This window comes from Cupriavidus sp. AU9028, from assembly GCF_019795295.1.
In the GTDB taxonomy this organism is placed as follows: Bacteria; Pseudomonadota; Gammaproteobacteria; order Burkholderiales; family Burkholderiaceae; genus Cupriavidus.
Window position 1 is genome coordinate 1 of the sequence record NZ_JAIMCG010000025.1, and the last position, 43971, is coordinate 43971.

At 62.3% G+C, this 43971-nt stretch carries 37 protein-coding genes and 1 pseudogene; 16 read left to right on the plus strand and 22 right to left on the minus strand.

Features of this window, described 5'->3' with window-relative positions:
- The 5 genes and pseudogenes from K6V06_RS19770 to K6V06_RS19790 form a co-directional block, all read right to left on the minus strand.
- Positions 1–1695 (minus strand): annotated as a pseudogene (locus K6V06_RS19770) (hypothetical protein); the annotation flags it as partial.
- A gap of 392 nt (positions 1696–2087) precedes the next feature.
- Positions 2088–2789 (minus strand): RES family NAD+ phosphorylase, encoded by a 702-nt coding sequence (locus tag K6V06_RS19775; RefSeq protein WP_222245844.1) that lies wholly within the window; start codon positions 2787–2789, stop codon positions 2088–2090.
- A 7-nt stretch (positions 2790–2796) separates the two neighbouring features.
- Positions 2797–3411, minus strand: coding sequence for a hypothetical protein (locus K6V06_RS19780; protein WP_222245845.1), 615 nt, complete (start codon positions 3409–3411; stop codon positions 2797–2799).
- 12 nt (positions 3412–3423) lie between these two features.
- Positions 3424–4056 (minus strand): hypothetical protein, encoded by a 633-nt coding sequence (locus K6V06_RS19785; RefSeq protein WP_222245846.1) that lies wholly within the window; start codon positions 4054–4056, stop codon positions 3424–3426.
- A 788-nt stretch (positions 4057–4844) separates the two neighbouring features.
- Positions 4845–5471 carry a sterol desaturase family protein gene (locus tag K6V06_RS19790; RefSeq protein WP_222245847.1) on the minus strand — a complete coding sequence of 209 codons (627 nt, stop codon included), beginning with the start codon at positions 5469–5471 and terminating at the stop codon, positions 4845–4847.
- A gap of 762 nt (positions 5472–6233) precedes the next feature.
- Here K6V06_RS19790 and lspA point away from each other — a divergent pair.
- From lspA to K6V06_RS19805, 3 genes are read left to right on the plus strand one after another with little or no spacing between them, the layout of a single operon-like run.
- Positions 6234–6728, plus strand: a complete 495-nt coding sequence (lspA, locus tag K6V06_RS19795) for a signal peptidase II (RefSeq protein ID WP_222245874.1) — start codon at positions 6234–6236, stop codon at positions 6726–6728.
- Positions 6685–7497 (plus strand): AraC family transcriptional regulator, encoded by an 813-nt coding sequence (locus tag K6V06_RS19800; protein WP_222245848.1) that lies wholly within the window; start codon positions 6685–6687, stop codon positions 7495–7497. The genes lspA and K6V06_RS19800 overlap by 44 nt, the downstream gene beginning before the upstream one ends.
- 18 nt (positions 7498–7515) lie before the next feature.
- Entirely contained in the window at positions 7516–8001 is a 486-nt protein-coding gene (locus tag K6V06_RS19805) for an undecaprenyl-diphosphate phosphatase (protein ID WP_222245849.1), read from the plus strand.
- Here K6V06_RS19805 and K6V06_RS19810 read toward each other — a convergent pair.
- Entirely contained in the window at positions 7959–8510 is a 552-nt protein-coding gene (locus tag K6V06_RS19810) for a protein-disulfide reductase DsbD N-terminal domain-containing protein (RefSeq protein ID WP_222245850.1), read from the minus strand. The genes K6V06_RS19805 and K6V06_RS19810 overlap by 43 nt on opposite strands.
- 565 nt (positions 8511–9075) lie before the next feature.
- Between K6V06_RS19810 and cadR the strand changes: the two genes are divergently transcribed.
- Positions 9076–9552: a Cd(II)/Pb(II)-responsive transcriptional regulator gene (cadR, locus tag K6V06_RS19815; protein ID WP_222245851.1), complete on the plus strand. Its 477-nt coding sequence runs from the start codon at positions 9076–9078 to the stop codon at positions 9550–9552.
- A gap of 840 nt (positions 9553–10392) precedes the next feature.
- Here the strand turns inward: cadR and K6V06_RS19820 are convergent.
- The 6 genes from K6V06_RS19820 to K6V06_RS19845 all read right to left on the minus strand — a co-directional run bounded on the left by K6V06_RS19820 (position 10393) and on the right by K6V06_RS19845 (position 18248).
- On the minus strand, positions 10393–11364 hold the full coding sequence (locus K6V06_RS19820) for a cation diffusion facilitator family transporter (protein WP_222245852.1): 972 nt from the start codon (positions 11362–11364) through the stop codon (positions 10393–10395).
- 62 nt (positions 11365–11426) lie between these two features.
- On the minus strand, positions 11427–14591 hold the full coding sequence (locus tag K6V06_RS19825; protein ID WP_222245853.1) for an efflux RND transporter permease subunit: 3165 nt from the start codon (positions 14589–14591) through the stop codon (positions 11427–11429).
- Between the two features lie 14 nt (positions 14592–14605).
- The gene (locus K6V06_RS19830; RefSeq protein WP_222245854.1) at positions 14606–16183 is read right to left on the minus strand and encodes an efflux RND transporter periplasmic adaptor subunit; all 1578 of its coding nucleotides are present in this window, start codon (positions 16181–16183) and stop codon (positions 14606–14608) included.
- Positions 16184–16199: 16 nt separating this feature from the next.
- Entirely contained in the window at positions 16200–17459 is a 1260-nt protein-coding gene (locus K6V06_RS19835; RefSeq protein WP_222245855.1) for a TolC family protein, read from the minus strand.
- Positions 17460–17532: 73 nt separating this feature from the next.
- The gene (gene czcI / locus K6V06_RS19840; RefSeq protein WP_370637518.1) at positions 17533–17889 is read right to left on the minus strand and encodes a cation efflux protein, CzcI family; all 357 of its coding nucleotides are present in this window, start codon (positions 17887–17889) and stop codon (positions 17533–17535) included.
- Between the two features lie 182 nt (positions 17890–18071).
- On the minus strand, positions 18072–18248 hold the full coding sequence (locus tag K6V06_RS19845; RefSeq protein ID WP_222245856.1) for a hypothetical protein: 177 nt from the start codon (positions 18246–18248) through the stop codon (positions 18072–18074).
- Between the two features lie 302 nt (positions 18249–18550).
- Here K6V06_RS19845 and K6V06_RS19850 point away from each other — a divergent pair, with 302 nt between their 5' ends.
- Together K6V06_RS19850 and K6V06_RS19855 are read left to right on the plus strand one after the other, a co-directional pair.
- Positions 18551–20491 (plus strand): cytochrome c/FTR1 family iron permease, encoded by a 1941-nt coding sequence (locus K6V06_RS19850; RefSeq protein WP_255581984.1) that lies wholly within the window; start codon positions 18551–18553, stop codon positions 20489–20491.
- A gap of 47 nt (positions 20492–20538) precedes the next feature.
- Positions 20539–21582 carry a cation transporter gene (locus tag K6V06_RS19855; RefSeq protein ID WP_370637519.1) on the plus strand — a complete coding sequence of 348 codons (1044 nt, stop codon included), beginning with the start codon at positions 20539–20541 and terminating at the stop codon, positions 21580–21582.
- Between the two features lie 43 nt (positions 21583–21625).
- Here K6V06_RS19855 and K6V06_RS19860 read toward each other — a convergent pair whose 3' ends face one another.
- Positions 21626–23044, minus strand: coding sequence for a multicopper oxidase family protein (locus K6V06_RS19860; RefSeq protein ID WP_222245858.1), 1419 nt, complete (start codon positions 23042–23044; stop codon positions 21626–21628).
- Between the two features lie 711 nt (positions 23045–23755).
- Here K6V06_RS19860 and K6V06_RS19865 point away from each other — a divergent pair.
- On the plus strand, positions 23756–24382 hold the full coding sequence (locus K6V06_RS19865; protein ID WP_222245859.1) for a DUF305 domain-containing protein: 627 nt from the start codon (positions 23756–23758) through the stop codon (positions 24380–24382).
- 28 nt (positions 24383–24410) lie between these two features.
- On the opposite strand, the gene K6V06_RS19870 is transcribed toward K6V06_RS19865, so the two are convergent.
- Both K6V06_RS19870 and K6V06_RS19875 read right to left on the minus strand, forming a co-directional pair.
- Positions 24411–25793, minus strand: a complete 1383-nt coding sequence (locus K6V06_RS19870) for a heavy metal sensor histidine kinase (RefSeq protein WP_222245860.1) — start codon at positions 25791–25793, stop codon at positions 24411–24413.
- The gene (locus tag K6V06_RS19875; protein WP_222245861.1) at positions 25790–26473 is read right to left on the minus strand and encodes a heavy metal response regulator transcription factor; all 684 of its coding nucleotides are present in this window, start codon (positions 26471–26473) and stop codon (positions 25790–25792) included. Before K6V06_RS19875 ends, K6V06_RS19870 begins: the two co-directional genes overlap by 4 nt.
- Before the next feature lie 191 nt (positions 26474–26664).
- Here K6V06_RS19875 and K6V06_RS19880 point away from each other — a divergent pair, with 191 nt between their 5' ends.
- Genes K6V06_RS19880 through copD form a run of 4 tightly spaced genes read left to right on the plus strand, consistent with a single transcriptional unit; the run spans position 26665 to position 31090 of the window.
- Positions 26665–28521 (plus strand): copper resistance system multicopper oxidase, encoded by a 1857-nt coding sequence (locus tag K6V06_RS19880; RefSeq protein ID WP_222245877.1) that lies wholly within the window; start codon positions 26665–26667, stop codon positions 28519–28521.
- Positions 28522–28543: 22 nt separating this feature from the next.
- Positions 28544–29740: a copper resistance protein B gene (locus K6V06_RS19885; RefSeq protein ID WP_255581985.1), complete on the plus strand. Its 1197-nt coding sequence runs from the start codon at positions 28544–28546 to the stop codon at positions 29738–29740.
- A gap of 38 nt (positions 29741–29778) precedes the next feature.
- On the plus strand, positions 29779–30165 hold the full coding sequence (gene copC, locus K6V06_RS19890) for a copper homeostasis periplasmic binding protein CopC (RefSeq protein ID WP_222245862.1): 387 nt from the start codon (positions 29779–29781) through the stop codon (positions 30163–30165).
- 7 nt (positions 30166–30172) lie between these two features.
- Complete coding sequence (copD, locus tag K6V06_RS19895; protein ID WP_222245863.1) at positions 30173–31090, plus strand: copper homeostasis membrane protein CopD; 918 nt, start codon at positions 30173–30175, stop codon at positions 31088–31090.
- Between the two features lie 14 nt (positions 31091–31104).
- Here copD and K6V06_RS19900 read toward each other — a convergent pair whose 3' ends face one another.
- The 4 genes from K6V06_RS19900 to K6V06_RS19915 all read right to left on the minus strand — a co-directional run bounded on the left by K6V06_RS19900 (position 31105) and on the right by K6V06_RS19915 (position 33232).
- Entirely contained in the window at positions 31105–31635 is a 531-nt protein-coding gene (locus K6V06_RS19900) for a cytochrome c (protein ID WP_222245864.1), read from the minus strand.
- Positions 31636–31686: 51 nt separating this feature from the next.
- Positions 31687–32100 carry a DUF411 domain-containing protein gene (locus K6V06_RS19905; protein ID WP_222245865.1) on the minus strand — a complete coding sequence of 138 codons (414 nt, stop codon included), beginning with the start codon at positions 32098–32100 and terminating at the stop codon, positions 31687–31689.
- A gap of 262 nt (positions 32101–32362) precedes the next feature.
- Positions 32363–32638: a hypothetical protein gene (locus tag K6V06_RS19910; RefSeq protein ID WP_222245866.1), complete on the minus strand. Its 276-nt coding sequence runs from the start codon at positions 32636–32638 to the stop codon at positions 32363–32365.
- Positions 32639–32791: 153 nt separating this feature from the next.
- A complete protein-coding gene (locus K6V06_RS19915; RefSeq protein ID WP_255581986.1) occupies positions 32792–33232 on the minus strand; it encodes a CzcE family metal-binding protein in 441 nt (146 codons plus the stop codon).
- Between the two features lie 210 nt (positions 33233–33442).
- Between K6V06_RS19915 and K6V06_RS19920 the strand changes: the two genes are divergently transcribed.
- The 5 genes from K6V06_RS19920 (at position 33443) to K6V06_RS19940 (ending at position 40302) form a co-directional block, all read left to right on the plus strand.
- Positions 33443–33859 (plus strand): copper resistance protein, encoded by a 417-nt coding sequence (locus K6V06_RS19920; protein ID WP_222245867.1) that lies wholly within the window; start codon positions 33443–33445, stop codon positions 33857–33859.
- 71 nt (positions 33860–33930) lie between these two features.
- On the plus strand, positions 33931–35250 hold the full coding sequence (locus tag K6V06_RS19925) for a TolC family protein (RefSeq protein WP_222245868.1): 1320 nt from the start codon (positions 33931–33933) through the stop codon (positions 35248–35250).
- Positions 35247–36800 carry an efflux RND transporter periplasmic adaptor subunit gene (locus tag K6V06_RS19930; protein WP_222245869.1) on the plus strand — a complete coding sequence of 518 codons (1554 nt, stop codon included), beginning with the start codon at positions 35247–35249 and terminating at the stop codon, positions 36798–36800. Before K6V06_RS19925 ends, K6V06_RS19930 begins: the two co-directional genes overlap by 4 nt.
- Positions 36797–39967: an efflux RND transporter permease subunit gene (locus K6V06_RS19935; protein ID WP_222245870.1), complete on the plus strand. Its 3171-nt coding sequence runs from the start codon at positions 36797–36799 to the stop codon at positions 39965–39967. The genes K6V06_RS19930 and K6V06_RS19935 overlap by 4 nt, the downstream gene beginning before the upstream one ends.
- The gene (locus K6V06_RS19940; protein ID WP_222245871.1) at positions 39964–40302 is read left to right on the plus strand and encodes a copper-binding protein; all 339 of its coding nucleotides are present in this window, start codon (positions 39964–39966) and stop codon (positions 40300–40302) included. The genes K6V06_RS19935 and K6V06_RS19940 overlap by 4 nt, the downstream gene beginning before the upstream one ends.
- Before the next feature lie 61 nt (positions 40303–40363).
- On the opposite strand, the gene K6V06_RS20810 is transcribed toward K6V06_RS19940, so the two are convergent.
- From K6V06_RS20810 to K6V06_RS19950, 3 genes are all read right to left on the minus strand, one after another.
- On the minus strand, positions 40364–40690 hold the full coding sequence (locus K6V06_RS20810) for a four-helix bundle copper-binding protein (RefSeq protein ID WP_255581988.1): 327 nt from the start codon (positions 40688–40690) through the stop codon (positions 40364–40366).
- Between the two features lie 356 nt (positions 40691–41046).
- Positions 41047–43485, minus strand: a complete 2439-nt coding sequence (locus tag K6V06_RS19945) for a heavy metal translocating P-type ATPase (protein ID WP_222245872.1) — start codon at positions 43483–43485, stop codon at positions 41047–41049.
- Between the two features lie 217 nt (positions 43486–43702).
- Positions 43703–43971: hypothetical protein (locus K6V06_RS19950; protein WP_222245873.1), on the minus strand; the 269-nt coding region annotated here is incomplete at its 5' end.

Genomic DNA, 43971 nt, shown 5'->3' on the forward strand with positions numbered 1-43971 from the left:
CGCGTCGCTCTCGCGCTCGGCTGACAACGTTGCAGCAAGTTCGACACCGCGGACATAGTGCACCGGTGCCGGCCGTTCCAACGGCAAGGCCGACACGTGCTCCGGCGCTTCGTACAGCAAACAGCCCAGCGCCCAGTCACGTAGGACATCGTGCGCCGGCTCAGCGCGCACTGCGCTCAGCGCCCGGAGCGAGCCACTTTCAATAAGTGCGGTGACAGCGTCGGCTGGCGTGGTGCTCGTGTCCATCGGCGCCGATGAGGCGAGCGCGTGCTCCGCGAGCGAGCGGAGCACGCGACGCCGCTGCATGCGTCCTGTCGAGCTTGCCGAGTCGCCCGACTCCCACCACTGCCATGCCATCTGCGCCTCGCTGAAGACGGCCGCTGCGTCATCCGCCGTGCCTCGGGCCAGCCTGTCAAGGCGGTACAAGTTCCGCACCACCTTGTGGGCCGGATGATCAGGCCGCAGCAAGGCGGCGAGCGCGGGACTGGCCGCGCACAACTGCGCAATCTCGCTGTCTGACAGGTGATCGACAAGCAACGGGGGGGCCGTGCCCAGTTCCGCCAAGGCTCGCGCGGGCAACCACTCGCGCGCGTCGGCGTCGAAGTCGAGCCGTGCCGTTGCCACGACCCGAAAACCCGGGACCTGCGCCGCGGCACGGAGCAGGTCTCTGACCGTCGCTCTCTGGGCCTCGTCGTCAAACCGGTCAATGCCATCGACAAACAAGGTGCCGCCACCATCACCGGCAAGGTCGGTCAAAAACTCGGAAGCAGATGCCGAACACCCGAGCTGCGCCGCCAGTGCAGCCCAACCGCCTCCAGGAATATGATGCGGGGCGACTACGATGATGCGGGACTCAAGTTGAATCCGCTGAGCGAGGTTTTTGAGCACGCCAGATTTGCCGACGCCGCCGGGACCACGGATCTCAAGGTAACGGCCACGGTCTAGAGCAGAAATGGCCTCTCCAACTCGATCGTCACGGTTCAGTGTCACGCCATGTACGGTCGAGCGAATAGCATCCAGCGTGCTTTCCGCGCTCTCCGCAAGCCGCTCTCGTGCACCATGCCAGTGCCGATCCCCGGCGAGCCGGTAACCGCGCTCGCTGGTGAGGCGCTCACGCAAGGCTGGCGCGTCCAACTCGCCTCCCGCAGCATCGATTTCGAGAGCTATTTCTTGCAGCGAGTCCCACAGCGCATTCGCTCGCGCTGCGTCTTCAGGCGCCAGCAGCATCGCGCACCGATCTCTCGCCAATTGGTTGCAGACGGACCCAGGCTGTTCGAAGTCGAACGCAAGGACCTGGAAGCGAGAGAGCAGCCGCCACACGGAAGCGTCGTCATTGGCTGCACCCGCCACGCCCATATGTCCCCGAAACACGTCGACGAAGCTGCGCATATCTTTGTGCGCCGCGCCGGGCTCGTTCATACGACGGAAGAAGCCGTCAGCGTCTCGATAGTCTCGAGCCCACCTCAATACGCTTTGAATGTGCTGCTCGACCTTTGTTGATGTGCGCGCAATCGCCACCGCGAGCTCATGGCGCGTCTCAGCGAACGCCGGCAGGGCCGCCGCCTGACACGCCAGCGCAACGACATCCGCGAATGTTTCGTCGCTAGCTGTAAACGCCAGCGTGCGCTTGGCCTGAATCTCAAGCGTCGCCGGCCGGCCGAAGCGATCGTGTCCCGCGACGATAATGTCGTCCATCGGGTGGCCCATGGCCCCGCGTTGGAACGCTACCCGAGTGACTACGACTCCCGGCAGCCCACGGGCCTCCCCTCTTGAGAGCAGCGGCAATAGGTACTGCGCGCCGACATGGCCCTCCAGCCGAGCGCCGGCTGGCCCTGCAGCGGCAGGGCTCGCGGCGGCGGGTGCGTCATCCGCGCGGCGAGGGGGGCGCTTGCTCTTATGAGTGTTGGGCTCAGCGGCGTCGGAGGAGGATTTCTTCGCCCTGGACAGCGAGTCAGGCTTATTTTCAGGTGTCGTCATGCTTCTCGATGGTGCGCCGTGCCGGCGACCCAAGTGCGATCCCACTTCCTTGAGAGGCCATCACGCCCGCTTGCGGCGCCCTGCCCAGTCACCTTGATTCCTGGATCGCATCAATCGATAGAAAAATGGCCGGACATCGGATCGGCATAGTTCGCGTCGGACCGCAGCGCTTCATAGTGCGGCATCAACGCGAAAGGCGTCACCTGGACCCCGACGCTGTTGCGGAACCGGTCGAGCGCCTCGGAGCTAACTGCCAGCGCACCATGGTTCTTGTGTTTGCGCGAGGGATACCGGAAGCCAAGCACAGCGCCCCCGGGCAAGCCGTCCAAGACGTCGAACATCTGCAGCCCAAACCATTGGCACCAGTCGTGGTCACCGTGAATCCGGTCGTAGATGCCCAGCTTGCTCAGTGCAGTGCCATGAAGGTCAACAATTCGCAGATCCTCCTGCAGCGTGAAGGTGACCAGCAAGCCCGATTGGGTAACCGCAGCCGGGATATAGAAGGTCCCCGGCTGTGTCATGTCGTTGGTGCAAAAGCCCGATTCCCACAAGGCCGTTAGAAGGTCCTGCGCGGCATACAGCCAGTACAGCGAAAACTGACCGTCCGGTCCGCGAAGCGCCTCGGGAGGGCCGAACCGGTACGTTTGTTGGACATAGGCCGGGACGACCGCAGCCGGGTGCCGGACAGCTCGGAAGAGCCGCGTGCCGGCCGGCAGGACCACCACGGCGTCAGCCAAGGCTCGACGCAGGTGGTCCAAGGAAGGAAGGAAGGCTGCAATCGACGGCGGTACAACGATGTTGGGCGATGGCATCAACTGATCAGTTCCGAACTGCGTTGGGCAGTGCGGCCAACTGCGCGACCACCCTGCCCTGCCGCTCGTTTGCGGGTTCGGCGAGGTGGCCACGCTGTGCGGTGGTGAGCGCCGCACGCGATTCGAAGGCCTTACCTGCCAGCAGTTCGGCCGGCGTCAGGTCGTCGAACGCGTCGACCGGGGTTACCCAGAACGCGTGGATTTCGCTGCTCGGCAGGTCTTTCATCTGCCGCAGGACCGCAGCCAAGAGCTCCGGTACCGGTGGCGAGAACTGCCAGGCCGGGAACGCGCGACCGATCGCCTTGCCGCGCGGGGTCACGCAATAAAAGCGTGCGTCCTCCACTGCGCGGTACAGCGTCGCCTGCGACATCTCCACCAGATCCTGTGCAATGACCTCCGAGGGCTTCAGATATGACACGGAGAGCCGATCGTCCGTCTCTGCCAACGGCGCTTCCGCGAGACCAAGCGTGGTCGTGAGGCACCGGCGCACGACGGCCATTACGCGGGCGCGTTCGCCGGCGTCAAGGGTGTGCTCCAGCTGCTCATCAATGTCGTGGACCAATTTCTCGACCAGTTGGGAGCCGCGCGCGGCGACCGATGCCGATTGGGCGTGCAGTGTCATATCAATACTCCGTCAGATGACCACGCGGGGCGGTGCAAACGCTGGGTGGATGGTGGCCTCTCGTTTGGCGCGCAAGCAGGAAACGACGTCGCAGGTCTGGGCGGACTTTTGCGGAAGTCCGGCAGCGATTGCGTGGCTACACCGACGAACACGCGCTACGAGTCTTCGCAGGAAGATCCGGAATAGTTGTTTCACCCGGTGGCGTTCTGCGATCACGTCTGTGTCGCACCCGAGCGTAACAAGGGCGTACACGTAGTCCAGGTAGAAGCCGGGACTGCTGGCAGACGCGAGGCCAGCGAAAACCCGCTTGGCCACGCGCCGCATCATGCGGTACTCGTCGATGGACAGCGTGATGGTTTGGAGCGGCTGCGCCAACGGCATGTAACGCGTCGGGTTGTCATCGGAATTCCGATGGATGACGGCCCGCTTCTTCTGCATCTCTAGGGCGATGTGGCTACCCACAGCATCCTCGCTCCTTCCATGGGACCGTTTCATGTAGGTCAACAGGGAGGTCTTATCTGCCTCGGTGACCGTGTCGGCAGGGCCAGTATGGGGTAGCCCGGCGGCCTGCAGTTGCTCCAGCAGTGCTTCGGGCTGACGGCCGAGTTGCGCGGCCAGAGATGCGACGGTAGTGATTCGAGCCATGGTTGATTTTGTATCGGACCGTCCTACATTAACCGACTTTCGCGTTTCTCGCAAGTTTCTCATAGCCTGTTCGCGGTGCCTGAGTCAAGCTGTCGAACGTCGTGCGCGCGCAGGGCGGCCACAGCACGAGTCGGTAGCCTCCGGGCAATGTCATTGGTAATCAGTCGTCGTTGCTCTTGGCAGCGTGTGCAACAGCCCGGTGACACGGTTCTCTCCCGGGTCCTGCTTCACCCGATGGCCACCGCTTCTCGAAGAACGCCGCCAGATCGTCGGGGCCGCGTTGCCGGCGGAGCCGCCCGCGGGCCTAAACCAGCATGCCAAGCGGGTAGCAAGGCGCGGGAGTCCGCGTTGTGAAGTCGCCCGGGTCGTCGAGCGCCGGACCATCGCTGCCAAGGGTCAGTGGATGCAGGACACGGGCGGGGCAAGGCCGGATTGATTCGCGCTGGTTCAGCGCATCGAAACGTTCATTATGATAAGCATACTTATCGTAATAGCCTAAGCATCCACAACCTTTTTACCGCACCTCCTTGGCTATTGTTCGCACAAGTTCTTACTGCGAATTTGATCCCTCTTGACTTCAACATGCAACGTGTGCAGCTCAGTAACACCGCATTTCCGTTCGCCACAACCATGAAATGGGGTCCTCGTTGGTGGACGGCTGGCCGGGGACCTGCTCCCCGGTGCCGGGAGCTGTTCCGCGCTCCCCTCTATGTCAGACCTGCCAAGCTTGCTACGGTACCGCGTCGACAAAGAGGCGAATCGGGACGGACTGCATGTGACGCTCTGGTTCAGGCTCCGGCCCGAAACGGGTAGACCAGTTGTTCACCGTAGCCATGGGGCACTGGATCTCCTTCTATGCCGACCACGCCGAGTGGCGAGCAAGGCTGATAAAACGTGCCGAAACAGTGGTCCCAGACCAACCAGAACTCCCCGAAGTTCACCTGCGCGTCCTCGAAGCGCTCGCGGTGGTGCCAGCGGTGCAGTTCGGCCACGCCCAGCAGGTAACACAGTGGGCCCACCCGGTAGTCGAAGTTCGCGTGCTGGAATGCCAAGTGGGCGGCCAGGATGGTGATCCATCCGCCCACGACCTCCGCAGGCGTGCCAAGTACGCCGAGGACTACTAGTCCCGGACCGGCCATCAACGCGGCGTGGAGCGGGTGCCGGCGCTCTCCGTTGAGCCAGTAAAGCCGGCGTGACGAGTGGTGGATGCTGTGCAATCGCCACAAGAAGCCGTGGCGGTGGCTCAGGCGGTGCATGGTGTACAGCGACAAGTCCAGTGGCAGACTGGCCAGGAACACCTGTGCGAGGTACGGCCAGTCGCTGGGCCACCACAAGCCCCTCCCAACCTGACCAGGCACGCAGCAGGAAAAAGCCCAGCACCGCGGCATGCATGACCACCAAGTTGACGATCGCATGGACCACGTCGGCCGGGAAGTCCTGATCGGGCATCTGCCAGCGGCTGTCGAATGGAAGCCAGTGCTCCAGCAGGGCCACCGCCGTTAGCCCGCAGACCACCAGAGCCGCGAGCCAGGCCAGCGGCCGCTCGTGCGACGGGGCTGCAATGACCCCGAAGATCACCACAGCCATCACGATTGGGTAGGCGCCGTACCGGACCAAATAACGTACTGCCATCGCAACTCCACCGGTTGTTAAACGCCTGAAGTGTTCCGAAGTCCGGCCAGGCGAGCTTGAACAAACGTGCTGCGCCCACAAAGGCTTGACTCTTTAGTCGGTACAGGGCTTGCAATTGAGGCTTACGCCCCCGCAGGTGGGCGGGCCGATCGCACAAGGAACAACGATGAGCGACAACTGCGCCGACGCCAGCCAGGCGGCTGACCGCCGAACTCCAAGACCCCATGGCTACGCATGGTCGCCGCCGGCGTGCGGGGGATCGGTGCCGAGGTCCTGGCGCTCTCCGGTCTGGGGGAAGGCCTCCCTGCCGGTCGTTGAAGCCTCGCCAACTGCCATCGCGCGGGGTGGCGTCGGAACGTTCAAGAAAGGTTTGGTCCTGCGGGCATGGTCGGCGATGGGGTCAACGACGCGCCGGCGCGGGCGAAGTCCAATCGCCAGTCATGCCAGCCTTTGGTTAGCCATCCTCGCCGATATGGGTGCGAGTTTGGCAGTGGTCTTTAACGGGATGAGGCTGTTGGGAGGGGCCGAATCCGGCCGTCGTGACCATGCAGACTGACCGCGGCGTTCGGCTGGCCTTCTTGCTGGCCGCACTGATGTTGGCGGTGGACGCCGCAACGAAGGCTGCCATCGTCGCCTGCGTCGATTACGGTGCCCGCCAGGAGTGGCTGCCGGTCCTCAACATCGTGCATGTGCTCAACCGCGGGGCGGCTTTCAGTTTGCTACACGACGCGGGCGGCTGGCAGCGCTGGTTCTTCATTGCGATCGCCCTGGTCGCTTCAGTGTTCCTGGCTTTCATGATCCGCCGCCACGGCACGTCACTCGCCGAACGCATCAGCTTCGGGCTCATCCTCGGCGGTGCCCTGGCGAACATGATCGATCGGGTTGCACGCGGCGCGGTGGTGGATTGGATCGACGTTCACTGGGGCCCGCACCACTGGCCCGCATTCAACCTGGCCGACATCAGTATCACCCTCGGGGCGGCCTTGATCGTGCTCCATGAGCTGGTGGGCCGAAGGCAGGTACACGACGCCGATGGCTGAGCGAATCTTGGCAAACCGGCCGCTGCTGACCGTGGGGCGCGGCTGGGCCGTCTATGTCGGCCCTGTCGAACCGGGCCGGCTGCACCGGCATCAGGCAGCGCAACTCACGTGGACCACCCAAGGGGTGGTGTCCTTGGAGGGTGCCTGGGGCGTGCTCGAGACGCCCGGACATTTCCTTCCGGCCGGTGTGCCGCACCAGTTGGTGACGACCCATCCTGTGCGCATAGTGTTCCTCGATCCGACGATGCCCGGACGCAGCCCATCCGCATGGCTGCCACCGACTGCTGCGGCGCTGACCGCCGTGCAGACGGATCTCCTCGAGCACGGGCTGGACAGGTGGCTGCGCGGCGAGGCGGCAATGGCAGCGCCGTCGGCGGACGAACGGACCGATGATCTCCGCTGGACAGCGGTGCTGCGCTGGCTCGAACAAGCCCTCGATCGACCGGTGCGTGTACACGAGGCGGCCGACGCGGTGGGGCTTTCTGCCTCCCGGTTCATGCACTGGTTCTCAGAAGCGTCAGGCCTTTCGTTTCGTGCGTACGTGCGGTGGCTGCGGCTGCAGCATGCGGTCCGCACACTCGCCGGCGGATCCTCGCTCACCGAAGCGGCGCACCTTGCTGGTTTTGCGGACAGCGCGCATCTGACCCGGACCTTTGTTGCGACGTTTGGGGTGCGCCCGGCGTCGCTGCGCGGTACGCACATCGTTTGTGTCGATCACGCCAAGCCGCCCGTCACGGCCCATGGGCTGCCGCTTGTCGAGCCGGTCTAAAAACATCATGGAGTTGCCGTGGACCTACTGCTGCTTGCCAAGGCGGCCATGCTGGGCATCGTGGAAGAGCTCATTGAATTTTTTCCGATCTCGTCGACTCGACACTTGATCACGGAGTCATCTCTGCTGCGTCTTGACTACGGCTCGGTACAAGTTTTCGAGATTATGATCCAGCCCGGCGTGATGAGCACCGTCATCTGGCACTACCGGACGCGATTGGCCGCAATTTCCTTCGGCCCGACCTCTGACCAGACCCGCCGCCGGTTCGCCTGCGATCTGCTGCTGGCCTTCGTTCCACAGCCGTTCTCGGGTTGTTATTCGCCTTGTTCATCAAAGCACTTCTTCAATCCGACGGTCGTAGCAGTCGCTTTCTCGGCAGTGGCACTTTTCCGCCGCGGCGGAGGTGACCAGGCGTCGCCCACTCAATTTCATTCAGCCGCGACGAGCCAGCCTCATGGCCGTCAAGGCAACCGTATGGGAAACTCGTTCTGCGCCGGTGGATAGCACACGCCGAGGCGACTGTTGCAGCCTTGGTAAAACACCACCACGGAAAACGACACAGGGCCGCTGGCAGGGCGCTCCAGTGGCAGATTCACCTGGACAGAATGGGTGTACACCTGCGTCTCGCCGAAGAAGGGATCCCGCTTCTTAACGCCGGAGGGTAACACCACGGCTCCGAGCCGAGCGCCCTTGGCAGACTTCAACGCGAAGCGCACTGTGTTGCGGTACAGGTAGTGCTCGGGTGCCGGCGTCAACGTCGCCAGGACCGCATTGGGACCCACTGCCTCAACCTTCACGTGAAATGCACGTGCAGGAGGCAATGGCTCGGAGGGCTCGTCGCGGCCCAGCAACTTGTCCAGCAGACCGGCCTGCACGGTCCCCGTCAGCAATGCGAGTGCGATACCCGCCATAGCGCCCGGCACGGCGGCTTGTCGCGCGCGCCGCGCTTTGGCTTCCCCAGCCAAGTGCTCACCACTTGAGCGGCACGATGGGCCGATCGATGTCTGTCTCATGGACCTTTCATTGCGACGATTGCGTTCCTGCACAATTTGAAACCCTGTACCCAGTCCGGAGTCAAGTGCCTGCGGCAGGCAAGAGTCGAGCGGCCTGCAAGTGTTGACGCCGAAGCCACCGCGGCCGCTAGCAGCACTGCGGCATGTGCCAGGTGGGCGGCCGGGGGATACAGGCCAACAAGGGCCGGTAGCCGGAGCCACTCGATCGATGATCGGCGGGGCGAAGAGCCACCTTCTGCAGCTCGGCTGTCCCCTGCAGCGAGCTGACGGCAAGGTATCTGCCGATCGGCATACCCATCCGCGTGCACGGAAATACGACTGCGATCACGGCCCGCAGAACAAAGTCGGTGATCGGGCTGGGCAGCATGGCGCGGCTGTATCTGGTGATGCTCCGCCTTATTGACAACCACCTCCTTTCTGAACGGCGCCGGCCAGCAGGGCAAACATGGCCGCCGACGCGCACCACTGACGAAGTAGTGCATCTTCCCGTTTTGGCAATGGATTCACTCTTGCGTATTGAGATCCCGCAACAGGTGTAAAGTTAGATAAGTAACGGAAGGAAGACATGAAGATTGGAGAACTAGCACAGGCCACCGGTACCGGCGTCGAAACGATCCGCTTCTATGAGAGGGAGCGATTGCTGCCAACGCCGACTCGCTCCTCAAGCAATTACCGCGTGTACCTCTCCGAACATGTGGATCGCTTGGCCTTCATTCGCCACTGCCGGTCCCTTGACATGACACTCGACGAGATCCGTGTGCTGTTGCGTTTCAAGGACGCGCCGGAAGAGGACTGTCGGGAAGTGAACTCCCTGCTGGACGCACATATTCGGCACGTGACTCATAGGATCCGGGAGCTGAAGGCACTGGAGCGGGATCTAAAGCAACTGCGCAGCCAGTGCGGTCGCGCTCGCGACGCTAAAGACTGCGGCATTTTGGAGGGTCTGACCAAGACCGCGCAGCAGGTGGTCGCGGTGCCGGGGAAACGGAAGGAGCATGTCGAGGGGGGCCATGGGCTTGGCAAGGCCTCCCCCAGCACTTGAAGTAACCCGCGCGAAGTGCCCGAACACCGCTTGCTTCCGCGACCGCTGCTCAAGGGGCCCAAGCGTCGGCACCTTCTTCCGCGTTTCTGTTTCTATCGTGAGGGGTCCTGCGACAATGACGAGGTGGACCGGCAGTAACCGATCGAACGTGGCCATCATCGACCACTTCAACAGCGAATAGGACGCGGAGAGCTTAAGCGGTACGAACTAGTGCCGTGCTCAGCCAGTACAAGGGCGATGCGAAGCGGGCGTTCGCGAAAATCGTCGCATGCAAAAGCTTGAGCGACGGCGAACGCAGCGACCGGTCTGTCTTCGTCGCGTCTGCTGCGATTACGCCTGACACGGCCAATCAACTTGGTCTAAGCACTCAATGGCCAGGTCACCAGCCACGCCCGGAAGCTATTCTTTGGCGACATGGAGAGGTGTAAGAGGGGTCGGCGCCGACCAGCTCGACGAAGGCACATCCAACAAAGAGCTGCGGGAGCACACCGCTCGGATGGTGGACTTGGGACAGAGGCAAATTGGCAGTCGACACCGACGAGAAGCGGGCGGCGGAGAGGACCGCGGAAACGGCACTGGCGAGGCTCACTGTGTTTGCGCCAGGCACTCGTTCATCACGACTGATTCGGGCGAGTCTTCCCGACCACCACTGCGGCGCGGAGCCCGTGCCATTCGGCGTCGGTTTGGGAGTCCGGAGGCTCTGATCTCGTTCCCGTTTGACCAGGTCATGTGTGCTCGAGGCGCGGGAGACGATGGCGAGATCGAACACTGGGAGGCGGCAGCCGCACGCGGCTATCCGGCGCTCGGCTCCTCGTATTACCCAGGTTTTCAGAGCCTGCCTCATTGCCTTTTGTGCGGTTCCTCCGTCCGCACGCCTGCAGGGCCATTTCGCTGTAGGTAGTGCGCAGCGGACTCGAAATGCGCCGATGCATCAGCCTGCCAACAGGGCACCAATTCGCATTGAATCGTCACATGCGTGATGCCGAATCGATCAGCCAGAACGGTCCGAATGCTCGGTAGAATCTCCCGTTCTGCATTGACCGCTTCCTCGTTGACCAGATGCACCGTCAGGCTTGGCTTGCCGCTGGTCAGGGCCCACACATGGAGGTCGTGAATACTCTTGACCCCCTTGACAGCCAATAGCGCCTCTTCGACCTGCGCGATGTCGATACCTTCCGGAACCCCTTCAAGCAGGATGTTGAGACTCGCTTTCAGCAGGACCCAGGTTCGCGGAAGCACCCAAAGACCGATCAGCACGGCAACGGCCGAGTCCACCTCGGTCCAGCCCGTGAACCGAATCACCAAGGCACCGACAATGACGCCCAGCGAGCCTAGCAGATCGCTCCAGACTTCCAGGTACGCCCCCTTGACGTTGAGACTGTGATCTTTCCCGCCGGCAAGGACGCGGATGCTGAGCAAGTTCACGACGAAACCAACCAAGGCGACAAGCAGCATCCCCATCGACTCGATCTCCGGGGGAGACTGGAGCCGCCGGTAAGCCTCATACAGGATGTATAGCGCTACACCGAACAGCAGCAGCGCGTTGAAGGCCGCCGCCAAAATCTCGAAGCGGTAGTATCCGAACGTCCTCGCCTTATCCGCGGGCCGCTTGGCGATCTGAATAGCAGCCAGTGCGATGGCGAGCGCTGCCGCATCAGTAAACATGTGAGCGGCATCTGAAATCAGCGCCAAGCTCTTGGTCACAATCCCGCCGGCCAGCTCCACCAGCAGAAACGTCGACGTCAACGTCAGCGCAAACTTCAACGCCCGCTCATTGGACGTCGAGTGGCTATGGTCATGTCCAGCACCCACTAGCACTCTCCTAGAAAAAGCGGCTGGCGGATGCTGCATGCCGCAACATCCGCCCTGGCCGCCTATGTTGGTTGTCCAGCCGGTGAAACGTCCACCTCCTCGTCGCGGCGATGCGCGAGGCGGTAAAGCACTGGCAGTACTAGCAGCGTCAGCATCGTCGAGGACAAGATGCCGCCAATTACCACCGTCGCCAGGGGGCGCTGCACCTCAGCGCCGGTGCCCGTAGCAATCGCCATCGGCACGAAGCCGAGCGACGCCACCAGTGCCGTCATCAGTACCGGGCGCAGGCGCGTCAGCGCGCCAATTCGGACCGCCTCGTCCAGCGAGCGCCCCTCTTCGCAAAGGGTACGAATAAAGGACAACATCACTAGGCCGTTAAGAACGGCGACGCCCGACAGCGCGATAAATCCAACTGCAGCGGAGATGGAAAGCGGGATACCGCGCAGCCATAGCGCGAGAATCCCTCCGGTCAGTGCAAAAGGGATGCCGGTGAACACCAGCAATCCGTCCTTGACGTTATTGAACATGGCAAACAGCAGCACGAATACCATCAGCAGCGCCACGGGGACGACGATCTGCAGACGAGCGGTCGCCGACTGCAATTGCTCGAATGTACCGCCCCAGGAAGTCCAATAGCCCGCTGGAACCTTCACCCGGCTCTGGATCGAGGCTTGCGCCTCTGGCACAAAGGACCCGATATCCCGTCCCCGGACATTGGCGCTGACCACAATCCGTCGCTTGCCGTTCTCGCGTGACACCTGGTTGGGTCCGGGCGCAAGATCCAGAGATGCGACTTCAGCGAGGGGAATATACGTCGTACGGCCCTCGGTGCCACCGTTCTTGGGCAACGGTATCGGCAGCCGGCGCAGTGCTTCAAGGTCGTCGCGGACGGCATCGGGAAGTCGTACCAGAATATCGAAGCGCCGGTCACCTTGGAAAAACGTACCAGACTCTTTGCCGCCGATGGCGATGGCCACCGCGTCCTGGACGTCATTGGTGCTGAGCCCATAGCGCGCCGCTCGATGCCGATCAATATTGATCGTCAACATAGGAAGTCCGGTCGTTTGTTCGACCTTCACTTCGGTCGCGCCGGGTATTTCCTGTAGGACGGCCGCGATTTTCTGCGCTGTGTCATTGAGCACCGCATTGTCATCCCCAAACACCTTCACGGCGACATCCGAACGCACTCCGGAGATGAGCTCGTTGAAGCGTAGCTGGATGGGCTGAGAAAACTCGTAGTTGTTGCCAGGCAACTTGGCCACTTCGGCCTGAATTGCCTCGAGCAGCTCATCGCGTGTCCTGGTCGGCTTGGGCCACTCCGCCTGCGGCTTGAGCATGATGTAGCCGTCAGAAATGTTCGGCGGCATCGGATCGGCGGCGATCTCCGCCGTTCCGGTGCGAGCAAAGACCCGTTCGATCTCGGGGAACTTAGCCTTCAACGCTGCTTCCACTTGCTGCTGCATCTGCACGGACTGCGTCAGACTCGTGCCCGGAATCCGCAGCGCTTGAATGGCAAGGTCTCCTTCGTTGAGGTTTGGAATAAATTCGCTGCCTAGTCGCGATGCCACTGCCAGGCAAAGGGCAATAACCACGCAGGCAAATGTTAGAACGACCGGCGTATTGGCCAGGGATTTTTCGAGCAGCGGTTCGTAGCGGGATTTGGCCCACTGCATTAGGCGATTCTCTTTTTCCCCAACCTTGTCGCCGATAAACAGTGCTACGGCTGCCGGCACGAAGGTGATCGAGAGAATCATGGCGCCCAGCAAGGCAAGCACGACCGTGAAGGCCATCGGGTGGAACATCTTGCCCTCTACGCCCGTGAGCGCGAAGATGGGCAGATACACGATCATGATGATGAGCTGGCCGTACAGCAGGGGCCGGCGCGCCTCCCGAGACGCGGCAAACACCTCGTGAAATCTCTCAGTGCGCGTGAGCGGCCTACCATGGTGCGCTTGCGCATGGGACAACCGACGCACACAGTTCTCTACAATCACCACCGCTCCGTCGATGATGATGCCGAAGTCAAGCGCACCCAAGCTCATCAGATTGGCGCTGATTTTGTAGTTCACCATACCGGTGAAGGTGAACAGCATGGACAACGGGATCACGAGCGCGGTAATTAACGCGGCTCGGATATTGCCGAGGAACAGAAAGAGAATCACGATGACCAGAACCGCACCTTCGAGAAGATTCTTCTTTACTGTGGCAATGGCGCGGTCAACCAACACGGTCCGGTCGTACACCGGGACTGCCTTCACCCCTTCCGGCAGGGACCGATTGATGTTGGCCATCTGGGCGTCGACGGCCTGGGAGACGGCCCGGCTGTTTTCCCCGATCAGCATGAACACCGTACCCAGCACCACCTCCCTGCCGTTTTCCGTCGCTGCGCCGGTACGGAGCTCGCGGCCTATCTCCACGTCTGCTACATCGCGAACACGGATCGGCTGACCTTGTGCGGTGCCGATGATGATGTCCCGGATGTCGTCGACCGACTTCACCTGAGCGGGCGCCCGGACCAGATATTGCTCACCGCGTCGCTCAATGTATCCGGCCCCGACGTTGTCGTTGTTCCGCTCCAGTGCCGCTACCACGTCGGTGAGCGTGAGCCCATAGGACGCGAGCCTCTCCAAGCTTGGCGCCACCAGATACTCCTTGGCATATCCACCAATCGAGTTGATCTCCGTGACGCCCGGGACGTTACGCAATTGCGGCTTGATGACCCAGTCCTGGATCTCCCGAAGGTCGGTCGGTGTGTATGGCGTGCCGTCCGACTTTCTCGCGCGCTCTTCGGCCTCCACCGTCCACAAATAGATTTCCCCCAGCCCGGTTGAGATCGGCCCCATCGCCGGAGCAATGCCCGCCGGTAGCCGGTCTCGGACCTCCTGGAGGCGCTGGTTGACCAGCTGCCGCGCGAAGTAGATGTCGGTGCCGTCCTTGAAGATGACCGTCACTTGCGATAGCCCATAACGGGACAGAGAGCGCGTTTGCTCCAGTCCGGGCAGGCCCGCCATCGCAGTCTCGATCGGATAGGTAATGCGCTGTTCGGTTTCAAGCGGCGAATACCCTGGTCCCGCAGTATTGATCTGAACCTGGACATTGGTGATGTCCGGCACGGCATCGATCGGCAAACGCGTGTAGCTGTATGCCCCCAGCAGTGCCATGCCAAGTACGGCCAGCAGGACGATCCAGCGCTGCTCGATGGCAAAGCGGATGACACGTTCGAACATGAGTCTCTCCCGTGTCAGTGCGAATGCTCGGCACTGGCTTTGCCCAGTTCCGATTTGAGGATGAAGCTATTGGCGGCCGCGTAGCGTGTACCGGGCTTGAGCCCTTCCGTCACCTCGACCATCTTGCCATTGCTGCGACCAATCTTCACCGGCTGCACCAGAAACCCTCCCGGTACAGCGACAAACACGGCGGTCCCGCCATTGACCTCCTGTACGGCATCGGCAGACACCGCGACCGGGACCTGTACATTCTCGGTGAGGACGTTAACCGTCACGAACAAGCCAGGCCGCCATGCCATGTTGGGGTTGATGAGCGTGACTCGTGCCTTAGCGGTCCGCGTTTGCTCACCCAGTAGCGAGCCGACATACGAGACATTGCCTTCAGCCTTGCCATGAAAAGCGGCCGAGCTAATCGTGACCTTCTCACCGACCCGGACATCGTTCAGGTCCTTGGCGGAGACAACGAATTCGGCCCAGACCGAGGATAGGTCGGAGATGGTGAAGATGTTGGCATCCTCCTTCACTGCCTCGCCCAATGCCAGATGCTTCTCGACGATCATGCCGTCGAAGGGCGCACGTAGCTCAAATCGATTGAGTCCCTTTGACGTCGTCCCGGCTCCAATCGCGGTGAGCTTCTGTTGCGCGTTTTGCACGGCGATCTGGGCTTCCTGAAGTCCAGTCCTAGCCTGCAGGTAGTCCTGCTCGGCGGAAATTCTCTGCTCCCAGAGCTTCTTCTCGCGTTCGAACGTGGTGCGGGCGAGGTCGAGCCGCTTCTGCGCGGCCAGTAGTTCGCTGCGCAGCTCGGCAAGCGCCGTGCTGGCGATAACCGCTAGCACCTGTCCTTTCTTCACCTGCTGTCCGATATTGGCCGGTACCGCTTCAACAACGCCCGCCAGGCGAGGCACGACGTGTGCGGTGCGGTCCTCGTTGAAGCGAATCTCGCCAGGAAATTGGAGGCCGGATTGCACCGTTGCAGAAGTCGCGACCTGAATGCCGATCGCCGCCGTCTTGATCTGTTCGTCCGTCAGTTCGATCTTCCCTTCTCCCTTGGAAAGTTTAGCGATCATGGGAGCCTTTTCTCCGGGCAGCTGAACCGTGACCGTTGCATCGAAGACGTGGGGCTCTGCAATGTCGATGTCACTCTCGAAGTAGCCATCCTTGGCACTGAACCGCAACGGCATGGTGTCAGCCGTGGCCCGTTGCAGCTCCCCGGATAGAGCGACCCCTGTGGTCACGGGCTTGCCGCCTTTTGTCACCCAGGCGCGAATCCGCGCTTGGCCGTTCCGCTCCGACATGGCGAGTTCAATGGCGCTCTCGCCAAGCGCGTAGAGCGCTCCTCCATTGGGTCCTTTTTTTGCGGCTTCATGGTGCTCTTCATCCGCATGCTCAGGCTCGTCCGTATGCCCCTCCTTAACAGCATGCCCATGATGTTCGTCGTCGTCATGGCCCTTGGACTCTGCGTGCTGCGCGTGTTCGTGACCATGGTCGTCGCTGTCACCGCTTCGATCGGTCAGCAATACCGCAGCCGTTCCCAAGACGCCCACGAGGATGAGCACCGCGATCGCGATCCGTTGTTTCTTCGTCATAGCCATTGTTCAAAATCCGTGTTCAGCGTCCGAGGATGCGGTCGATGGTGGTAGCCGCCTGGTAGGTGCGCGCCAACACGCCGAGGTATCGAATGCGTGCTTGGAACAGTGTGCGTTGTGCGTCAAGTACATTGAGAAAATCGAATTTCCCGGCTTCGAAGCCCTTGGTCGCGGCCTCGTAAGCCTGCTCGGCTGCGGGCAGCACGGTGGTTTTCAACGTCTGGGCCGAGGCGCGTGAAATGGATAACTGATTGGACGCCTGTTGCAGTTCGTTCGTCAGCCGGACATGCGTGGCGAGGTACTCGTCCTCCGCCTTGTCCGCACGGAGAATGGCCTCGTAAAGATTGCCTTGATTGCGATCGAACAGCGGTAACGGTATCGTCACGCCCAAGACCGCCATATTGCGATTGGCCTCGTTGTCGCGTTGCGCTCCAAGGCTGACCCTAATATCCGGGTATTGGCGGCTCCGCTCAACTTTGACCAGCGCCTGGCGGCGCTCAAGGCCGAGGCGACTAGACAGCAGCAACGGGGAGTTCTCCAGCTCTTTGCGCAATACGTCGGGGGCAGGCCTGGACGGCAACGCTTCGAGGTTGCCCTGTGCCTCCGAGAACTGGGGACCTGGGTTGCCCCACAAAGCGGAAAGGCTTTGCCGTGCCGACTGCAGTTCCGCGCTCGCCTCCGCCAGCTCGAGTTCGGCGTTAGCTTGTTCGACCCGGGCCCTGGTTTCCTCGACAGGGGAAATCTTGCCGGCGGCTACGCGCCGGGCCGCGGCGTCGGCGCCCTTTGCTGCAATCGCCACGGAGCCGGTCGCCAGTTCAACGCGCGACTGCGCAATCAGAACAGAGAAGAATGAAGCAATAACGGTCGCGCGTACGTCGGCACGCAGACTGCGAAGGTCGGCCTGGGCGACATCGCGCCCGCGCTCCGCCGCTGCGATTCGCGCCGACCGCTTGCCGCCGAGCTCAATCGGGATGTTGATCTGGCCCGTTGACGTGCGTGTTGCGCTACGCGTGTCCTCAACTGCCGTCTCGAGCTCTGGGTTGGGAATCGTCCGCGCCTGGAGGATTGCACCCTCGTTTGCTTCGACTTCTTTGCCGGCGGCAGAAAGGGAGAAATTGCTGGCCAGCGCCAGTGCCAGCGCGTCGTCAAGCGTCAGTGGGCCGGCAGGTTCGCGCAACCCATATACGGGACTGCCCAAGTCGGGCAGAGATTGAGCAGCAACAACGGCTGAGGAAAAGAGTAAGGCGGCCGCAAGACCGAACGGGAGAAACTGTCTTCGCATCGAATCGCACCAAGGAATGAACCGGAGGAATTCGGCGAGACGACGGTGTAACGAAGGAACGACGTCTCGCCGGCTATGCGAGACGGTGCCATTGCGGGCGATCAGGGGCCCTGGCAAAAAAGGAAGTGAAGCGCAGTTCCAAGGGATTCGGGGCTAGTTCGACCCGCTGAGCGGCGCGTGTTTCGGGCACTTCGAAACAAGCGAACGGCACCGAAGCAACATGGCAGATGGTGCAGTCGGCGTCCACAATCGGCTTTTTTTCCGTCTCCGATTTGACGCCGTCTTTGTGCTGATGCTCGTGGTGGCCAAAGTGCCAACTGCCATGTATCGACGGTTCATGCTGGCAATAGGCCGCCGCGCCGGCCCACGCGAGTTGGAACGGCAAGATCAGCACAAAAAGAATCAGAAAGACCCTTCGCATTGTTTCCATCGAGGGCGGCGCATCCGCGCAAGCCGGCAATCACGAGTGCCCGAAATGAGGCCCAAGCCGCACAAGGAAGCGTGACGGAACCGCAAGTATAACCAAACACCAGCCATGCGTTCGGTTCGACGATTCAGGCCGCGTTCCCCAGCGTGGGGAATTCACGGTGACCCGGATGGAGTCGGCAGCCTTCACCCGCGTCGCTTCACTTGGGCATTTTTCTTCTGGCGCTGCTTCTTCTTGACCCGTTCGGCAGGGCCGTACCGCCAGCGTAGGTATGCGGCAAAGCCGGCGTACATCAGCACCAGGCCGGCGGCCATTACACCAATGCTCAGTACCACATTGTCTGAAAGAAGGGGTTGTTCCATGCGAGGCTTCAGGTCGGTTGGCCTATCGATACCAGTCTTGACGGCAGGACTTCAATGTTAGTACCTCAGCGGCAATCGTGATCGCCACGACGCGTCGCAGGAGCGTCTTGAGCGCTTCCTTTACCTTCCCCGGCAGTCGAGGTTCCTGACTAGCGCGCTTCTCGCGCTAGTTGTTGAAATGCGAGACGCGAGCCCCCCGCACTGGTGGGACCGAAAAAACCGCCCCGCGTCCGCACTTCCGACCATCCCAAAGGCGGCACTCTTGACATTCGAGTGACTTTAGGGTTTCTAATAACGCGAAAATGAAAATCGATACCATGAACCGCTTCCTCGCCTTTCTGATTGCTACCTTCCTCGTCAGCAGTTCACCGGGGTTGGGCGCCCAGACGACCGACCCCGACTCCACCGTCCGCCAGATCTGGCAACAGCTGGACTATGTCGGCGTCGACTATGCCGGCGCAGTGGATAATGGCCAAGTCACCAACGAATTCGAGTATGCCGAAATGCGCGAGTTCGTTGGCAATGCGTACCGACAGGTACAAGAACTGCCAGGTAATTCGGGTCACGAGGCGGTGGTGTCATCGGTGAGTGCGCTAAAGACCGCCGTTGAACAACGTGCGGATCCTTCGGAAGTCAGCCGGCTGGCACGTCAGGCGAGTGACCTGCTTTTGAAAAGCTACCCTATTCCCGTCGCACCGACGTCCGTGCCCGATTTGAAGCGGGCCGCAGCGTTGTACCAGCAGCAGTGTGCCAGCTGCCACGGTGCCACCGGAAAAGCCGATGGCCCACTTGCCGCGCGGCTTGATCCACCACCCATCGCATTTGCCGATTCGGATCGCGCGAAGTCACGCAGTGTCCTGGCGCTGTACCAAACCATCACTCAAGGGGTGGCCGGGACGTCCATGCCAAGTTTCTCAGGACTCCCAGAGGAGGACCGGTGGGCACTCGCCTTCTTCTCCGGCACGCTGTCACACGATAGGAAGATGCGGGAACGTGGGGCTGCTCAATGGAACAAGGACCCCGCAGTGCGGACGAAAGTACCTGATCTGGCGGCACTGACGACCGCGACGGAGACTTCTCTCGCGCAGTCGCTGGGCAATGAGCGGGCGCGTGACGTCATGGCCTTCCTGCGCAGCGAGCCACAGAACGTGACAAACGCCGAAGCGTCTGGCGTAGCGCTCGCACGCTCCCAATTGAAACGAAGCCTTGAAGCGGCCCGCTCCGGAGACTTCGCAAGCGCCACGCGGTTGGGGTTGTCTGCCTACCTCGACGGATTCGAGCCGGTCGAGCCGATTCTCGGCTCTCGCAACAAGCCTCTGCTGGACGCGATCGAGAAAGAGATGTTGGCCTACCGGGCTGCGATCAGCGCAAAAGACATTGACACGGCGGTGTCTGTGGCCGAGCGTCTGCAAGAGCGTTTCAACGAAGCGCAAGCCGAACTGGAGACTCGCTCTGACGCGTTGGCGACGTTCCTGGGCGCCTTCACCATCCTCCTGCGCGAGGGTCTCGAGGCGCTATTGATCGTGGTTGGGATGCTGGCGTTCCTGCGCAAGGCGGGCCGCAATGATGTGGTCCGTCACGTCCACGCTGGCTGGATCAGCGCACTGTTGGCCGGGGGCGCCACGTGGGCAATCGCAACCTATGCGGTCGGGATCAGCGGCGCAAGTCGGGAGGTGACTGAAGGCGTATCGTCGCTGTTTGCCGCGATCGTGCTTCTTGCTGTCGGCCTGTGGATGCATCAGAAGAGTACAGCGGGCCGTTGGCAGGCCTATCTAAAGGAAAAGCTCTCATCGGCCATGTCCCGCCGGTCGGTGTGGGGACTGTTCTTGCTGTCCTTCATTGCAGTGTACCGCGAGGTCTTTGAAACCGTGCTGTTCTTCTCGGCGATGGCTGTTGACGGTAATGGCACTGCACTGCTGGGCGGCCTAGCGACCGGCGTCGTGACGCTGAGCGTAGTCGCTTGGGTTCTGATGCGCACGAGCGCCCGCATGCCCATCGGCAGGTTCTTCTCGCTGAGTTCGGTGCTGGTCGCAATCCTTGCCGTCGTACTCGCGGGCAAGGGCGTCGCCGGCTTGCAGGAAGCTGGGTGGGTGAGCGCTTCGTACTTGGCCGTGCCGAAAGTCGAGATATTGGGGCTGTACCCCTCGCTGGAGACTGTCGGGGCGCAGCTGCTCGTATTGGCTATCGCGCTACTGGGATTCTTATGGAACGCTCAGACGGCACGAAAACTTTCGGTCGCCTAACCTAATAAGCCCGAAGTTGTCAAAAGAATCACTCATAGAGGACGCACGTGCCGCTCGCTCAACGCTCAGTCTTTGACATCCCAAAGATGGATTGTCCGTCCGAGGAGAACCTGATCCGCTTCACTCTCTCGGTCGTACCGGGCATCCGGTCGCTCTCGTTCGACTTAGGCAACCGGCAAATGACCGCCGTGCATGAGGGGGACGCCCGGGCCCTCTTGCAAAAGCTCGAGCCATTAAACCTCGGTGCGCAGCTTTCCCAATCGGAGGCTATTGAGGACGAAGGCACCACAGCTCACAAGAAGACTGTTTTCTCGATTCCCAAGATGGATTGCCCATCCGAGGAGAACTTGATCCGCATGGCGCTGGGCGATCTGCCGGGCGGTGCGACGATGAGCTTTGACCTGAGTAACCGGCAGTTGACTGTCCTTCACGCGGCATCGGCCGAAGACTTACTCAGACGGCTTACGCCGCTTGACCTGGGAGCAACGCTAGCGACTTCGGAATCGGCGGATCCAGTGGATGAGCTGCTGTCAAATGAGGGGGACGTCAGCGAAGCGCAAACGCTTCGGCTTCTCCTGGTCATCAATGGTGTGATGTTCCTGTTGGAAATCATACTGGGCCTGGTGGCCCAGTCGACAGGACTGATTGCCGATTCATTGGATATGTTTGCGGACGCGGCCGTGTATGGTCTCGCGCTGTATGCTGTCGGCCGGGCGGCAAGCATGAAACTCAAGGCGGCGCACTTCGCCGGCTGGCTACAGCTCGCCCTGGCGCTCGGCGCGCTAGCGGAGGTGGCGCGGCGGTTCGCGTTTGGCAGTGAACCGGAATCGGCGTTGATGTTGGGCGTCGGTTTGCTAGCCTTGGTGGCAAATGTTGGCTGCCTGGTACTGATCGCGCGCAAGCGCGATCGTGGCGCGCACATGAAAGCAAGCTATATCTTTTCGGCGAACGACGTGGTCGCTAACCTGGGCGTCATCGCCGCCGGACTTCTGGTGGCTTGGACCGGTTCTGCGTATCCCGATCTCGTGATCGGTATGGTGATCGGGCTCGTGGTGTTGAATGGGGCGAGACGGATTCTCAAGCTCAGCTAAACGACGTTTTGCCATATTGTCCGTTGTCTGATGCACCCTTCTGTCAGCGAACGATAAACTGTCCCATCATCCCGTTATCTTCGTGCTCGAGAATATGGCAGTGGTACATGTACGGGGCCGTCGCCGCGGTATGGGAGAACCGAACAAGCAGTTCGACGGAGTTCTCGACCATGATGGTGTCGCGAAGCCCTTGATCGCGAATACCCGGCGGTGAACCGTTTCGACTGAGAACCTCGAAGTGAACGCCGTGGATATGGAGCGGGTGTGCCATCATCTCTGCGGACACCTGCCAGACTTCTGTGTCGCCGCGCCTGATCTCTGCATCGATCCGCTCCATGTCGAACGGGCGGCCATTGATGCCGAACGTTCCCATTCCCGCGCCACCTCTCATCCCGCGCATGCCCATGGTCATGGCAATGCGCCGACGACGAACGGCGTTCGACATGGACTGTCGCTCGTGCGTCACGAGCTTGTCGGGGAGCTGAGCGCTGCGCGTGCCCGTTCCCTGAGGCTCAAACCTGATGATCGCCTGCCGTTCACCACGCAGGCGATTGCCGCCGCCCATCATGCGCATCATCATCGGCGCATTGCCATCCGGCCCCGTTTCCAGGACGGCGGGCTGGCCATCGTGGAAATCCACGAGCACCTCTGCTCGCTCACCTGGTGCCAGGCTCAGGGACCGCAGCGCAACCGGTCGTTCCAGCAAGCCGCCTTCAGAGGCAATCCAGTGGAAGGATCGATGATCCGCAAAAGCTAGATCGAATGCTCTGGCGTTGGAACCGTTCACCAAGCGCAGCCGCACCAGCCGGCGCGGCACACGCGCCACCGGATTGACCGTGCCGTTCACCATCAGCGTATCGCCCCGTCGCCCGTGCATGGTCGCCATCATTCCCTGAGGAAGCACCAGCATGCCGTCTTCGAACTGTCGGTCCTGCAATATCAGTGGCAAATCATCGACGCCGTACTCCGCTGGCAAGCCGAGCGTCGCTTCATCCCGGTCGGTAACGATCAGCAGGCCGGCCAGACCGGCATAGACCTGCTCCGCCGTGCGACCGTGCACGTGGGAGTGATACCAGAGGGTCGCCGCCGGCTGGCGGATGGGAAGGACCGGCCGCCAGGTCTTTCGAGGGCGAATCGTCTGGTGTGGGCCGCCGTCGAGTTCGCCAGGAATGAGCAAGCCGTGCCAGTGGACCGTCGTGGCTTCGCCGAGGGCATTCGTGACGGCGATCTCCACGTCATCGCCGCGATACACCCTCAAGGTGGGGCCAAGATAGCTTCCGTTGTAGCCGAGCGTAGGGCTGTCCCGCTCCGGGAAAAAGGCAGTGCGCCCAACCTGCGCCGTCATGGCAATGGACTGCCCCTGACGGCGGGCATCAACCAGCTCGGGAATCTTCAACTCCTGGAATAGTGCGCCGCCTGTCAGGGCAGCCCCGGTCAGGAACGAACGGCGCGTGAAGGTCATTGAACGGAATCTCCTCGGGTAAGGATGCGCTCGCCTCGACAGGCCGTAGCAGCAGACGAGCGGGTATCACAGCCAGATAGACAGTCCAGAACTGCGGAAAACGCAACTCGTTCTGGAGGCAGCGTGGTCGGCCGATTCCTTGCAGCCCACAACCAAGATAATGTGTCCGCGGTTGAAAGAAAAACTTTACCTAGATGCCGTCGGCTGCCATCGACCATCAGTCGGGAGTCGAGAGTCAGCTCGGGTCACTTGCCATCGCGCCACCGCCCTTCATTGCTAGCCCAGATCACCTCAGATTGCGAATCCCGACACGGCCTCCGGCACGAGGGGACGCAATGCATTTCTTGCAATATGGCAACTCTGGCTGTCGGCCACACTGTCAGGAAACCGATGCGCAACGCAGCGGCGAGTCGACATCGCAATACGCAAGAGTGCTTTCCCCAAGTTCAGATTACTGGTCCATTACGAATCTGACAGACCCCTGAAACGTTATACCTCTGGCACGTCTGTTGCACCGTCCGAGTCGCTGAATATTCCCATCGGCGAAGTCGTGTGTTCCGCCGGTCCATCGCCACCCCACCCCAACCTTGGGAGCTCACCATGCCATCGACTGCTACACGCGACCCTGCTCGCATCTTTCCATCGCTGCTGTCGACAGAGGCCTGTCGTTGGATGCGCCGTACACTCCGACATCTCATTACGACCGGCCTGATGGCCATGCTTGTCTTGCCAGCCGCTTATGCCGCCCAGCCAGGCAGAGGCCACACTGCCAGCTTCGAGGTTCGTCTGATGCGGTTGGTCATTGACCATCATTTTTCAGCGCTCAGGATGACCGAGCTGGCCGCCGGCACAGATCCGCAGCGCAGCGGACATCTTTCATCGAACGAAGGGACGTCGCCCACGCCAGGATTTCCGGCGACGCACGCCAAGGCCGCTCTCGACGAAATCAAATCCATGGCCCGGATGGAGAATCGCGCGCAGAGAGAGCAGATCATGCACCTGCAGATGTTGCTGCGCGATTGGTATGGCGTTGCCCACGAGCCCCGCATAAGAGAGGATGCTCAACAGATGCTCACTGCTCTGGAGCAGGCCCAGCCCGGCGCGAGCTTTGATCGCGCGTTCCTCGAAACCTTCAGCCGCCATCACTTTTCGTTGCTGCAGCCGATGAACGCTTGCATCACCGGCGCGGATCGCCTCCATCAAAGCCTGATACGCCTGTGCAAATTGATGTGGCATGAGCAGACATCAGGCATTGAAGAAATGCGCCAGCTGCTGGAAACGCGCTTCGGCATCGTCGACTATCAGCCGTTCCGTGGCGAGCGTCCGCTGCAGCAGTAAGGAGTCGACCGGCGCGGAAACACCGCAACTACTTGGCGAGACGTGGGAACGTCAAGATGAACCGAGTGCTTCCCGCCGACGACTCTACGGAAATTCGACCTCCGTGCGCCGACATGATGGCCTGCGTAATCGACAGCCCAAGCCCAACACTGTCGGAATCGGCCCGGTTGCGGGACTTGTCGGCGCGAAAGAACCGGTCGAAGATCGAGGGCAACAGGTCCGCACTGATTTCCTTGCCCTCGTTCTCCACGACGATCGTTGCCGCACCGGCTTGTTCCTTCGCCTTGACCAGGATGGCCTTGCCCTCCGGCGTATAGCGCAGCGCGTTGGAAAGCAGGTTGCTCAGCGCCCTGCGCAGCATCAGACGATCACCCAAGATCCGCGCCTGACCTTCAAGCCGCAAATGCACCCTCTTGTCCTCCGCCAGCGCATCGTAGAAATCGAACAGCGCGCGCACTTCGTCGCTGACGTTGATCTCTTCTTCGCTGGGCAGCGTGATGCCGTGCTCCATCTTTGCCAGATAGAGCATGTCGGAAACCATGCGACCAAGGCGTTGCAGTTCCTCGGCGTTGGACGCCAGAACCTCCCGGTATTTCTCTGCATCACGTGGTTGCGACAGCACGACATGCGTCTGCGTCATCAGGTTGGTAATCGGCGTGCGCAGCTCGTGTGCCAGATCCGACGAAAACTCGGATAAGCGCCGGAAATCGTCCTGCAACCGCTCCAGCATGGCGTTCAAGGTGGCTGCCAGATCCGCCATTTCGACGGGGACCGCCTCCACTGGCATGCGTGCGTCCAGCTTGTTCGAGGTCACGCCGCTCGCGCGTGAGGCCATCATCCGTAAGGGCGCCAAGCCGCGCCTTGCCGCCCACCACCCGAACAAGCCGCTGGCGAGCGCCGCCAGCGCGGTATAGAACGCCAGCGATTTCCGGAATGCCTGCATGAAATGCGCATGAATGTCCGTGTCCATGCCCACGACGGCGCGCAATGGCGCCGCTGCCGGGTCCGACATTTTCGCCAGCGCTCGCATGCCGCGGTACTGTTTCCCGTTCTGCTGCCACACCAGGGTGTCTTCGTTCGGCTTCAGCCGGGCGATGGCGGCCAAGGTCGGCGCGAAGTCGTATCCCTTGGTTGCATAGACGAGCTGGCCTTGCGCGGTTTGGACGTGCACCACGAACCCGGGATGGTGCTCCACCATCTCGGCCAGGCGCGCGGGAAGCTGTGCTGTCGGTCGTTCCTGGGTGATCTTCTGGATCAAGCGGATGTTGTCACCCAGGATGACGTAGTCCTCGTTGGCGAAGTGGCGGTCCATGGCCAGCCAGATCAGTACACCGAGACCCAGCAGCACCGCTGCCGACGACAGCGAGAACAGCAGCGTCAGCCGCATCGTCAGCGAAAGCCGCCGCCTCATTCCGTTCCCTCTGGCGCTTCCAGTACGTATCCCATCCCGCGCACTGTCTGGATCAGTTTTGGTTCGAAGTCGTCGTCGATCTTGGCCCTCAGGCGACGAATGGCCACGTCGATCACATTGCTGTCACTGTCGAAATTCATGTCCCAGACCTGCGAGGCGATCAGAGAGCGCGGCAAGACCTCGCCACGCCTGCGCGCGAGCAGTTCGAGCAGTGCGAATTCCTTACTGGTCAGCGCGATGCGGCGACCGGCACGGGAGGCGCGCCTGCGTCCCAAATCCAGTACCAGATCAGCGACCTGGATGCGGTCAATGGCCAGCACAGATCCCCGGCGCAACAGCGTGCGGACCCGAGCGAGCAGCTCCGAGAAGGCGAACGGCTTGACAAGATAGTCGTCCGCACCCAGTTCCAGCCCCTTGACGCGGTCTGTCACGCTGTCACGCGCGGTCAGGAACAAGACAGGGACGGCGTTCTCCGCGGCACGGATGGACTGCAATATGTGCCAGCCATCCAGGTCCGGCAACATCACGTCGAGAATGATCAGGTCATACGATTCGTTGAGCGCCAGGTGCTGCCCATCGAGTCCGTTGCCGACCAGGTCGACGACAAAGCCGGCTTCGGTCAGTCCCTGGCGAAGGTAGTCGCCTGTCTTGGATTCGTCCTCCACCACCAGCAGTTTCATTTAGAGCGTCCGATTGGATTGGCAAGCTGCTCCCGGAAGGGAGCCTTGGTGCGGCTAGTCTAGCGAGACGACTTGCGGGTGACCTCAACATTACCGGAATGTAATGTGCAGGTAAGTTGACGGTAGCCTCCTGCTCGTTACTCTCTGCATGCCGACTTCTATGCGGCCATTCAAGCAAAAAGGGACTATTCATGCGACGTGATCGACCGGCCGGTATTGTGCTGCCCAACCCAACGCGCCGCCGCTTCGTTCAAGGCCTGGCCGCAGGGGGTGTCATGGCGGGATTGTCGGGTCTTGGCGGAACCGTTTGGGCGCAGTCGACTGACCGCCCCGCCCAGACGCTGTCCGGCACCGCCCCCGTGCTGCGCGGCACCGAATTCGACCTCGTCATCGGCGAATCGGTGGTCAACTTCACCGGCACGCCGCGCGTGGCGACCACGATCAACGGGATGCTGCCCGGCCCGACGCTGCGGTGGCGTCAGGGCGACACCGTCACCATCCGCGTCACGAATCGGCTGCGCGAGCCAACGTCGATCCATTGGCACGGGATCATCCTGCCGTTCGAAATGGACGGCGTGCCGGGGATCAGCTTTCCCGGCATTGCGCCGGGCGAAACGTTCACCTATCGCTTCAAGGTCGACCAGACCGGCAGCTACTGGTACCACTCGCATTCGGGATTCCAGGAGATGACGGGCGTGTATGGCGGCATCGTGATCGACCCGGCTTCCGGCTACGACGCCGTTCAAGCTGACCGCGACTATACGATCCTGCTGTCCGACTGGACCGATGAAGATCCGATGCGGGTCCTGTCGAAGCTCAAGGTCCAGAGCGACTACTACAACTTCAATCAGCCGACCGTCATCGACTTCTTCCGCGATGTCGCCAACGACGGCATGAAAAGCGCGTTGGCCAAGCGGAAGATGTGGAACGAGATGCGGATGAATCCGACGGATCTGGCCGATCTGTCGGGCGCCACGCTGACGTATCTGACCAATGGTGTCACGCCAGCCGGCAACTGGACGGGCCTGTTCCGGCCAGGCGAGAAGGTCAGGCTGCGCTTCATCAACGGAACGGGCAACACGTTCTATGACGTGCGCATCCCTGGGCTGAAGCTGAAGGTGATACAGGCCGACGGGCAGAACCTGGAACCGGTGACCGTCGATGAATTCCGGTTCGGTCCCGGCGAAACCTATGACGTCGTCGTCGAGCCCCGAGATGAGGCCTACACGATTTTCTCCCAATCCATGGACAGGACCGGCTATGCCCGAGGCACGCTGGCCGTTCGTGAAGGTCTGACCGCGCCGGTGCCCGCGCTCGACAAGGCCGAATGGCTGACGATGGCGGACATGATGGGTGCCATGGACCATGGTGGCATGGCAATGCAGGGCATGGACCACGGCAGCATGCAAGGCATGAACCATGGTGGCATGAGCATGCAGGGCATGGCGGGCACCGCAATGGCGATGGACCATAGCCAGCACAACATGGCCAACATGGCGGCCGGCAATTCGCTGAAGGTCCCCAGCACCAAGGCTCGGCACGCCAGAAGCGAATACGGGGCGAGCACCGATATGCGCGTGGACATGGCGCGCACCAACCTCGACGATCCCGGCATTGGCCTGCGCAACAACGGTCGTCGTGTGCTGACGCTGGCTGACCAGCACACCATCGGCGGTCCGTTGGACAAGCGTGGCCCTGGACGCGAGGTCGAGCTGCACCTGACCGGCAATATGGAGCGCTATACCTGGTCGTTTGACGGTGTGGAGTTCGGCAAGTCGACACCGGTCTATTTCAAGTATGGCGAACGCGTGCGCGTGATCCTTCACAACGACACGATGATGACGCATCCGATGCACCTGCACGGCATGTGGAGCGAACTGGAGTCGGCGGATGGATCCTTCCAGGCCCGGCGCCACACGATTCCCGTTCAGCCGGCCCAGCGCATCAGCTTCCTGGTTACCGCCGACGCATTGGGACGATGGGCATGGCATTGCCATCTGATGCTGCATATGGACGCGGGCATGTTCCGTGAAGTGATAGTGGCCTGACCTTCAACTGGATAGAGATTCCATGCATAAGCGAACAAGAACGATTCTTGCTGCCGCGGTCCTGACGTCCGCCGGCATCGGCACGACGTGGGCGCAGGCCACCCATTCCCCGGAGGCCCACGCGGGCGCTTCGGCCGCGGATCCGACCAGGAAGGCCGACGCCCCAGCGCGATCGAAGTCCGTCGGCAAAGCAAATGGTACGGGTGGCAAGGACCACGGCTCGATGCCGGGCATGGACCATGGCTCGATGCAGGGCATGGATCACGGCTCGATGCCGGGCATGGATCACGGCTCGATGCAGGGTATGGACCACGGCTCGATGCAGGGCATGGATCACGGCTCGATGCAGGGCATGGATCACGGCTCGATGCAGGGTATGGACCACGGCTCGATGCAGGGCATGGATCACGGCTCGATGCAGGGTATGGACCATGGCTCGATGCAGGGCATGGATCACGGCGACATGAAAATGCAAGGCGGCAGCGCTCCGCCCGACGCGCGCGATCCGCATGGCTATTCCGGTGGCTATCAACTCGGGGTCGGCAAGTATGCGCTCGGGCCGACCCGAACGCTCCATATGGCGGACGAACATCTGTTTGCTTCCGTGCTGGTGGATCGCCTGGAATGGACCAAGGGCCGAGACAGTAATGCAGCGTCCTACGAGGCGCAGGCCTGGTTCGGCAACTCCTACGACAAGCTGGTGATCAAGGCTGAAGGGGAGGCCGAAGAAGGCAAGGTGCACGAGGCTCGCACCGAACTGCTGTGGGGCCATTCCATTGCGACGTTCTGGGATACCCAGGTCGGTATTCGAAACGATGCTGGCTACGGCAGACCGGCTCGGAACTGGCTGGCGTTCGGTGTGCAAGGCCTGGCGCCCTACTGGTTCGAAGTCGATGCGACCGGCTACGTCGGCACCGAAGGCAGGACCGCGCTTCGACTCTCCGCCGAATACGAGCTTCTGATTACGCAGCGTCTGATCCTGCAGCCGCGAATCGAAGCCAACTTCTACGGCAAGAACGACCCTGAAATCGGTATCGGCAGCGGCCTGGCCAATGGCGCCGTGGGCGTGCGCCTGCGCTATGAGATTAACCGGCAGTTCGCACCGTATATCGGCGTCGAGCGATATCAGACATTCGGCAATACCGCCGACATGATTCGCACGGCAGGCGGTCGTCGTGGCGAGACCCGCTTTGTGGCCGGTGTTCGTATTTGGTTCTGACCACGTTCTCTAACCCCCTTTCAATCTGGGAGTTCATCATGCAGACGCACCGTTTCGCCATCCGAGCCATGCTCGCCGCCACTGCGGCATTGATCAGTTCGGCGGCTTTCGCACATCCCAAGCTGGTCTCTTCGACCCCGGCTGACAAGGCCGAGGTTTCCGCCCCTCAGAAGATCGAACTGAAGTTCTCCGAAAACCTGGTCGCCCAGTTTTCCGGTGCCAACCTGGTAATGACCGGCATGCCTGGCATGGCCAATCATGCCCCGATGAAGATTGCCGCCAAGGTATCAGGCAGCGATGACCCGAAGACGATGGTAATCACGCCGGCCCAACCGCTCGTTCCGGGCAGCTACCGTGTGGATTGGCGCGCCGTTTCGTCGGACACGCATCCGATCAACGGAAATATCGCCTTCACGGTCAAGTGATCCGCCGATGGACTGGGCGACTGTATCGGTGCGCTTTGCACTCTATCTCGACCTGACGGCGCTTTTCGGTTTGCCGCTATTCGGTCTTTATGCGCTTCGCCGTGAGGAGATATCGTCGGGCATCGGCTCGCGGTATGTCGCCATTACGTCCGCGCTGGCTGCGGTCGGCATCGGACTGTCGTTGGCAAATATCGCCGTCATGGCCAAGGCCATGACCGGCGCATCCGAATACGCCGAACTGCAGAGCCACGTTTTCGAGATGATCGTGACGGGTACGGATTTCGGTGCGGCTTGGGCCGTTCGTCTGGTTGCGCTGGTCCTTTGCTTGCTGGTCGCTCTTTTCGCACGCCGGTGGCCGGCGCTGCAAATTGGTGTATTGGCTGCCGCAGGCGGCGTTGCGCTATCGACCCTCGCCTGGGGCGGGCATGGCGCGATGGACGATGGCGTCCGCCGCTATGTTCACCTGGCCTCCGATATTGGACATCTCGCCGCGGCCGGGGCCTGGGTTGGCGCGCTGATCGCTTTCGTGCTGCTGGCAAGAGCTGCGTCCACACCGGAGACCGTCGCACTGCTGAGCCGCACGTCCAATGGCTTCGCTCAGGTTGGCACTATTGTGGTCGCCACTTTGACGGTGACCGGGGTGATCAACTACCTCTTGATTGTCGGCCTGACGCTGCCAGAGCTGTCGCTAACGTCGTATGGCGGCCTGCTTGCCATCAAGCTCGGACTGTTCGGTACGATGCTGGCCCTTGCGGCAACCAATCGCTACTTTCTGAGTCCGCAACTGGAGCATGCGGTGAAGAGCGGCAATCACGCAGCAGCCGTCCGAACGTTTCGACGCAGCCTGATCGTCGAAACCAGCGCGGCAACGCTGATCCTGGCTCTTGTGGCGTCACTGGGCATTCTGTCACCGGCGGGCATGTAGAGCGCGCTTCCGCGCTAACGCGGATTGGCGTATTGCTCCGTCGCTTCACGCTGCGCCGCCGACGCCCTTGGCGGCCAAGTGCTCTTGATATACGCGAGGACAGCAATGATGTCCTCGTCGGACAGCAATTGGCCGAATGCCGGCATGTCGCTGACATACCCGGCCGGAGCCGTGATGCCCGGCACCAGACCATTCTTGGTAATGGCAAACAGCACGGCGTCGGGATGATGCCATGTATGGCCTGTGGCATCGTGCGGCGGCGCCGGCATCCGGCCGCTCGGAAGCCGTTCCCGCCAGTTTGGTTGACCCTCGAGATTGGCGCCATGGCAGGACGCGCATTGCTGCGCGTAAAGCTGCTTGCCTCTGGCAATACGCCGCGCATCACTGGTGTCGATGCGCAGCTGCCTAGCCGCCGACGCTCCGTTCCCACCGTCGACGGGCGTCTCAAGAAAGCGCTTCGTCTTCAGCGCGACCGCGGTCGCGGCCACGGCTGCGAGCACCAACAGGCCGGCAATCAGCCAACGAGACTTGTTCGAGCTTTCCATTCGTAGCCGGCAAGGCTCGGTTGCAGCTTCGCTGTCCGAGCCGAGGCGCCATTAATTCCTGGAGAACGGCTTTCCGTTGAAATCCACGGTCACCAAGTTGCCATCCATGGGACCCATGCCGGGAGAATTTGCCGGCATGCCCGGCACGGCGATCCCTTTCACGCCCGGATTGGCAGCCAGTTTTCTCACCGCTACCGCGGGAACGTGCCCTTCGATAATTTGGCCACTGCCTTGCATGACCGCGGTATGGCAGGAGCCCATCTTCTCGGGAACGCCAAGCTTCGTCTTGATTGCGGCGACATCCGGCGTATTGATGACCTTGGTCTGGATGCCAGCCTCGTTCAAATGCTCCACCCAGCCTTCACAGCATCCGCAATTGGCATCCTTGTAGACGACCAGCGCGGGGGGAGCCGCATACGCAAGCGTACCGACAGCGAGAAGGGCAACACCAAGAAGAGGCTTCATCGAAAATTCCCGAGATATTGGACTTCAGTTTTCGTGGCTATGTTAGCCCGGACCCGCATGATCGGTGTATCACCGGGGGCCGTTCAGGCTTGCTTTGACAAGCATCAGAGCTTACCGTTCACTGCGCCGACGCATCGGACGAGGCAAACAACTTATCGTAGTGGCCCGATGTGAAAGAGCCCAACGTCCGAGAGGTCTCGGCCGCTGGGCCTTGCGACGGTATTAGGAAGCCCGGCACATAGAAAATGCCAACGTCCCGCGATCAGATGCCGTCGGTGAAAGCGTCGCGCGTTCCGGCCGCGTGGCTACCGTCCGTGAAGGTGTCCCGCGTGCCTGTAGTATGGGCGCCATCGGAGAACAGGTCGCGCGTACCTGTAGTATGACTGCCATCGGTGAAGGGATCGCGCGTGCCCATCGTGTGGCCACCGGTAGTGAAGATATCGCGCGACGATGTTACGCCGGCATTCGCCAGTCCTGCTGCGCTGCCCAGCGACGCAATCGTCAATACCAAGAGAGCAGCCTTCTTCAACGTACGCATTTTGTTTCTCCTTTTAAGGGTGATTGGCTCGCTGTGAGCCTGCATGATCAGTGTAGGGAGGGGCTCCCCACCGAGGCATGACACTGCGATTACAAAGCCGTCATCTCAAATCGCCGAGTCGTGGATGGACGTGCCCAGCAACAATTCCGCTTGTCAGCCACCGGTGAAAATCTGGCTGCGATCGATGTTCACGCGCACGCCCCGAGCGATCGGCATGCCGGGGAAAAGGTCGCCCAAGTCAACTGTGCTGCCGTGCACGAACTCGGCAAACTGCCAAGCTACGGATTGATCGCCGTCTGCGAATGCCACCGCTTCCCCGGAGGCTACGTTGATGGTTTTCATACCAGGCCGAAGCGTGATAGTGCGGGACGCCGTGCCAGCCGGGACAACGCTGCCAAAAAGGGCTGCGTGAGGACCGAGACGCGTGCCCGACGTCGTGTTTGCCATCGTTGGAGATGCGGGCTCGGCGGCCTGCTGCACGTGCTTGGCCCAATCATCGCCCGCGTTAGTTCTTGCCTTGTCCGCGCCCCATGCGGGCGCCACGGACAGCGCCGCCAGGCTCAATACAGCTGCCGCGTTCTTGTTGATTTTCATGATTCTCTCCATTGAGTTACGAGGTATTGGCCTCTCGACTTCAATGGTATGAATCCGCCCCTCACCGAGCCATTACCCGACTATTACATCCAGGTAAGGTGCCGAGGATAAGAGGCAATTTTTCGGTCAAGGAGCATTTCGCAGCGCAACACCTGCCCAACCCTTGCCAACGTCAAACGCTGGTACCATTCGGCCAATATGGGCCCACACGTGCGCACGTCCCTCCGGCGGCTTTGGCTGGCCGCATTCCTGCTGACCGCTTTCCTGACAGTCCAGCTGGCAGCGGCGGCGTACGCTTGCGCGGGCAGCCGGTACGCCGTCAGTACCGACCGGGACATGACGGGCATGACGGGCATGATTGGCATGACCGAGTCGTGTCCCGACATGGCGCAGAAGGCCGTCGAGCCGGATTCGCACGATGGGCTGTGCCTCGAACACTGCCAGCTGGGATCCAAGTCCCTCGACCATGCCAGCCCGCAGCTTCCGGTGTTTCATGCAAGCCTGGTCCATCCCGTGATGCTGGTGCCGGAGCCGCTGCTCGCGCGCCCGAGCGCGGCGGCTGCGGGAGCCACGCCACGCGGCCCTCCTCGCCCGCTCTCCATCCTGCACTGCTGTTTCCGAACGTAGCCTCCGCCGCAACGCCACCTATCGCGCCCCGACACGTCGTCTGAGGGCGGTCGTTGCTTTGCGGAGGCTTTATGCATTTGCGTTTCCCCCCATTGTGCGGACGCCGGCTGGCGTTCGCCATCACGCTGCTCGGCGCGAGTCATACGCCATGGGCGCAGCCGGCGAGCCGGCTCTCGTTGCAGGAAGCGGTCGCGCTCGCCTCATCCCGGTCGAGCGACGCAGAAACATCCTCGTCCGCGGTGCAGTCCGCCATCGAAATGGCGGTTGCAGGCGGCCAACTGCCGGACCCGGTGCTCAAAGTCGGTGTCAACAACGTCCCGGTCGACGGCCGCGACCGGTTTTCGCTCGGCACCGAAGCCATGACGATGCGGTCGATCAGCGTGATGCAGGAGTTCACCCGAGCGGCAAAGCGCCAGGCTCGCGCCCAACGTTTCGAGGCCGAAGCCACCTCCGCGGAGGCGCAGCGCACGGTGGCGCTGGCCGCCGTGCAGCGCGGCACGGCCAGCGCCTGGCTCGAGCGGCAGTACGCCGAGCGAATGCTCGATGTGTTCGCCGAACAGGCGCAGTCCATCGACTTGATGGTGCGGGCCGCCGAAGCCGCCTACCGCGCCGACCGCGGCACCCGGGCCGAGATTCTGACCGCTCAGCTCGAACTTCAGCAGCTCCGGAACCGCGAAGACGAGGCGCGCGCGGTTGTGGCTGCATCCCGGGCGATGTTGCGCCGATGGGTCGGCGATGCCGCGGACCTGCCGCTTGCCGAGCCCCCTGCCCTTGAGTTGCCCACCTGGCTGGGCAATTTGGACGCCGATACCGCGATGCGACTGCCGGACGTGGCCGCCGCCCAGGCGCAGGTCGGCGTCGCCGAAGCCGACAGCCGGATCGCAAGCGAGAACAAGGTGCCGGACGTCAGCGTGGAGTTGATGTACAGCCAGCGGGGTCCTGCGTATTCCAATATGGTGTCCGTCAATGTCTCCCTCCCCTTGCCGTGGGACCGGAAGCATCGGCAAGACCGCGAACTGGCGGCGAAGCTGGCGCAAGCCGACGCGGCGCGGGCACAGGCCGAGTCGATACGCAGAGGCGTGCTCGGTCAGCTCCGCGGCAAGCAGGCGCAATGGCAGCTCAATCAATCCCGCCTGGCGCGCTATGCCGACACGACGCTGCCGCTGGCCAAGGCGCGCATCGACGCAGCGCTGACCGCCTATCGCACCGGCACCGGACCGTTGACGGCGGTGGCGGAGGCGAACCGCAAGGCGCTGGACATCTCGTTGGAGCAACTTCAACTGGAGGCCGCTACCGCGCGCTTGTGGACGGAGCTCGCCTTTCTGCTGCCGCTGCCGACGGCCGGGCAGGGGCCGGCTCACCCAACGCGCGTTCAAGGGGAATTGCAATGAACAGGACCGCGATCGGTCGCGCAATGGCTGGCCTGATCGTCGCTGCCGGCGTAGGCGCAGCGTATTTTCTCGGCCATCAGCAAGGGCGCAACAGCACGCCGGCCGCTTCACCCTCCATTGGCGCGTCGGCCGGATCCGATCTGAAGGCCGGCGATATCGATCCGAAGACAGGCAAACGCATCCTCTATTGGCACGATCCAATGGTGCCGGGCCAGCGCTTCGACAAGCCGGGCAAGTCACCCTTCATGGACATGCCGTTGTCTCCCGTCTATGAGGATGCGGGCGGCGGCGCCGCCGTCACCATCGACAGCCGCGTCTTGCAGAACCTTGGCATTCGCACCACGCAGGTCAAGACGGGACGACTCGAACCCACGCTCGAGGTGCCGGGCAATGTCGCGATCAACGAGCGCGGCATCGAGGTACTGCAAGCGCGTACCACCGGCTTCGTTGAGCGAACCTATGCCAGGACCACGCTCGACCCGGTCAGCAAGGGTCAGGCGCTGGCGTTGATCTACGCGCCTGAATGGGTGGCCGCACAGGAGGAATACCTCGCTGTCAGCCGCATGAGCGCCGGCCTGCAGCACGATCTGCGGGAGGCCGCCATCGCGCGCATGCGGCAGGTCGGCATGAGCGAGAGCCACATACGGCTGGTGCAGAAGAGCGGCAAGCTGCAGCCGCGACTGGCCATCACAAGCTCGATCGATGGCGTTCTGACCGAAATCGGCGCGCGCGATGGCATGACCCTGTCGCCCGGCATGACCCTGTTTCGGATCGCCAGTCTCGCGACCGTTTGGGTGATCGCCGAAGTACCGGAAAGCCAGGCTGCCCCGTTGCGGCCCGGACAATCGGTCACGGCCGTCGCGGCAGCGCTGCCCGGGCAGACACTGGACGGCAAGGTCGATGCCATCCTGCCCGATGTCAGCACGGCAACGCGTACGGCCAGGGTTCGCATCGAGTTGAACAACAAGGGCCGGCAATTGCTGCCCGGCATGTTCGTGTCCGTTCGCTTTGCGCCAGCCCCGGGCCCGGATCGGCTACTGGTACCGAGCGAGGCGTTGATTCGTACGGGCACGCGCACCGTCGTCATGGTACAGACCGAGCAAGGCGGATTCAGCCCCGTCGAGGTGAGGATTGGCGCGACGGCGGGCGGACAGACCGAGGTCATCGAAGGGCTGAAGGCTGGCCAGAACGTCGTCGTGTCCGGGCAGTTCCTGATCGACTCCGAAGCCAGCCTGCGCGGCACCGAACAGCGCATGGCGGCTGCGCCCGGGGCCTCGGCGCCTGCATCGCCAGCCGCACCGGGCCCCGAGCATGAAGGCGTCGGACGCATCGAGGCGGTGACCGCCGAAGGTTTGACGATCTCCCACGGGCCGATTCCGTCGGCGCAGTGGGGCGCCATGACGATGGACTTTGCGGCTCCGCCGGCCGGGCTGCCGCGAGCGCTCAAGCCCGGCGACCGCATCCGCTTCCGCTTCCACCTCAACAGCGACGGGGTGGCAGTCCTGTCTTCCGTCGAACCGGCGGCTACGGCGCCAGGGGGCAAGCCATGATCGCCCGGCTCATCCTTGCCTCCATCCGGAATCGCCTCCTGGTGTTGTTGGCGACGGTCATGCTGACGGCGTGGGGACTATGGGCGGTCAGAAGTACGCCGCTCGATGCCTTGCCGGACCTGTCCGATGTGCAAGTGATCATCCGCACGCCGTTCCCCGGCCAGGCGCCACAGATCGTCGAGAATCAGGTCACCTATCCACTGACCACGACCATGCTGTCGGTGCCGGGTGCAAGGACGGTGCGGGGCTATTCCTTCTTCGGCGATTCCTATGTCTACGTGCTGTTCGAGGATGGCACCGACCTCTACTGGGCGCGCTCGCGGGTGCTCGAATACCTGAACCAGGCGCAATCGCGTCTGCCCGCCGCGGCCAAGCCTGCGCTCGGCCCCGATGCGACCGGCGTGGGCTGGATCTACGAGTATGCGCTGGTCGACAGGACGGGGCAGCACGACCTGAGCCAACTGCGCGCCTTGCAGGACTGGTTCCTGCGCTTCGAACTCAAGTCGTTGCCCAACGTCGCGGAGGTCGCCTCGCTCGGCGGCATGGTCAAGCAATACCAGGTCGTCCTGATGCCGGATCGGCTGCGCGCTTACGGGCTATCGCAATCGAAGGTGCTGGCGGCACTCAAGGGGGCCAACCAGGAAACCGGCGGCTCGGTGCTGGAACTGGGCGAGGCCGAATACATGGTGCGCGCGTCGGGCTATCTGAAGACGCTGGAGGACTTCCGGCAAATTCCGCTGGTCACGAGCGACACCGGCATTCCGGTGCGGTTGGGCGACGTGGCGACCATCCAGCTCGGCCCGGAAATGCGGCGTGGCATCGCGGAACTCGACGGCCAGGGAGAAGTCGCCGGCGGCATCATCGTGCTACGCTCGGGCAAGAACGCGCTCGAGACCATCGACTCGGTCAAGACCAAACTTGCCACGCTGCAACAGAGTCTGCCCGCCGGCGTCGAGGTCGTGACGACTTATGACCGCTCCAGCCTGATCAAGCGCGCGGTGGACAACCTGACCACGAAACTGATCGAGGAGTTTGTCGTGGTCGCGCTGGTGTGCCTGGCGTTCCTGTTCCATCTGCGCTCGGCGCTGGTGGCGATCGTATCGCTGCCGCTTGGCGTGCTGGCCGCCTTCCTGGTGATGCGCTACCAGGGCGTGAACGCCAACATCATGTCGCTCGGCGGCATCGCCATCGCGATCGGCGCCATGGTCGATGCGGCGGTCGTCATGATCGAGAACGCGCACAAGCACCTGGAACGCTGGCATGCGGACAATGGCGGGCGGGAACCGTCAGCTGGTGAGCGCTGGCAGATCATTGGGCAATCGGCCGCCGAGGTGGGGCCGGCGCTGTTCTTCTCGCTGCTGATCATCACGCTGTCGTTCGTTCCGGTATTCGCACTGGAGGCGCAGGAAGGACGCCTGTTCTCGCCATTGGCGTTCACCAAGACCTACTCCATGGCGGCGGCGGCGGGACTGTCCGTGACCCTGGTGCCGGTCCTGATGGGCTACATGATCCGCGGCCGGATTCCATCGGAACAGGCCAACCCGCTCAATCGGTGGCTGATCCGCGCCTACCGGCCAGCCTTGACCAGGGTGTTGACCTACCCCAAGACCACGCTGGCCATCGCCGCGACCCTGCTGGTGGCCACCGCCTGGCCGATCATGCGGATCGGCGGCGAATTCATGCCGCCGCTCGACGAAGGGGACCTGCTGTACATGCCGTCCGCCCTGCCGGGGCTGTCCGCCGGCAAGGCGGCCCAACTGTTGCAGCAGACGGACAGGCTGATCAAGACCGTGCCGGAGGTGGCGACCGTGTTCGGCAAAGCAGGCCGGGCCGATACGGCGACGGACCCCGCGCCGATCGAGATGTTCGAGACAACGATCCAGTTCAAGCCGCGCGACCAATGGCGCCCCGGCATGACCACCGAGAAGCTGGTCGAGGAGCTGGATCGGGTCGTCAAGGTGCCCGGCTTGTCGAATATCTGGGTCCCGCCGATTCGCAACCGGATCGACATGCTGGCCACAGGGATCAAGAGCCCGGTCGGCATCAAGGTCGCCGGCACCGACCTGCAGGAGATCGACCGGCTTGCCATGCGCATCGAGGCGGCGGTCAAGACGGTGCCGGGTGTTACGTCCGCGCTGGCCGAGCGGCTGACCGGCGGCCGCTATATCGACGTCGATATCGACCGCGTGGCCGCTGGCCGTTATGGCCTCAATATCGCCGACGTGCAGAGCATCGTGTCCTCGGCCATCGGCGGCGAGAACGTCGGCGAGGTGGTCGATGGCTTGGCGCGCTTCCCCATCAACGTACGGTATCCCCGCGACTATCGCGACTCGATCGAGCAATTGCGCAGCCTGCCGATCGTGACAGACAAGGGTCTGCAGATCACGCTGTCCGACGTTGCACGCATTCAACTGGTGCAGGGCCCGCCCATGCTCCGCAGCGAAAATGCGCGCCTGTCGGGCTGGATTTACGTCGATATCCGGGGACGGGACCTGCGCTCCGCCGTGCAGGACATGCAATCCGCGGTGGCCGAGGCAGTACCGATGCCTGCGGGCTATTCGGTCAGTTGGTCCGGTCAGTTCGAATATCTCGAGCGTGCGACCGCCAAGCTGAAGGTGGTGGTGCCCTTCACGCTGTTGATCATCTTCGTGCTGCTGTACCTGATCTTCGGTCGGCTCGACGAAGCGATGCTGATCATGGGAACGCTGCCGCTCGCGCTGATCGGCGGATTCTGGCTGCTCTACCTGCTCGGCTACAACCTGTCCGTGGCAGGGATCGTCGGCTTCATCGCGCTGGCCGGCGTCGCCGCGGAGTTCGGCGTCATCATGCTGCTCTATCTCAAGCATGCGTGGAACGAGCGGCTGGAAAACGGCCACTCCGATGTTGACGCCCTGCTCGATGCCATCCAGCACGGCGCGGTGATGCGCGTGCGCCCGAAGGCCATGACAGTCGCTGTCATTCTGGCCGGTCTGATTCCCATCATGTGGTCGCACGGCACCGGCTCCGAGGTGATGCAGCGCATTGCCGCGCCGATGGTCGGCGGCATGGTGACCGCCCCATTGCTGTCGATGTTCGTCGTGCCGGCGGTGTACTTGCTGCTGCGCCGACGCCAGGCCGGACGGGCTACCCCTTCCCTCAACCCCGCACTTCAGGAGGAATCGCCATGACAACCCTCAAGACTCTCGCCGCCGTTCTCGCTATTGCCGCCGCACCCATCGCCTTCGCGGCCGGCGCAATGGATGGCATGGACATGAAGGCGCCCGCGTCTTCCAGCAAGGCTTCCCATCCCGTTCCGGCGGAAATCAGGAAGATCGATGCCCAGGCTGGCAAGGTCACGCTCAAGCATGGTCCGATAGAAAACCTCGGCATGCCCGCCATGACCATGGCATTCCCGGTCAAGGACCGCGCGTCCCTGAGCCGCTTCAAGGAGGGCGATGCCGTTTTGGTGACGTTCGGCAAGATCGGCGGTTCGCCAACCGTTCTCGAAATGCAGCGCAAGTAGGAAACTGTGGCGCACGCGATCCATCGATTCTGGTCGCGTGCGTTCCCCACACCCGTCGCGATCAGGCCATGGCGCGACAGGCCTCCGCGCAGCGCTGACACGCCTTCGCGCAGTCCTGGCAATGCTGCGACGCATGCTTTGCACATTCCGCACCGCACGCTTCGCAGATGCGAGCGCAAAGCTGACAGACGTCGCTGGCGAACTGGCTGCCTCGTGACATCATCGCGGCAGCCAGGCGGCAGACCTCTGCGCAATCCAGGTCAAGCCGTATGCAGTTGGCCATCTCCTGCACGTTCGACTCTTGCAGGCAGGATGCCGCGCAATGGTCGCAGGCGACGGCACAGGCGTTGCAAGCCTCAATACACGCATTGAATCTTTCATGTGGCATGGCAATACTCCTTGAGTCGGGCGACGCCGAATGTCCGGCGCCGACTCCACCGGAGCAAAGGCCAGGCCAGCGATGAACGCCGCCTCGCGCTAGTCGACTGGATGGCAATCGTATGGCCCTGGAGGGCCCGTCATGGCCGACTTCCTGCGCAGCAACGTGCGCATCCGCAACTACTGCGCTGGTCGGTTAACCGGCTCGTCATGGCGTCGTCATCTGGCATCCCGCCGCGACCGCATGCACTCGTTCTGAACCGACCTCAAGAGCGGTCCACCGTTACAAGGACGGTGGAAAACATGCAAGCGACGACGCACGGCTGATGCGCGCTGGCGAGCCGGACCCCGTAGTGTTTGAATCGATTACACCTTCGCTTGGCGTAACCTCAGGGCATTGAATACGACCGAGGCCGAGCTCAGGCTCATCGCCAGCGCCGCGATCATCGGCGACAGCAGCAAGCCGGTGGAGCCATACAGGATGCCGGCGGCCAGCGGAACGCCCAAGGCGTTGTAGACGAAAGCAAAACCAAGGTTCTGCTTCATGTTGCGGATGGTCGCTTCCGACAGCAGCCGCGCGCGTGCAATGCCGACCAGGTCGCCCTTGACCAGCGTCACCTGCGCGCTGTTCATCGCGACATCGGTACCGGTCCCCATCGCGATGCCTACGTCGGCCTTTGCCAAGGCCGGCGCATCGTTGATGCCGTCGCCTGCCATCGCCACCACCCGGCCTTGCTGTTGCAGGCGAGAGACCAATGCGAGCTTGTCCGCGGGCTTGACCTCGCCGTGTGCCTCGTCGATGCCCAGCCTGGTGGCAACCGCGTTGGCGGTCTTTACGCCATCGCCGGTTGCCATGATGACGCGAACCCCGTCCTCCTTTAGCTGCGCCAGCGCCTGTGGCGTGGTTTCCTTGATGGGGTCCGAGACGGCGAGGATGCCCGCCAATGCGCCATCCACGGCGAGATACATCACGCTGGCACCCTGAGCGCGCAACGCATCGGCGTCGCTGGCCAGCGCTTGCGTTGCAATGCCTTCGGCCTGCATCAGCGCGGTGTTGCCCAGCGCCAGCTTCCTCCCAGCCACCATCCCACGCACGCCGATACCGCTTTCCGAATCGAATGCTTCGGCCTTCTCCAGGGTCAAGCCGCGCTCGCGCGCCGCCTCCACGATCGTCATTGCCAGTGGATGCTCGCTGCCCTGGTCCAGGCTGGCGGCAAGACGCAGCACCTCTTGCTCGGCGAAGCCGTCCGATGCGATAGCGCGATCGAATTTCGGTTTTCCCTGAGTCAGCGTTCCGGTCTTGTCGACGATCAGCGTATCGACTTTGCGCAGATTTTCGATGGCCGCTGCATCGCGGAACAGCACGCCGCTCGAAGCGCCCTTGCCGCTTGCCACCATGATCGACATCGGGGTGGCCAGTCCGAGCGCGCACGGGCACGCAATGATCAGCACGGCAACGGCATTGATCAGGCCATAGACCCAGCTCGGCTCGGGTCCAAACACGCCCCACGCAAGAAAGGTGAGCACCGCAATCGCGATGACAGCCAGAACAAAAACACCCGACACCTTATCGGCCATACGCTGCATCGGCGCTCGGGAGCGCTGCGCTTGCGCCACCATCTGGACGATCTGCGCGAGGACGGTTTGAGTTCCGACCTTCTCCGAGCGGATGACCAGACTGCCACTGGTATTCATCGTGGCCCCGATGACCTTGTCGCCGACCCGCTTGGTGACCGGGATTGGCTCTCCGGTGATCATGGACTCGTCCAGCGAGCTCGCGCCTTCCGTTACCACGCCGTCCACCGGCACTTTCTCGCCGGGTCGCACGCGAAGCAGGTCGCCGACATGAACATGCGTCAGCGGCACGTCTTCTTCGGTTCCGTCTTCCCGGATGCGTCGCGCGGTCTTCGGCGCCAGCCCAAGCAACGATTTGATGGCCGCGGATGTCTGCGAGCGCGCTTTGAGCTCCAGCAACTGTCCCATCAAGGTCAGGGAGATAATGACGGCCGCCGCCTCGAAGTAGACGCCGATGCGGCCATGTTCCGCAAAGGTCGACGGGAACGCCTGCGGGGCCACGGTGGCGATCACGCTGTAGAGGTAGGCAGCGCCCGTGCCAAGTCCTATCAGCGTCCACATGTTCGGGCTGCGATTGATGAACGACTGGACGCAGCGCTCGAAGAACGGCCAGCCTGCCCAGAGCACCACGGGAGTTGCGACGATCAGTTCAATCCAGCTTTGCGTGGATGCCTGGAACCAACCCAGCCGATGCCCGAACATTGCCAGGACAAAGGTCACCACCGTCAACGGCAATGTCCACCAGAACCGCCGGCGAAAATCGATGAGTTCGGGGTTCTCCCGGTCGTCCAGTGCCGGCAGCATCGGCTCCAGCGCCATGCCGCACTTCGGACAGTTGCCGGGATGATCCTGGCGGATCTCGGGATGCATCGGGCAGGTATAGATCGTGCCGGGCGGCGCTTGCTCGGCGCGTTCTTCCTGCGGCGCGACGTACTTCGCTGGCTCCGCCAAGAACTTGCTCTGGCAGGACTGGCTGCAGAAGTAATAGGCGATGTCCTCGTGCTCGGCGCGCAATGAAGAGGCCGTACTGACTGACATGCCGCAGACCGGGTCCTTGGCGCTCGTTGCGCTGCTGCCAAACGATACGGCGCCGTGCTGATGCGGATGGTGATGTGGTGAAGCATGATCGGCATGCGCATGATGCTGGTCTAATGAGACCGCGCCGTCCCTGTTCGCACGGGTATCCTTATGGGCATCTCCGCGCCGATGCTGATGATTGCTACTCTCCATACTCCCTCTCCTTCGCAATTCACGCTTCGAGATGGAAACCGGGCCTGCGGCGCATGGCTTGCGGCAGGCCGGCGGTAGCCACATAGTGGAATAGGATGCGCCTTCCCACTGTGGGAAGGTCAATCCTCCTGATATCCGCTCGCGGTGTTGGAGACTCCGGGAAAATGCGAGAGCCCTTGGGCAACACTGAACCTTTGTCGCCATGCCTCGAGAACCGTCAGCCACTGACCGACCACAACCGCGCTTGGCAGAGTCCGACGTCGAGCGCGCCCGCCTCCAACGCCAGGCTATCGAAGGGTGCCTGTCGGTCTTGCAACGCTCCCTTGCCCAGGTCCGGCGTGCTTACGCGATCCAACCAGGCGAGCCATGCGTGCGCGTCGCTCTCGCGCTCGGCTGACAACGTTGCAGCAAGTTCGACACCGCGGACATAGTGCACCGGTGCCGGCCGTTCCAACGGCAAGGCCGACACGTGCTCCGGCGCTTCGT

Coding starts and splice junctions, on each gene's coding strand:
- K6V06_RS20810 (WP_255581988.1), bottom strand. CDS start 40,690: ATGCCACATGAAAGATTCAATGCGTGTATTGAGGCTTGCAACGCCTGT.
- K6V06_RS19935 (WP_222245870.1), top strand. CDS start 36,797: ATGATCGCCCGGCTCATCCTTGCCTCCATCCGGAATCGCCTCCTGGTG.
- K6V06_RS19810 (WP_222245850.1), bottom strand. CDS start 8,510: ATGAGACAGACATCGATCGGCCCATCGTGCCGCTCAAGTGGTGAGCAC.
- K6V06_RS19945 (WP_222245872.1), bottom strand. CDS start 43,485: ATGGAGAGTAGCAATCATCAGCATCGGCGCGGAGATGCCCATAAGGAT.
- K6V06_RS19905 (WP_222245865.1), bottom strand. CDS start 32,100: ATGAAGCCTCTTCTTGGTGTTGCCCTTCTCGCTGTCGGTACGCTTGCG.
- K6V06_RS19835 (WP_222245855.1), bottom strand. CDS start 17,459: ATGCGAAGACAGTTTCTCCCGTTCGGTCTTGCGGCCGCCTTACTCTTT.
- K6V06_RS19885 (WP_255581985.1), top strand. CDS start 28,544: ATGCATAAGCGAACAAGAACGATTCTTGCTGCCGCGGTCCTGACGTCC.
- K6V06_RS19800 (WP_222245848.1), top strand. CDS start 6,685: ATGAGCTGGTGGGCCGAAGGCAGGTACACGACGCCGATGGCTGAGCGA.
- K6V06_RS19865 (WP_222245859.1), top strand. CDS start 23,756: ATGGCCATGCTTGTCTTGCCAGCCGCTTATGCCGCCCAGCCAGGCAGA.
- K6V06_RS19825 (WP_222245853.1), bottom strand. CDS start 14,591: ATGTTCGAACGTGTCATCCGCTTTGCCATCGAGCAGCGCTGGATCGTC.
- K6V06_RS19925 (WP_222245868.1), top strand. CDS start 33,931: ATGCATTTGCGTTTCCCCCCATTGTGCGGACGCCGGCTGGCGTTCGCC.
- K6V06_RS19880 (WP_222245877.1), top strand. CDS start 26,665: ATGCGACGTGATCGACCGGCCGGTATTGTGCTGCCCAACCCAACGCGC.
- K6V06_RS19830 (WP_222245854.1), bottom strand. CDS start 16,183: ATGGCTATGACGAAGAAACAACGGATCGCGATCGCGGTGCTCATCCTC.
- K6V06_RS19930 (WP_222245869.1), top strand. CDS start 35,247: ATGAACAGGACCGCGATCGGTCGCGCAATGGCTGGCCTGATCGTCGCT.
- K6V06_RS19850 (WP_255581984.1), top strand. CDS start 18,551: ATGAAAATCGATACCATGAACCGCTTCCTCGCCTTTCTGATTGCTACC.
- K6V06_RS19790 (WP_222245847.1), bottom strand. CDS start 5,471: ATGCGATCGTCAACTTGGTGGTCATGCATGCCGCGGTGCTGGGCTTTT.
- czcI (WP_370637518.1), bottom strand. CDS start 17,889: ATGGAAACAATGCGAAGGGTCTTTCTGATTCTTTTTGTGCTGATCTTG.
- K6V06_RS19845 (WP_222245856.1), bottom strand. CDS start 18,248: ATGGAACAACCCCTTCTTTCAGACAATGTGGTACTGAGCATTGGTGTA.
- K6V06_RS19910 (WP_222245866.1), bottom strand. CDS start 32,638: ATGCGTACGTTGAAGAAGGCTGCTCTCTTGGTATTGACGATTGCGTCG.
- K6V06_RS19940 (WP_222245871.1), top strand. CDS start 39,964: ATGACAACCCTCAAGACTCTCGCCGCCGTTCTCGCTATTGCCGCCGCA.
- K6V06_RS19900 (WP_222245864.1), bottom strand. CDS start 31,635: ATGGAAAGCTCGAACAAGTCTCGTTGGCTGATTGCCGGCCTGTTGGTG.
- K6V06_RS19860 (WP_222245858.1), bottom strand. CDS start 23,044: ATGACCTTCACGCGCCGTTCGTTCCTGACCGGGGCTGCCCTGACAGGC.
- copC (WP_222245862.1), top strand. CDS start 29,779: ATGCAGACGCACCGTTTCGCCATCCGAGCCATGCTCGCCGCCACTGCG.
- K6V06_RS19780 (WP_222245845.1), bottom strand. CDS start 3,411: ATGACACTGCACGCCCAATCGGCATCGGTCGCCGCGCGCGGCTCCCAA.
- K6V06_RS19785 (WP_222245846.1), bottom strand. CDS start 4,056: ATGGCTCGAATCACTACCGTCGCATCTCTGGCCGCGCAACTCGGCCGT.
- K6V06_RS19775 (WP_222245844.1), bottom strand. CDS start 2,789: ATGCCATCGCCCAACATCGTTGTACCGCCGTCGATTGCAGCCTTCCTT.
- K6V06_RS19870 (WP_222245860.1), bottom strand. CDS start 25,793: ATGAGGCGGCGGCTTTCGCTGACGATGCGGCTGACGCTGCTGTTCTCG.
- K6V06_RS19875 (WP_222245861.1), bottom strand. CDS start 26,473: ATGAAACTGCTGGTGGTGGAGGACGAATCCAAGACAGGCGACTACCTT.
- lspA (WP_222245874.1), top strand. CDS start 6,234: ATGCAGACTGACCGCGGCGTTCGGCTGGCCTTCTTGCTGGCCGCACTG.
- K6V06_RS19915 (WP_255581986.1), bottom strand. CDS start 33,232: ATGAAAATCAACAAGAACGCGGCAGCTGTATTGAGCCTGGCGGCGCTG.
- copD (WP_222245863.1), top strand. CDS start 30,173: ATGGACTGGGCGACTGTATCGGTGCGCTTTGCACTCTATCTCGACCTG.
- cadR (WP_222245851.1), top strand. CDS start 9,076: ATGAAGATTGGAGAACTAGCACAGGCCACCGGTACCGGCGTCGAAACG.